Here is a 54,289-nt window from a genome sequence, read left to right as displayed (position 1 = left end):
GCGACGCGTCGTCCGCGCGTGCGCCTGTCGGAGGATGGCAGGCAAAAGATCGGCGCCCTTCTGGTGGACAAGCCGCCCCGCGAACAGCAGGCGTACCGGGCCCTCTTCCCGCCCGATCGGAGAAGCCACCGGTGGCGACACGCCGTTGTAGATGACGTCGGCGAGCGGTCGGCGGCCGCGCGTGACGATCGCCGCGTCGGCGTTGGCGGCGTTGCGCGAAACCGCCACCGCGTCAGCCTTGGCGAGACGCTGCGTCACCCATCGGCCGATGCCGCCCCAGGCGATCCACAACTCGCTGTTATGGACGGTGCGCAGCAACGGCGTGCGACGGACGCGCCGCGAGATCAGACCCGCCACCGCCAGCGTCAGTTCAGGAATCTCGGTATGGACATGGATCAGGTCGGGCCGCTGCTCGGCCACCGCGTGCGCGAGCGACCGCGCCGCGAAGACCACGCCGCCCGACTTGAACCCGCGCTCCGTGCCGAACCGGAACGGCACGTGCCAGCGTGCCAGCCGCTCGGCCATGTCCTGCCCGACTTTGCTCAGCGGCAACTGGCGCAGCACTGCGAACAAGGAGAAGTCGACCCGGTCGCGCAAGGCATCGATCAACCCCAGCGCGACATTCTCGGCGCCGCCCATGTCGAGATGCGTGATGACGTGCATCACCCGAAGGCGCGGCGCATCCGCCGCTTGCGAAGGCTCGTCGTTCGTACCCGTCACCAGATGATCCGCCCCCCGCCGCCGTCTGCGCGTAGCAACGCCCGGCAGGCGCGTCCATGCCGGCCCTAGCAGCATGCCGCCACCCGCTATAGACCGACGGCGCAAGTGGGGGCGTCGGTACAAGTGAGCGAGAGCATAGCGACAGGATCGGCCGCGACCGCAGGCACGCGAACGTCGGCGCCGCAGGACGGACGCGCGCTTCGCTACCGGCCGGATATCGACGGGTTGCGGGCGCTCGCGATCCTGCCGATCCTGCTGCTGCACTGCGGCGTGACGAAGTTGCGGGGCGGGTTCGTCGGGGTCGACATCTTCTTCGTGATATCCGGCTTCCTGATCACCGCGATCATGGTGCGCGACATCGCCGAGGCGCGCTTCTCGATCGCGCGCTTCTATCGCCACCGGATCGTCCGCATCCTGCCGGCGCTGCTCGTGATGATGACCGTCACGCTCGCACTCGGCTGCGTGCTCCTGCTGCCCAACCAGTTGCGCGATCTCGGACGGAGCGCGGCGGCGACCAGCGTGTTCGGGTCGAACGTCTATTTCTACCTGACGTCGGACTATTTCGCGGCGGCGTCCGACGCCAAGCCGCTCGTCCATACCTGGTCGCTGGCGGTGGAGGAGCAATTCTATCTGCTCTACCCTGTGTTGCTCTGGTCTCTCCGTGGGCTGTCGCGCCAACGTCTCGCGGAGGTGATCGCCGGCCTCGCACTTGTCTCGTTCGCGATCGGCGGGTGGCTGGCGACGACCTACCCTTCCGCCGCGTTCTTCCTGCTGCCCGCGCGAATCTGGGAATTGTCGCTTGGCGCGCTGGTCGCGCTCGGTGCCGTACCGACGATCGCGAACCGATCGATCCGAGCGACCCTGTGCATCCTCGCCATCGCAGTGATCGCCGCGAGCTGCATCGCGATCAGCAGCGGCTGGCCGTTTCCCGTTCCCTTCGCGCTGCCCCCCGCGGTCGCGGCCGCGGTGCTGCTGGCGTATGGCGGCGAGGGTCCGACGGCACGGCTGCTCGGGGCATGGCCGCTGCGGACGGTCGGATTGATCTCCTATTCGGCCTATCTCTGGCATCGCCCGATCATCGCCTTCTACCAGATCCGCCACGGCTCGACGCTCGCGCCGGTCGAGACTTTCGGGCTGCTGTGCGCGTCGCTCGGCGCGGCATGGCTGAGCTTTGCGCTGGTTGAGCGCCCGGCGAGCCGGCGCTGGCGCAGCGGATCGGGTCTTGCCCCGCACGCCGTCGCAGTCGTGCTGCTCGCGGCGATGGCGATCGCCGGGCTGACGATCGCCGCCAGGGCCGACGACATCCGCCCACTCTCGCCGCGCCAGGCGCTGGCCGCCAGTTATCTCGGCTGGGACTCGACGGAGGGGGGCAAACGGCAATTCAGCACGGATCGGTGCTTCGTCTTGCCGACGGGCCACGGCTTCTCGCCCGACTGCCTGCAATTGTCGGCGATCAAGCCCAACATCGCACTGTTCGGCGACAGCCACGGCGCGCACTTCTCGCAAGCGCTGCACACGCTGCTGCCGGGCGCGAACATCGTGCAGGTGACTGCGGCAGGGTGTCGGCCGTTGCTGCATGGGAAGGGCCTGCCAACCTGCCGAACGACCATGGACGCCGCGTTCGACACGCTAAATTTCAAGCGGATCGACACGGTCGTGCTCTCCGCGCGGTGGCTAGACTTCGAACAGCCGGCGCTGCTCGACACGATCCGCTGGCTGCGGGCGCGAGGAACGCGGGTCCTGGTGATCGGGCCCTCGGTCGAATATGACGCGGACCTGCCTACCTTGATCGTGCGATCGGACGCGGACGGCGACCCGACGCTCGCGGACGGGTTTCGCCTATCCGACCGTATCGCGCTCGATCGCGCGATGGCGGGGCCGGTCCGCGCAGCGGGCGCCGATTACGCCTCTGCGATCGACACGGAGTGCAGCGGCACGACCTGCCGCCTGACCACCGCCGATGGCACGCCGCTACACTTCGATCATTCGCACTTCACGCCCGCCGGCGCTCAGGCTGCGCTGGCGGCGATCCTCGCACGTCACCCGGTCATTCGCCGGCGGTAAGCACCGGGCGATGCTTGCGCTTGCGGCGGCGCAGTTCGCGCATCACGTCGTCGCCCGCCTGCTTGACCGGTGCGGTCCGCTTGTCGTCCATCGTGCAATAATGCGCGAGCGCGACCGCGAAGAAGAAGATCGTGCTGACGATGCCGTCGCGCTCGAACAGGCCGCTCTCGGTGATGTTATGGCCGATGCAGAACATCAGCATCGCCGAGATCAGCGCGCCCCGCCCCTTCGCGACGTCGGCGCTCGCGAGCAGCCTCCCCAACGGCCAGACCGCCATCGCGAAGACCATCAGCAGCACACCGGGAATACCGACCGTCACGAGCTGGTCGATATACCCCGAATGGCCGACGGTGATCTTGGTGACATAGCCATGGCCGTATTCGAACACCGGGCTGCTGCCCTGGATGTTCCAGAACGACCCGAAGCCTGCGCCGAGCAGGGGATGGTCGCCGGCATAGTTCAGCAGCGCCCCCCAGATCTGGCCACGGCCGGTAAATGCCTTTGGCTGGAGGAAGTTGGACTGGACCATGTCGGCATAGGCGCTGGTCAGGAACCAGAAGACCGATCCGACGATCATCAGGATGGGGATGATGTAGCGACGCAGCCGGATGCTGACCGTCTCGAAGACGATGCCGCCGACCGAGGCGAGCACCACCATGCCGCCCGACGTCTTCGACTGCGACCGGAACAGGAAATATCCCGCCACCAGGATCGCGAAGATGCGGATCGTCGGTCGGATACGCTTCGCATCGAACAGGAACATGATGATGCACAACGCACACACCGCGCCGGCGAAGTTCTTGTGACCGAGAAAGCCGCGCCAATTACCGATCAGCGCCATCGCCTGTTCTTCACCCTCAAGATGAATGCCTACCATCGGATCCAGCACGACCACGAGATACGAGATCAGGATCGCGGCGAGCAGCGAATAGCGAAGCAGGTCGATGTTCAGTTGATAGCCGCCGTGCCGGACGAGACTGAACACCATCCACGCGACCAGCGTCGTCAGGAATACACGGCGGAATGCGGTACCCGGATCGAGCGCCCAGGATATGCTGATCCAGCACCATGCGAGCGCCAGCAGCATCGGCCAAGTGAATGCGACCAGCGACTTCGGGCTTGCCGAGGGGCGGATCGCGAAGATCGTGCCGGCCAGGATGGCGAGATAGCCGATCTGTCGTACGGCGCTTCCCTCGCCGCCATTGCCGCCCTCGACATTGGTCATGATCGGACCGAGCATCACGAGGGAAATCAGCGCTAGGATCGCGATCCGCAGCGGCATCAGGCGATCGCCGACGCTTCTCAGCATCGGCGCGTCGTCGTCCGCATTGCCCTTGCCGAGCTTGGCGAGCCAGTCGCTGCCCGAATAGGCGCCCGCCTTCGACAGCGTCTTCGCGGTCCCGCCCATGCCGGCGGGTCGGTTCGCACGTTCGGATCGGTTCGCGCCGTCGGGACCTGAAAGCATGCGGAAACTCTCTCGATAGGATGCATCGCAGCTACGACGCGTGCCGAACAGGTTGCACGATAGCTATCGATGCGGCCGACGATACGCACGCGACCGTCACGTGAGTTCTATCCGCCGCGACGACAGGCGTCCAGCCATCCGCGACCCGCGATATCTTCGCCGTGCCTGCTTTGTTCATGCTCGGAAACTTTAATTTAGAGCAATCGAAATGGACCGATCTTCATCCGTTCCCACTTCCAATGTCGATTTTTACAATTTAATGGGCTGAAAACGTCTTTGGATGGTTGAACCCGATGTCGCACGTCGTTACGGCGTCCGCAGACAATGGAGTATACTATGGCCGAAGATACCACCGACCTGAATGCCGTCGAGCTGGCAACAGAATTGACGATCGCATGGCTCGGCAACCCGAATACCCGGAGTTCGGCTGATGACGTTCCCGCGTTTCTCGGCAAGATGCATGAGACCGTCGCGACGTTGCTCGGCACCACCACCGAAGCTGCTCCGGTCGAAGCTGCGACCGAATACACGCCTGCCGTAACGGCACGCAAATCGCTCGCGTCGAAGGATCACATCATCTCGATGATCGACGGCAAGTCGTACAAGACCTTGCGCCGTCACCTCGCGACGCACGGCATGACGCCGGCCGAGTACCGCGAACGTTATGGCCTGAAGCCCGATTACCCGATGGTCGCCGAGAACTACTCGGAAAGCCGTCGTGCGATGGCGAAGAAGATCGGCCTCGGACGCAAACCCGGCCCGCGCAAGACCGAATCGGCGCCTGCCCAGCAGACGACGACGCGCAAGCGCAAGACGGACACTGCCGCCGCCGCCGAATAAGCGACGCGGCCAGTGACGACAAAAAGGACCGGCGCCTCGCGGCACCGGTCCTTTTTTGTTGCGCGCGCCTTGGAAACGCGGCTGCGTTACTTGGCGAACAGCCCGCGGCGGTAGAGTAGAGTGATCGCAACGCGGCGATTGCGCGGGTCGGCGGGGTCTTTCACGATCAGCGGTTCGCGGTCGGCGACGCCTTCGATCCGCTCGAACCGTTGCTCGGGCGTACCACCCGACAACAGCCGCCGCCGCGTCGCCTCGGCACGGCCTGAGGACAGCATCCAGTTGTTCATCGCACGTGGGTCGCCATACGGCACGCTATCGGTATGACCGCGGATCATGATCGGGTTCTGCATGCCCTGCACCGATCCCGCGATCATGCCGATCAACGCCGACGCCTCCGGATCAAGCGCGGTCGTGCCGAGCGCGAACATCGAATAGTCCGCGTCGTCGACCAGATCGATCCGCATCCCGTCCTGCGTGGGCACGAAGCGGACATGGTTTTGCAGGCGCGACAGTTTCGCATTGCCCGACATCTCGCCGAGCACGCGCCGACGCAGCGCCTGGAAGTTCTTCTGATCTTCCTTGGTCAGCGCATCGCGGCTTTTCAGCGAACCCTTGGGCCCCGTCCCTGCCGATGGCCCCCCGAGCCCTGCATCGGGAATCGCAAGCTGCGCCATGCTGGTCTGTCCTGGCTTCGGCCCGATGCGATTCTTGTCGAGGATCGATTCGCCACCGAACAGCCCGCCGCCGCCGATCCCGAGCGAGCGCGTGTTGAGGATGGTCGGCGCGAAGTAATCGGCGATGCCCTTGCGCTGTTTCTCGGTGGTCGCGCCGACGATCCACAGCAACAGGAAGAACGCCATCATCGCGGTCACGAAATCGGCGTACGCGACTTTCCACGCGCCGCCGTGATGGCCGCCATGCCCCTCGATATAGATCTTCTTGACGATGACCTTGGGCGGCTGGTTCGTTCCATGAGGCGCGCGCGCGGCCACTGAATTACTTCCCGCGCAAGCCGTCGAAGACTTCGGCGAAGCCCGGCTGATTCTTGTGTGCGATGCCCGAGCGCGCGGCCTCGATCACCAGCGGCTGCGGATGGCCGTGGAGCGAGGCGATGATGATCTGCTTCACGACGTCGTAGATCGACGCATCGGCATCGAGCACCTGCTTCAACCGGTTCGCGAGCGGCGCGACGATGCCGTAGGCGAGCAGCACGCCCATGAACGTGCCGACCAGCGCCGAACCGATCATCGCACCGAGGATCGACGGCGGCTTGTCGATCGAGCCCATCGTCTTCACCACGCCGAGCACCGCGGCGACGATCCCGAGCGCCGGCAGCGCGTCGGCGAGGCTCGCGAGCGTCCCGTGCGCCGCCTCCTCCTCGTGGTGGTGCGTCTTGATCGAGTGATCCATCACCTCCTCGACCGCATGCACGTCGAGCGTCCCCGACGACACCACGACGAGGCGCAGCGTATCGGCGATCAGGTTGACGAGCGCCTTGTCCTTCAGGAGCTTCGGATATTCGGCGAATACGGCCGAAGACTGCGGATCCTCGACATGCGGCTCGAGCGCGATCGGCCCGTCCATCCGCAGCATCTTCATCAGCTTGCTGACGAGGAAGATGACGTCGAGATAATCCTGCTTCTTGTACTTGGGCCCCTTGAAGACTTTCCCGAGCCCCGCGCCGAGCCCCTTCAGCTCCTTGCCCGAATTGCCGATGATCAGCGCACCGGCGGCGGCACCACCGATGATCAGCATCTCGTGCGGGATCGCCTCCATGACGGGGCCAAGCGCGCCGCCGGTGAACGCGAATCCGCCAAACACCATGACGAGCAGGACGACGATGCCGATGACCGGAAACATGGTGTTCGAAATTCCCCCAGGGCCGATGGCGGCTCTTGCGTCGCCACAGAATTAACCGCCTTTGGTAGCCAACCGGTTACCAAGACGACGTCGCGCGCGATTAAATTCGGATCAGCGCAGATAATCGAACAGCGACAGCGCCGAGAGCTTCGAGAAGCTCGCCTGCGTCGCCGACAGGATCGTCATCGTCTTCTGCAACTCGACCACCGTCGTGGTGATGTCGGTATCCTCCAATCCCGACCGGGTCGCCTCGCGGTCGGCGGCGACATCGGTCAGCCGCGATGCCTCCAGATCGACACGCGCGGCGCGAGCCCCGAGCGAGGCCTGCACCGTCGACACCTGATCCGACGCGGCGGTGATGTCGGCGAGCGACGAATCGAGCGAACTCGCCTTGAAATCGTCCGATTGCAGCGCCGTCGCGATCGCCGAGAGCATCGCCAGCGTATTAGTACCGCCCTCGATGCTGCCATCGGGCCTGGCCTTGCCGCCGACGGTGAAAATGCGCGCCGCGGTCTCGTTCGCCTGGACGGTCTGGCCGTCGCCGATCGGGATGCCCGACACCGGCTTCGACGCGAGCGCGTAGGTCCCGCCCGCAGCGACCGCAGGCGCACCGTCGGCGCCGCCAAAAAGCGCCTGCCCGCGCGCGTCTTTGGCGTTGGCGAGATTGGTTAGCGTCGCGACCAAGCCCGCGATCTGCTCGCCGATCGCCTTGCGGTTCGCCGCGTTCAGCGTGCCGGTCTTCGCCTGCGTCACCAGCTCGGTCGCGCTCTGCAACTGGTCGCTGATCGCGGAGAGGCTGGTGTCGCCCTGCTTCAACACCGATTCGGCGGTGCCGAGATTGGCGGCATAAGCCTTGTCGTCGACCGCATCGCGCTTGATCCCGGCAAGCCGCTGATACGCGGCGCTGTCCGACGACGGCGTCGACAGCTTGGTCCCGGTCGAGATCTGGTTCTGCAACGACTCCGCCTTGGCGCCGAGCGAAGTCATCGACGCCGAAGCGCGATCGTAGAAGAGGCGAGTCGCGATCTGCATGGGCGTTACCGTAGATCGAGGATGGTCTGGAACGTGTCGCGCGCGGCCTGGATCACGCGGCTCGACGCCTGATAGGCCTGCTGGAAGCGGAGCAGGTCGACCGCCTCGCTATCGAGATCGACACCCGACGACGACGCGAGCGAACTGACCGCACCGTCGCGGATCGCGCCCTGCGCATCGGCGACCACCTTGCGCTGTTCGAGCGCGGCGGCGTTGCCGGCGATCAGCGTCGTGGTGCGCGTTTCGAAGCCACCGCTGCTGCGCACTCCTTGCAACGCGGAGAGATTGGATGCGTCGCGCTTGCCGCCGGTCGCGCTCGCCGCAGCGATCCCGCGTCCATCGGCGAGTGCGACCGAGATGTCGGTCGGCGTGCCACCGGTGGCGAACATCGCAGCCCCCGCATTGCCGTCGAGGTCGCGGCCCTGCGCCTGCACCGCGTTGATCTTGCTCTTGAAGTCGGTGGCGATCGCGTTCAGCGACCCGCGCGCCGCGGCGATACGCTGCGCCCCTTCCGCGAACCCGGCGAGCGCGCCACCGGTTGGCGACAGCGCAGACGTGACGTTGCCGCGCGTCACCGCGAACTGGACTGCGCCCTCGTCGTTGCGCGCATAGGACGCCTGCGCGCTCTCGCCGCCCGCGACGAATACCGAGCCCGCCGCGCCACCGAGCCGGACGGTCGTCCGCCCCAGATCGTCGAACGAGGTATTGATGTCGGTGATCGTGCTCATCTGCTCGAGCACCTGATCGCGTTGGTCGGCGAGTTGTGCAGCGGTCGACGATCCCGGCGCGGTGCGCGCGATGCCGTCGTTGATCTTGGCAAGCGCGGTGCCGAGCGCATTGAGCGACTGCACCGCCTGCGACGCGGTCGAATCGAGATCGGCGGCCGCGGTATCGAGCGCCGCGCCGGTCGCGGTGAACGCCGCCGCCGCCGTGCCGGCCGATTCGAGCATCACCGCCCGCGCCGGCTCCGAGGTCGGATCGGCGGCGAGTTTCTGGGCGGACATGAAGAAGCTGGTGAGCCGGTCGCCGAGCTGGTTGTTGCCCAGCGCCGTCTCTATCCGGTTCATCCAGGTGACGCCGGCTTCTGTCTTGGCGAGATCGGTGCCGGCCGAGCGGACCGCCTGCGAGCGGTATGCGTCGGCGCTGCGGCCGATCCCCGTGACCGTGACGCCGTTGCTGCTGACCGACTTTTGCGCGTTCAGCCCGCCATTGACCGACGACACTTCGGAGAGCGTAGTCGTCCGCCTTGTATAGCCCGCATTGCCGGTGTTCGCGATGTTCTCCGACACCGTGGACAGCGCGGTCTGGTACGCGCGCACGCCCGAGGCGCCGATCGAAAGGAGATCGCTCATGGCGGCGAGTCTGCCGCACCCTGGTTAAGATCGGATTGAGATTTGGCGAGAAAATCGGTCATCGCCTTGCCGATGCCGAGCGGCGTGTGCTCCGCCATCGACTTCGCGATCAGCCCGTCCTGCATGTCGGTGAAGGTGTCGATCGCCTTCGAATCGAACAGCGGATCGGCGAGTTTCGCCTGGCGCATGCTCTTCAGCATCATGCCGGTGAAGACCGCCTCGAACTTCTCGCCTGCCTTGTCGAGATTGTCCTTCGACTTGAGGCGGCTCGTATCCGTCGAGATGCCGGTCGTCGGGGCGGGTGTGGAAAGCGGGCTCACAGGACGATCAACTCGGCTTTGAGCGCGCCGGCTTCCTTCAGCGCCTCTAGGATCGCGACCAGATCGGCCGGCGACGCGCCGATCGCGTTCACCGCCTTGACGATGTCGGCAAGCTTGGGGCCGGGGTTGAGCAGGAACATCGGGCGACGCTCCTCCTCGACCGCGACGCGGCTGTTCGGGACGATCGCGGTCTGGCCCTGGCTGAACGGCGCGGGCTGGCTGACCTGCGGCTTCTCGTCGATCCGCACCGTCATCTTGCCGTGCGTGATCGCCGCCGGACCGACCCGGACCGCCGAGTTGATGACCACGGTGCCGGTGCGCGCGTTGACGATCACCTTGGCGGAGGGCTCGGCGGAGACGACGTCGAGATTCTCGATCGTCGACATCAGCGTCGCGCGGATGTCGGCACCGATCGGCGCACGAACCGCGACCGAGACCGCGTCGATCGCCTGCGCGCTGCCGAAGCCCAATTTCGAGTTGATCGCACCGGCAACGTTCTGCGCGGTGGTGAAATCGGCGCGTGCAAGGTTGAAGGTGAGCGTCGGCGCGCTGTCGAACCCGGTCGCGACCGCGCGTTCGACGGTCGCACCCTCGGGGATGCGTCCGGTCGAGGGCACGTTGACGACGATCTTCGACCCGTCCGCGCCTTCCGCGCCGAGCCCGCCGACCGCCAGGTTGCCCTGTGCCATCGCGTAGATCTGGTTATCGGCACCGAGCAGCGGCGTCATGATGAGGCTGCCGCCGCGAAGCGACTTGGCCTTGCCCATCGATGCGACGGTGATGTCGAGCCGCTGGCCGGGCTTGGCGAACGGCGGCAGTTCGGCGGTGATCATCACGACCGCCGCGTTTTTCATGCCGGGGTTCGCCGATGGCGGCAGCTGCAGCCCGAAGCGTGACGCGACGGCCTTTAGCGACTGCACGGTGTATTCGAGATTATCGTCGCCCGTGCCTGGCAGGCCGACGACGATGCCGTAGCCGGTCAGCTGGTTCGAACGGATACCCTGGAACCCGCCAAGGTCCTTGATCCGGTCGGCGGAGGCCGGCGCAGCGATCAGGAGGGATGCCAGGAGGGTGGTGAGGAGACCTGCGAAAGTACGAAACACGGTCTTTAGTCCTTTACCGTTCGTGCTGAGTAGCGAGCGAGTAGGCGCGCAGCGGCGTATCGAGGGTGCGTATCGAAGCATGGGTTCCGCATCCCAACCTGTCCTTCGATACGAGCCCTCGGTACGCGCCTTCGGCACTACTCGGTCTCTACTCAGGACGAACGGCTGGGGGAGACGCATCAAAACGGGCTGACGACGGAGAAGAAGCGGCTGAGCCACCCTTGGCGGCCGGCGCGGGCGACGTCGCCCTTGCCGGTGTACGAGATCTGCGCGTCGGCGACCCGCGTCGACAGCACGCGGTTATCGCGGTCGACGTCGGCAGTGCGGACCAGCCCCTTGATCTTCAGGAACTCGTCGCCGCGGTTGAGCGTGACGCGCTTCTGCCCCTGCACCAGCATCGTCCCGTTGGGATAGACTTGCGCGACCGTCACGCTGACTTCGCCCGACAGCGAGTTCGTCTGGTCGGCCGCGCCGGTGCCGTTGAAACTACGCCCGCCGCTGAGCGTCGCGTCGCTCTTGTTGAACAGGTTGAGGAAGCCCGTGGTCGGCGGCGTGATGCTGCCCGAGCCGTTGCTGTCGAGCTTCGAGCCCGACGACTTCGACGCCGCAGTGCGCTCGACCAGCACGATCGTCAGCGGATCGCCGACCTTGCGCGCGCGCCAGCCTTCGTACAGCGCGGCATAGCCGTCCTGCGCCTGGAAGATTGAGCCGGTGGCGACGACCGGCACCGGCTGGACCGGCAACGGCCGCGCGACCGAGAAATCCTCGGGCGGCGCCTTCTTGCCGAACAGGCTGGCGTCTGCCGAAGACGCAGCGAGGATCGGGGCGAGGATCGCGGCGAGGGCGGCGAGCGAAGTTGAGACGGTGCGCATCACAGGTTCTGGTTGACGTATTTGAGCATGTCATCGGTCGCCGAGATCATCTTCGAATTGACCTCGTACGCGCGCTGGGTCTCGATCATGTCGACCAGTTCCTCGACGACGTTGACGTTCGACGCCTCGAGCATGCCCTGCTTGATGCCGCCGCGACCGTCCTGGCCGGCAACGCCGACGTTCGCCGCGCCGCTGGCTGCGGTCTCGACGAGATAATTGTCGCCGGTCGCCTGGAGCCCTGCCCCGTTCGGGAAGCTGGCGACCTGGATCTGGCCGATCTGCGACGCCTCGGTCTGGCCGGGGACCATCGCCGACACGGTGCCGTCGCGGCCGATCGTGATCCCGGTCGTCCCCTCGGGCACGGTGATGCCGGGCTGCACCTGATAGCCTTCGCTGGTGACCAGCAGGCCCTCGGCGGAGCGCGAGAAATTGCCGGCGCGGGTGTAGCCGAGCGTGCCGCCGGGCATCTGCACCTGGAAATAGCCGTCGCCGTCGAGTGCGAGATCGAGGCTGTTGCCGGTCGTCTGCATCGCGCCCTGCGTGTCGATGCGCGCGGTGCCCTGGATACGGACGCCGGTGCCGAGGTTGAGCCCGGTCGCGTATTTGGTCTCGGCGGTGCTCTGCGTGCCGGGCGTCGTGACGGTCTGGTAGGCGAGCGTCTCGAACGCCGCACGGTCCTTCTTGAAGCCCGTGGTGTTCACGTTGGCGAGGTTGTTCGAGATGACGCGCATGCGCATGTCCTGGGCGTCGAGCCCGGTGCGCGCGATATGCATGGCTGCGGATGACATTCGTCTGTTCCTTCTAGCTCGGCAGGCGCATCAGCGATGCACCGCTCTCGTCGATTTCCTTGGCGGATTTCATCATGTTGGCCTGGACTTCGTAGCTGCGCTGGTTCTCGATCATGTCGACCAGCGCCTGCGTCATGTTGACGTTCGATCCTTCGATCGCGCCGCCCTGAACCTTCGCGTCCATATCCTCGGGCAACGCCCCGCCGCCGCGCACGCGCAGCAGATTGTCGAGGCCCTTCACGGTATCCGACCCCTTGGTGTCGGCGAGCTTGAGCTTGTCGATCACCTGCGCATCCTTCGCGTCGCCGCCCTGCGGCACGATCGAGATCGTCCCGTCGGCCGAGATCGTCAGCGACTGATAGGGTGGCAAGGTGATCGGCCCCCCCGAGCCGATCACCGGATGCCCATCGCCGGTCTGCAGCACGCCCGATGGCGCGACCTCCAGATCACCGCGCCGCGTGTACGCCTCGGAGCCGTCCGACGCCTGCACCGCCAGCCACACGGTAGTGCCGGTGATCGCAACGTCGAGCGGACGCCCGGTCAACTGGATCGCGCCGGGCGAGCGATCGGCGTCGGTCACCTCTTCCGACGTCGGCGCGCGCGCCTCGATCGTCGAGCCGTCGCCCTTCAGGTTCAGCCGGTCGAACACCACGCGATCGGCGCGGAAGCCGGTGGTCGACGCGTTCGCCATGTTGTTGGCGATCGCCGCCTGCGCCGCCATGTGCGCGCGCAGGCCCGTCGCCGCGGTGTAGACCAGCTTGTCCATTCAGGGTCCCCTGCTCGCTCTTGCTTAGCTGCGGATGTTGAAGATGGTTTCGGAGATCTGGTTGGCCGTATCCAAGGCCTTCGAGTTCGCCTGGAAATTGCGCTGTGCCGCGATCAGGTTGACCAGCTCCTCGGTGATGTCGACGTTCGATCCCTCGATCGTCCCCGACATCAGCTTGCCGAAGCCGTTGGTGTCCGCCGAGCCGAGCTTCGCCGAGCCGGAGATGCCGGTCGACTGCCAATAGCTGCTGCCGAGCTGGCGCAGGCCTTCGGGATTGGAGAAATTGGCGAGCATCACCTGCCCGAGCACCTGCGTGTCGCCGTTCGAGAAGCTCGCATTGACGAGGCCCTTCTCGTCGACCGTCACGCCCTGGATCTGGCCGACCGCCTTGCCGTCCTGCGTCCGCGAGGCGACGTTGAACGCGCTCGACAGCTGCGTCGTGCCGCTGCCGAAGGTGAAGGCGATCGCCTGCGGATCGGTCGAGTTCGCGGTGGTGAACTGGTCGAACTTGATCGCGGCGGTCGGCGCGGTCATCTTGCCGGTCGGGTCGAACGTCATCGCCGTCCCGGCGGTGCCGTTCGTCGTCAGCTCCTTGTCGCCGACGAAGCTGTGGACTTCCCAGGTGCTGTTCGCGTTGGTGGTCGTCGGTGCCGAGGTGCGCTTGAAATAGTTGGTCAGCGTCATCGCGTTGCCGCTGGCATCGTACACCGTGGTCTGCGCGGACTGGTTGTAGCTCGACGGATCGAACCGGTCGAACGTCGCCGTCGTCGGCAGCGCCGAATTGGCGTTGAGGTTGAGGGTCATCGTAACCGCCGAAGTCGGCACCGGCGTCCCGCTCGTCTCCGGCAGGCGCAGGCTGACCGCGGAATCGGAGCCCGTCGCAACCACCGCGCCCGAGCCGTCCACCGGGAACACCTGCAGATGTGAGCCCTGCGAATCGACGACGTAGCGGTTCGAGTCGACCAGGAAGCCGCCGTTGCGCGTATAATTGATCGAGGCGGATTCGATGCTCGGCTTGACCGCGAAGAAGCCGTCGCCCGACACCGCGAGATCGAGGCTGTTCGAGGTCTGGATCAGGCTGCCCTGTGCGAACTGCTGGCGATTGGCCTGGACGATCGCGCCCGAGCCGATCTGCTGCGACGGCGCGACCGACACGCTCGAGGCGATCACGTCGGCGAATTCGGTGCGGCTCTTCTTGAAGCCGTTGGTGGCGACGTTCGCGAGGTTGTGCGAGATCGTCGACATCTCAGCCTGCGACGCCTGGAGACCGGAGAGCGAAGTGTAGAAGGACATGGCGGTTTAACTCCTGGAAACTCTGGGTTCAGCCGATCTGGCGGACGGCGCTGGCGGGGATTTCGCCGAGGCCGGGAAGCGTGAGGATGGCGGCGCCGGTGGTGGTCGACACCGACTGGACGGGGGCCCAGACCAGGCTGGTCGCGCCGACCGTGGTGCCGGCGTTCTGCGCGTTGACCTGCACCGTGAACGGGCCGTTGCCGGTTTCCGCACCGGCAGCGTCCTTGCCGTCCCAGTCGTAGCCGATCGTGCCCTTGGCCTGCTTGCCGAGCGACATGGTCTTCAGGACCGCGCCGTTCGCGTCGCTGATCGTGACGTTGACGTCGGTCGCGGCGCCGGCCAGCTCGATCGAACCGGCGATACCGCCGGCCGCGCGACCGTAAGCGGTGCTGCCCGGGGTCAGAACGGTCTTGCCGACATAGCCGAGCGCTTCGCCGGTGCTGGTGACGCCCAGCTTGTCGGCGATCGCCTTCATCGTCGTGTTCATCTCGGAGATACCCGAGGTGGTCGAGATCTGCGCCATCTGCGCGACCATCTGGGTGTTGTCGACCGGGTTGAACGGGTCCTGGTTCTGCATCTGCGCGGTCATCAGCTTCAGGAAATCGGACTGGCCGAGCGACGTCGACGACTTGGTCGTGGTGGTCGCCGCGGCGGTCGACGTGCGCGTGATGCCGAGGTTGGACAGCGTGGAGTCGAAGGAGGTTGCCATGATCAGCGGCCTAGCTTGAGGGTATCGATGATGAGCGACTTGGCCGTGTTCATCACTTCGATGTTGTTCTGGTAGCTGCGGGCGGTCTCCATCATGTCGACCATCTCGCGGGTTTCATCGACCGCCGCCTCGAAGATGTTGCCATCCTTGTCGGCCATCGGATTGTCGGGGTCGTAGCGCTTGGTCGGCGCTTCACCGGCCGTGACGACGCGCTCGACGTCGACCGTCGACATCCCGCTGGCCGCATCGAAGCTGGTGCGGAACACCGGCTTCATGGTCTTGTACGCGGTCTCTGCGGAGCCCGTAGTACCGCCAGCATTGGCGAGGTTCGACGCCGTGGTGTTCATCCGGACGAGCTGCGCGGACATCGCGCGGCCGGCGACCTGGAAGATCGTCATGGGCTGGTTGGACACGTCTTATTCCCCCTTCAGCGCACGAGTGATCTGGCCGATCCGCCCGTTCAGGAACGACAGCGTCGTCTGATACTGGACGGCGTTCTCGGCGAACGCGGTCTGCTCCTGGCTCAGCTCGACGGTGTTGCCGTCCATCGAGGTCTGCGTCGGGATGCGGTATTTGGTCGCCGCATTTGTGCTGCCGTCGTTCTCCACCGACGCGAGCGCCGACTGGAAATCGATGTCGCGCGCCTTGAAGCCGGGCGTCGAGGCGTTGGCGATGTTCGACGCCAGCACACCCATGCGCTGCGAGCGCACCTCGAGTGCCGCCCCGTGAACTCCGAAAAGCGTGTCGCCTGACACAAGCCCGTCTCCTGGCGCACCCATTGCGCAACCGGACATAAGCAATGGGCGTGCCAGTTTTGGCGGCGAGGGTGGGGGATGGTGGTTTGCCGGGTAGTGGCGGGCGGGCGGCAAGGGGAGCGGCAAGACGTTGCCGGTGTTGCAGGGGCGGGCGGCAAAGCGGTTGCCGGTTGGCGTGTTTGGGGCGGCAAACCGAACCACTGCCCCCTGCCTCACTATGTTTCCCCGCGGAGGCGGGGACCCAGTCTGGGCTTCCGCCTTCGCGGGAGAACAAGGAAGCAGGTGCTGCCGTACGATGATCGCAACACCCGCCACCACTCCGTCGAATTGGTGCAGACGTACCCCACCCCAACAGGTCCACCACCCCGGCGGAGGCCGGGGCCCAGTTGGATAGGTCGCAGTAACGAAGCGCGCGCTCAGTGAACAACGTCCCCCAACTGGGCCCCGGCCTCCGCCGGGGTGGTGTCAAATGCCCGCAGGCATCACTCCCTCCCCCCTTCTTCCCCCCTCCCTCGTGAAGGGAGGGGTCGGGGGTGGGTGGGCTGCTTGGCGAACTCCGCGACCCGCAACGAACCCACCCACCCCTAGCCCCTCCCTTCACGAGGGAGGGGAACAGAAGAGTATGCCAGAGGCATGACGAGGGACAACCCTCCACCCAATTGGCCTACCCCTTGCATCACCCCACGCACATGATTACGCTCGCCCAACTCCTCGACCCCGCAGCGCTCGCCATCGTCGGTGGCGGAACGGCGCTCGCCGTCGTCCTCCGCACCCCCCTCTGCGACCTCGGCCGAGCACTTGCCGCCGTCACCACGCTCGGCCGCGGCCGGTTCGATGCCGACCCGCTGCTGCTCCAGATCACTGCCCTCGCCCGCATCGCCAAGCGCCACGGCGTGATGGCGCTCGATCGCTCGGTCATCACCGACGCGGACGTCGCCGCGGGGATCGCCGCGATCGTCGACGGCGCCTCCGCAACCGACGTCGCGACGCTCGTCCAGCACCGCCGCCGCGCCCGCATCGAACGCCACGTCGCCGCCGCCGACGTCTGGGCCGGTGCCGCCGAGGTCGCGCCGGCGATGGGCATGGTCGGCACGCTGATCGGCCTCGCGCAGATGTTCGCGACGATGAGCGATCCCGGCGCGATCGGTGGTGCGATGGCGGTGGCGCTACTCGCGACGCTGTACGGCGCGCTGTTCGCCAACCTGCTCTTCATGCCGATCGCCAACCGCCTGCGCGCGCAAGGGCGTAACGAGGCGTTCGAACGCGCGCGCATCGAAGCGCCGTTGGTGGCACTTGCCGAACGAGAGACGCCGCGTGGCTATGTCGCCCCGATCGCGCCGCCGACGCTGGCAACCGTCGTATGAACGCCAACGAATATCCCGACGCGCCGACCGGTAAGCCGCTCTGGTTGATCACGCTCGCCGACCTCGCCTTGTTGCTGGTCGGTTTCCTCGTGCTGCTCCAGGCGACGCAGCATATCGGCGGCAAGGACTTGGCGAAGGGCATTCGCGAGGGCTTCGGCACGAACGACACCGAGCCGACGCCAATGCCCGTCGCGGCCGCCGGCATCCTCGATTTCGCGCCCGGATCGGCAATCCTGCCGACCACGCCGGGCGCGCTCGTCGCCTGGGCGCGGGAGGCGGCGCGGGATCCCCGCGTGATGCTCACCGTCACCGGCTCCACCGACGGCACGCCGGCCGATATCGACCGCGTCACCGGCAGCGCCGCGATCCTCGCCGCCGACCGCGCGCGCACCGTCGCCGCCGCGCTCGCCGCGGTCGCACCGTCTCGCGTCGCCATCGTCACCGCGACCAAGCCCGGCCGCCGTGCCGCCATCGTCTCCGTCGCCTTTGTCGGCGAAGCCCCGAGGACCCAACCATGATTCTTCCGTTCCTGCTCATGGCCGCAAGCTTCCAGGATACCGCCGCGCTCGACGCCTCGGTCGCCGCGTTTACCGGTCGCCCGACCGGTGCCGAGGGCGGCGCGCGTACGCCGGTCGATGCGCGGTTGCGGCTTGCGACCTGTCCGACGGTGTCGCTGTCGTGGCGCTCCGAACAGCATGACGCGGTCGTCGTCTCATGCGCCGGCCCCGCATGGCGGATCTTCGTGCCCGTCATCCGCCCCGCCAACGCGCCCGCCGCTGTAGCAGCCTCGTTCACGCCCGCCGTGAAGGCCGCGCCGGTCATCAAACGTGGCGATCCGATCGTGATCGAAGCCGGTACAGAGGGCTTCTCGATCAGCCGCGAAGGCGTCGCGATGGGTGATGCCGCGCCCGGCGGCCGCTTCATGGTCAAGGTCGACGACACCCGCACGCCGGTTCAGGCGATCGCCGTCGATGCCGGTCGCGCGACGCTTCCCGGTTGGTCGAACTAATTTCAGCCGAACAGATTAATTTTGCTAAAGGTTTTCTGCGTGCAGCCGTTTCTCCTGATGTCAGCGCAAACCAGAGGATGCGGACATGGTGGACTCGATCGGCGCGAAGCCGTCAGTAGCAGGAGATCGCTCCGTCGCGCGCATCGCCGCGGCGGCGCCGGCGACGGTCGTACAAACGCCGGTCCTGCCCAAGCAGATTTCGGTGGTCCCAGAATCGATCGCGCTCGCCAAGTCGATGGCCGCCTCGCCGCCGATCGATGCCAGCCGCGTTGCCGCGATCAAGAAGGCGATCGCGACGGGCACCTTCCCGATCCTCCCCGCGACCATCGCCGATCGCCTGATGGCGCTTCGCCTGGACTGGAATTCCAATGAAACGGCGTGATGCCCTGATCCGCGTGATCGACGCGCTGCACGCCGAGATCGCCGCGCTGAAGTCGAACGACGTCGCCAGTCTGGAGCGCGCGACCGCGGACAAGCTCGCCGGGATCGAACAGGTCGCGCTGCTCGGCACCGGGCCCGCGGGCACCGAGATCCGCGAGCTGGCCGACGAGGCGAACCGGCTCAACGAGACGTGCCGGATCTATACCAACTTGATGGCGGCAAATGTTCGCCGCCGCCTGCAAACCCTGACCGGCGACGGTGCCATTGCCGGCTACCGCCCAGGCCTGCGCGCCGCGTACGCCTGACTTCTGCGCCCGTCCCTTTTAACCTCCGTCATCCTGACGAAAGTCAGGATCCAGAGTAACAGAGGGTTGCGCTACATGGCTCTGGATCCTGACTTTCGTCAGGATGACGGCGCTACGGGAACCGAATACCAAAACTGGCACGCCCCTTGCTGAGTATCCCCTGAACCAGGGGCACCGCACACGGGCATGACCGTCAATCCTATCACTACCGGCCGGATCCAGTCCGCGATCGCGCTTGCAAGCAGCAAGACGGGCGTGGATTTCGACTATCTGCTGGGCCAGGCGAAGCTCGAGAGCGGGCTCAACGCCAACGCCAAGGCCGGCACGTCGAGCGCATCCGGTCTCTATCAGTTCATCGAACAGAGCTGGCTGTCCGTCGTCAAGAAGCACGGCGCCGAGCACGGCATGGCGTGGGCCGCGAACAGCATCGGCCAGTCGTCGAGCGGCCGCCTCTCGGTCGGCGATGCCGGCACCAAGGCGGCTATCCTCGCGCTCCGCAACGATCCCAACGCCGCCTCGCTGATGGCCGCCGAATACGCGTCGGACAACAAGGCCTCGCTCGAAGGCACGCTGAACCGTCCCGCGTCCGGCACCGACCTCTACATGGCGCATTTCATGGGCCTCGGCGGCGCGACCAAGTTCCTCAAGACGATGCAGGCCAACCCGCAGGCTAGTGGCGCCGCGCTGTTCCCCGCCGCCGCACGCGCGAACCACAACGTCTTCTACGACTCCAACAACCAGCCGCGCACGCTGTCGGCGATCTACGACCGCTTCTCCGACAAGCTCGGCGGTGCCGCCGCCGGGGCAAGCGCGACCGCGACGCCCGCCAACTACGCCGCGCAGGCGCTCGACATGAACGGCAGCACGGTCATCACCGGCAACAACGAAAGCGCCGACGACGCGCTGGCCTGGGCCCAATCGGCAATGGGCACTGCAATGGGCAGGTTCACCGGCAAGACGACGCAGGCCGCCGCCAGTATCCTGCGCCCGACGCCCGATACCGCGCGGCTCGCGTACATGATGCTCGCACGGTTGGGCGGCTAAGCCATGAACCGCATTCTCTCTAACGCGCGCGCGTCGGTCCTGCCGCTCGCGATCCTGCTGCTCGTGCTCGTCATGGTCGTGCCGATCCCGGCGTTCATGCTCGACATCTTCTTCGTGGCGAACATCGCGATCAGCCTGGCCGTGCTGATGGTCGCGCTCAACGCGCAGAAGCCGCTCGATTTTTCCGCCTTCCCGACCGTCCTCCTGTTCGCGACCCTCTTCCGCCTCGGCCTCAACGTCGCCTCCACCCGCATCGTGCTGGTCCACGGCCACGAGGGCGAGAGCGCGGCGGGCCACGTGATCGAGGCGTTCGGCACATTCCTGATCGGCGGCGATTACGTCGTCGGCATCTTCGTCTTCGCGATCCTGATGATCATCAACATGATCGTCGTCACCAAGGGCGCCGGCCGCGTGTCGGAAGTCAGCGCGCGTTTCACGCTCGACGCGTTGCCCGGCAAGCAGATGGCCATCGACGCCGACTTGAACGCCGGCCTGATCACCCCCGACGAAGCCAAGGCGCGCCGCGTCGAAGTCTCCACCGAAGCCGATTTCTACGGCTCGATGGACGGCTCGTCGAAGTTCGTGAAGGGCGATGCGGTCGCGGCGATGCTGATCCTCGCCGCCAACATCATCGGCGGCCTGATCCTCGGCCCCGTCAGCCACGGCATGACGATCGCCGATGCCGCGCACAACTACATCCTGCTCGCGATCGGCGACGCGCTCGTCGCGCAGCTGCCGTCGCTGATGCTGTCGATCGCCGCCGCCTCGATCGTTACGCGCGTCACCTCCGACAAGGACCTTGCCGGCCAGATCGGCGGCCAGTTCGGAAGCCCACGCACCTGGACGCCGGTCGCGGTCATCCTCGCGCTGCTCGGCATCCTGCCCGGCATGCCGCACATGGTGATCCTGCCGGCCGCGGCGATCGCCGGGTTCGCCGCGTGGAAGCTCCGCCAGATCGAGCGCCGCCCTGCCCCCGTCGTGGTCGTCCCCGTCGAGACGATCGACCAGTCGAAGATCGGCTGGGAGGAAGTCACCGACGGCATGCAGGTCAATCTCGACATCGGTTACGGCCTGGTGCCGCTCGCCGACGAGCGTCGCGGCTCGCCGCTGATGGGCCGCATCACCGGCGTGCGTCGCCAGCTGTCGAAGGAACTCGGCTTCGTCGTGCCGCAGGTCCGCGTCCGCGACGACATCAACCTCGCGCCCTACGTCTACCGCATCCTCGTCAACGGCGTCGTGGTCGGCGAGGACACGGTGTCGCCCGACGAGATGCTCGCGCTCGATACGGGCCAGGCGTTCGGCGACCTGTTCGGCAAGAAGGTCAAGGACCCCACCTTCGGGCTCGACGCGACCTGGGTCGATGCGGGCGACGCCGATGCCGCGACCGGCGCGGGCTATCTCGTGGTCGATCCCGGCACGGTGATGGCGACGCACCTCAACCACCTGCTCGGCCAGAACGCGTCCGAGCTGCTCGGCCAGGACGAAGTCCAGGCGCTGCTCGACGGCCTCAAGGAGCGCGCCGCGCAGCTGGTCGCCGCGCTCGCGCCGCTGCCGATCACGACGCTGACGCAAGTCCTCAAGGGCCTGCTCGCGGAGAACGTCCCGCTCAAGGAATTCCGTCGCATCGCCGGCGCGATCGCAGTCGCGGCGCAGCGCACGCAGGATGCCGAGGAGATCATCGAGACGATCCGTCCCGAACTCGGCGCGCTCATCATCCAGAAACTGTGCGGCGTGCGCGAACCGCTGCGCGTCATGACGTTGGAGGGTCAATTGGAAGGTCTGCTCGGCCAGGCGATGCGCGCCGATCAATCGCGCCGCCACGTCATCGAACCCGATCTCGGCCGGCGCATCGTCGAGGCGCTGCAACGCGCCGCCGAACCGCTGATCGCCGAGGCCAAACCGTTCGCGCTGGTCGTCCAGCCGACCATCCGCATCGCGATCCGCAAGCTGGTGCGAACGTGCCTTCCCGATACGCCCGTCATGTCGTTCTTCGAAGTGCCCGAGGAGAAGGCCGTCGAAGTCGTCGCGGTCATCGGTGCCTCGCAGCAGGCGCTGGCAGCATGAGCGCGCTCCCGATGCGCGGTGCGTTCGCAGACGCCCAGCCTTTGACGTACCGCCCGCATCAACGCCCCGGCGGCGACGCGGACCAGCTCGTCAAACAGCATCTCCCGCTGGTCCGCCGGATCGCGTGGCACGTCCACGGCAGCATGAGCAGCAGCGTCGAGGTTGAGGATCTGATCCAGGTCGGCCTCGTGGCGCTGGTCGAGGCCGCCGCGAATTTCGACGAGCGCGGCATGCCGTTCAAGACCTACCTGATCACCCGCCTCCGCGGCAGCATGATCGACGAACTCCGCCGCCAGGCCACGTCGACGCGAGGCGCGATGCGTCGCCGTCGCCAGTACGCAGACGCCATCTCGACGCTGACCGCCCGCACGGGCAAGGCTCCCGGAGAAGACATGATCGCAGAGCATATCGGCGTCACGATCGAGAAACTCCGCACCGACTACGTCACCGCCGACGCGATCCGCTTCGACTCGATCGACGACATGTATGCGGACGACCTGCCGTGGTTCGCCGACGACACGCCCGACGCGTTCGAGCAGCTTGCCGACAGCGACATGCGCGAGGCCCTCATCGCCGCGATCACCGCGCTCCCCGAACGCGAGGCGCAGGTGATCCAGCTCTATTATGTCGAGGAACTCAACCTCGAGGAGATCGGCGAAGTCTTCGGCGTCGGCTCGGCGCGCGTCTGCCAGATCAAGGCGTCCGCACATGCGAAGTTGAAGAAGGCACTCGCCCGAGCGCTATAGAGCGACTGACGGGCAAAGCTTCAGAGCACGCCCGGTCACGCGCTCCAGCCGCCGTCGATGTTATATACCGCGCCGGTAATGAACCCCGCTTCGTCCGATGCGAGATAGGCGACCAGCCCGGCCACCTCGTCAGGCGTGCCGTGTCGACGGATGGCAAGCGGCGCCCTGTTCGCCTCCGCATTGGGGCCGTCGGCAGGATTGCGTTCGGTGTCGACCGGCCCGGCTGCACCAGATTTGCGGTGATGCCGCGTGCGCCCAGATCGCGCGCCAGACCCCGGGTCATGCCAGCAAGCGCCGACTTGCTGGCGGCATAGAGCGTAACGCCCTCACCGGGCGCGCGGTCGGCGACGATGCTGCCGATCGTAATGATGCGTCCGCCGGTGGGCATTGCGGCCGCAACCCGTTGCGCGGCAATGAACGGCGCACGGACGTTGACCGCAAACACCCGTTCGAACGCATCGTCGGCATAGCTCGCAAGCGTGCCGTTTTCCGACATGCCGGCCACGTTCACCAGGATATCGATCGTGGCGTAGCGCGCGATCACCGTGTCGATCGCAGCGCGCAACGCGGCGGCGGCGCTCACATCGGTCTGAACCGCAAAGACCGCGCGTCCACCGTCCTCGATCCCGCGAACGAACAGTCGCGCATCGTCCGCACGCGATCGATAGATCACCGCCAGCGACGCGCCATCGGCAGCGAGGCGGCGCGTTATCGCGGCTCCTATGCCGCGCGTCCCGCCGATCACCAGGGCGATCTTTCCGTGCAATGCCGTCATCGCTCTTCCCAACCAGCCTATGCTGCGATGCCGATGGTGGCACACACAGAGGAGAGCAGTGTACGCCTAACCTCCACGTGCAGACCAGTTGCACGCTATGGGGCCACGATAACGCCTTTCCTCGATCGCCCGCAAACATGCAAAAACCCCGGCAGCTTGCGCCACCGGGGTCTTTCCCGCTCGCGCTTCAGGGAAGCGAGGCGGGTCCGACCGGCACCGTCACCCTGCGGGGGGCTGGTGCCGGTGCCGGTCCGGATTAACCCAGAAGCTTCAGCACGCTCTGCTGGCTCTGGTTCGCCTGGCTCAGCATCGCGGTCGATGCCTGGCTCAGGATCTGCGCCTTGGCGAGCGCGGTGGTCTCAGCCGAGAAGTCGGTGTCTTCGATGCGGCTCTTGGCGTCCGACAGGTTGGTCGCGTTCGAGGTCAGGTTGTTGACCGCCGACTGAAGCTGGTTCTGCGATGCGCCAAGCGATGCGCGACGGTTCGAGACGAGTGAAATCGCGTCGTCATAGTTCTGCAGCGTACCAGCTGCCGCAACCGTAGTGGTCGTGTTCGGTGAGGTACCCGTCGTTGTCGAAACGACCACCGTGCCGACGCCGCCAGCAAGTGCGTTCGAACCGGAACCAGTTGCGACCGCGCTAAGGCTGGTGCCCAGATTGAGTTCGATCGCATCACTTGCGTTCGCGCCTGCCTGGATCGAGACCTTGCCGGTATTGGTGCCGGCACTGCCATCGAACAGCTTGACGCCATTGAAGGTGGTGTTGGTCAGGACGTTGGCGATCTGCTTGGCGAGTGCATCCTGTTCCGACGTGATATTCGCCTTGTCGCTGGTCGAATAAGTGCCGTTGCTCTTCTGCACTTCCAACTCGCGCATGCGCTGCAGGTTGTTGCTGACCTCGTCGAGCGCGCCTTCGGCCGTCTGTGCCATCGAGATGCCGTCGTTCGCGTTGCGGACGCCCTGATTCATGCCCTTGATCTGCGACGTCATCGACGACGAAATGGCGAGGCCGGCTGCATCGTCCTTGGCCGAATTGATGCGCTTGCCGGTCGACAGGCGCTCCATCGAAGTCGCGAGCAGGTTCGAAGCTTTGGTCGAGGCATTGGTCGCGCGCAGCGCGGAAACGTTCGTGCCGATGACAGTCATTGTGAAACTCCAGTGATCTTCGGCGATCCCCGCCGCCCCCGTGGCGAAGGGCCGTGCCGCCATAAGAAGTAACGGCGGGATCGCATCGAACTTAAACGTGACCGGCCAAATTCTGCCGTTTTTTTCTTATGGTTTACAGTATCTTGCAGGGCAACGCGCCGTGCCGAACGGACGAAACCCCCGACAGCGGATGCTGCCGGGGGCTCTCACGCGCATGATGCATGCGGCGACGTCTATCGGCGCCGTCACCCAAGGGGGGGCGGTGCCGGCGCCGAAAGCTGGATTAGCCGAGCAGCTTGAGCACGCTCTGCTGGCTCTGGTTCGCCTGGCTCAGCATCGCGGTCGATGCCTGGCTCAGGATCTGTGCCTTGGCGAGTGCGGTCGTCTCTGCCGAGAAATCGGTGTCTTCGATGCGGCTCTTCGCGTCCGACAGGTTGGTCGCGTTCGACGTCAGGTTGTTGACCGCCGACTGCAGCTGGTTCTGCGCAGCGCCTAGCGAAGCACGACGATTGGAGACCGTAGCGATCGCGTTGTCATAATCCTTCAGCGGATCAGTGCTGCCTGTCGCCGCGCCATTCGCCGTGACGACGGTGCCGACGCCGCCGCCAGCTGGCGAGGCTAAGACCGCCGGGTTTGCGTTCGGATCGGCCGCGACGGCTGCCGTATAGGCTGCGGTCAGGTTCGTGCCGAGGTTGAGATCGATCGAATCGGTTCCGTTCGCGCCGGCCTGGATCTTAACCACTGCGCCACCGGCCGGTGCACTCGCTGCACCTGCCTTGCCGTCGAACATCTTCACGCCGTTGAAGGTGGTGTTCGTCAGAACGTTGGTGATCTGCTTGGCCAGCGCGTCCTGCTCGGTCTTGATGTTGGCGATATCGCTCGAGGAATAGGTGCCGTTGGTCTTCTGCACTTCGAGTTCACGCATGCGCTGCAGATTGTTCGTGACCTCGTCGAGCGCGCCCTCAGCGGTCTGCGCCATCGAAATGCCGTCGTTGGCGTTGCGGATGCCCTGGTTCATGCCCTTGATCTGCGACGTCATCGACGACGAGATGGCGAGGCCGGCGGCGTCGTCCTTGGCCGAATTGATGCGCTTGCCGGTCGACAGGCGCTCCATCGAGGTCGCGAGCAGGCCCGAGGCCTTGGTCGAAGCGTTGGTCGCGCGCAGCGCCGAGATGTTGGTACCGATGACAGTCATTGCGAAATCTCCGTGATCTTCGACGATCCGCGCCGCCCCCATGGCGAAGTGCCGATCCGTCAAAGTGGGTAACGGCCGGTTCGGGACGGACTTAAGCGAAAAAATGCAGCCGGGGCCGGGCCTCGCGCACGCCCGTACGGGAGCCCGCGCGCGTCTTCGTGTGCGCAAACGCGCGCCGGTGTGCTCGCGGAGACGCGCCCGGAAATAATCTGCCGGGGGCGGCAGGGTTTAACCGCGCGTTTACCACCAGTGCCGCATTCCCCGAATCGTTCAGGGGGCACTCAATGCGTTCAATTTTTCCATCGGCCGCAGTCACTTCGCGGAAATACGCGCTCGTTTCGTCATTGCGCGCGCAGGGCTTCGGCGTAGGCTCGTTCGAGACTGCACAGCCCGGTGCGAACGACCTGTTCCTGGTTGCGGACGGCGAGGGTGTCACCGCCCCCGCGCGCACTGTGGTGATCGGTTGCGAAGGTCGTGAAGTGACCCCCTCGCGCGACGGTTCGCCGGCGCGGATCAGCTTTGCCGCAGAGGACACAGCCGTCGGCAACGGCTTCGCCCGCGCCCTGATCGGCGGTGCGGACATGCCGACCGCCGCGGACCCCGAATCCCTGGCGCTGCTCGCGCTTGCCGAGCGGGTTGCCGCCGCCGACATCACCGTGCTGATCAACGGTCCGACCGGCACCGGCAAGGAAGTGCTCGCCCGCGCCATCCACAATGGCTCCGCGCGCAAGGACAAGCCGTTCATCGCGATCAACTGCGCCGCGCTGCCCGAATCGATGCTCGAGGCGCTGCTGTTCGGGCACCAGAAGGGTGCGTTCACTGGCGCGTCGTCGGGCGGCGACGGGTTCTTCCGTGCAGCCAATGGCGGTACGATCCTGCTGGACGAGATTGCGGAGATGCCGCTCCAGCTGCAGGCGAAACTGCTCCGCGTGCTGCAGGAGCGCGAGGTCGTGCCGCTCGGTGCCTCGGTACCGCAACCGATCGACGTCCGCGTGATCGCCTGTGCCAACCGCGACCTCCATGCCGAAGTCGCCGCCGGCCGGTTCCGCGCCGATCTCTATTACCGCCTCGCGGTGTTCCCGCTCGCGACCAAGTCGCTGGCCGAGCGCCCGCAGGACATTCCCGCGCTCGCCGCGACGCTCATCCTGCGTCATGCCGGCAACCGCAACGTCATTCCCTGGCCGAGCCACGCCGCGATCGAGCAGCTGATGCTGCACGACTGGCCGGGCAATGTCCGCGAGCTGGAGAACGTGATCCAGCGCGCGATGCTGTTCTGCGGCGGCGACACGATCGAGGCGAACCACATCGTGTTCGACCGCCCGGTATCGATGACCTTCCAGCGTAGCGCGGTAGTGACGCCGATCACGCCGATGGCAGCGCCGGCCGAACCAGAAACTTTGGGCAACATCGTCCAGATGAGTGAATTCGCCGCGATCCGCGAGACGCTCAAGGCCTGCAACGGCAGCCGGATCGAGACCGCGAAACGCCTCGGCATCTCCGAGCGCACGCTCCGCTACCGCCTTGCCAAGGCGCGCGAGCAGGGCGACGATATCGGCAGCGTCCGTAACTGGGCGGCTTCGGCATGAGCGGCGTCTCGGGAATAGGTGGCGGCGCGATGAGCGTCGACCGCGTCATGGCGCTGCGCTCGCAGATCCTCGAACGCAACCAGGCGCTGTCTCGCGCTGGCGCCGCCGGGACCGTCGCACCGACCGAAACGGTCAAGCCGACCAGCTTTGCCGACACGATGGAAACCGCGCTGAAGAGCGTCAACGACGGCCAGACCCAGGCCGCCAGGCTCAGCGAAAGCTATGAGCGCGGCGAGACGGTCGACATCGCGAAGGTGATGCTCGCCCGTCAGCAGGCGTCGGTCGGGTTCGAGGCGACGTTGCAGGTCCGCAACAAGCTGCTGTCCGCCTACAAGGATATCATGAGCATGCCGGTCTGATATGAGCACCGCACTCATCCCTTCGCCCGGCGGCACCGAACGGTTCGCCAATCCCCTCCGACAGATCAAGGGCGTCATGGCGCAGCCCGCGGTCCGCCGTTCGCTGCCGATGGCGCTGATGGTCGGCCTCATTGCGGCCGCCGCGCTTGCGTGGATGAGCCTGTCGACGCCGACGCAGAAGACGCTGTTCAGCGGCCTGCCCGATTCCGACAAGGCTGCGGTGACGTCCGCGCTGACGACCGCGAACATCAAAAGCCGTATCGACGAGGGCACCGGCGCGCTGACCGTCGGCGAGGACGACTACAGCCGCGCGAAAATGCTGCTCGCGGGTCAGGGTCTGCCGAAAGCGGCGCCGGGTGGTTACGCGATCCTCGACCAGTTGCCGATGGGCGTTTCGCGCGCGGTCGAGGGCGAACGCCTCCGCCAGGCGCGTGAGTCCGAGATGGCGAAGTCGATCGAGGAGATCGACGCCGTCGCCGAGGCGCGCGTGCATCTCGCCATGCCCGAAGCGTCGGTGTTCGTTCGCGACAACGCTGCGCCATCGGCGTCGGTCATCCTGAAGCTTCAGGGCGGCCGGTCGCTGAGCGATGCGCAGGTCAGCTCGATCATCAACCTCGTCGCCTCGTCGGTGCCGGGGATGAAGCCCGAGGCGGTGACGATCGTCGACCAGATGGGCGCGCTGCTCACCAAGGCCGGCGGCAACGACGGCGCGGGTGCGGCCAGCGATGCGCGGATCGACATTCAGCGCCGCGTCGAGGACAAGTATCGCACCCAGCTGATCGCGCTGCTTACGCCGTTGGTCGGCGCGGGCAATTTTACCGCCGAAGTACAGGCCGACGTCAATCTCGACGAGAGCCAGGCGACCCGCGAAAGCTACGAAAAGCAGGGCGTGCTGCGTGCCGAGACGGGCAACTGGACCGGCAACCAGAAGGACGGTCCCGCTGCGCCCGGCGGTATTCCGGGTGCGCTGAGCAATACGCCGCCCGCCGCGAGCACCTTGTCGACGCCGCAAGCCGCTAACGGCGCGTCGGGCAGCGCTCAGCCGGTCGCTGGCGGCGCGGCACCCGATGCGATGAAGCAGTCCGACCAGTATCAGCGCGCCTATGACCTTGGCCGCGAAGTGTCGGTCACGCGTGCCACGCCGGGCGGGGTCAAGCGGCTGTCGGTCGCCGTCCTCCTCCGCGATCCCGAAAAGGGTCGCCGCACCGCGATGGAGATCAACCAGATCAGCGATCTCGTGAAGAGCGCGGTCGGCTTCGACCAGGCGCGCAACGACAACGTGACGGTCATTAGCCGCAAGTTCGCCGGCGCCGACGCCACCGCGACGAGCGGTCCGGCGTGGTACGACAATGCCTGGCTGCCGGTGCTCGCGCGCAACGGCACGGCGATCCTGATCGCGCTGCTGGTGCTGCTGCTCGGGGTTCGCCCGATCGCCAAGGCGCTGATGAAGAAGCGCGACGATGCCGGCACGCGCCCTGCACTAGGCCAGCCGGGCGGCGCGGCGAGCGGCGACGGCATGGCGGTCGCAGCACCGGTGAGCCTCGACCAGCTCGAGAACACGCGCGGCTATGACGACCGGATCGGCGCGGTGCGCGGCTTCACGCGCGACAATCCGACGCGCGCAGCCCTCGCGGTACGCGACATGATCAAGGCCGACGCCAAGTGAGCGAGGCTGCAATCCGCACCTACACGGGCGTCGAGCGCGCCGCGGTGCTGATGATGCTCGTCGGCGAGGAGGAGGCCGCGGCCATCCTCCAGAAGCTGGAGCCCGAGGAAGTGCGCCAGCTTGGCGCGGCGATGTTCAAGGTCGCCGACGTGTCGGAGCAGGAAGTCGAGGACGTGCTCGACGATTTCGTCGGCCGCGCCCGCGAGCGCACCGCGATCGGCTTCGACCCGCGCCCGCAGATCGAGGCGGTAATGAACCGCGCGCTCGGCCCCGAGAAAGCGGAAAGCGTGCTCGCGCGCATCACCCCGCCCGAGGCCGCCTGCGAACTCGAACTGCTCGACTGGCTCGACGCACCCGAGATCGCCGCGATGATCGAGAAGGAGCATCCGCAGATCGCGGCCGTGCTGATCGCCAATCTTGATGCGTCGATCGGCGGCCAGGTGCTCGAACTGCTGCCCGACGCGATCCAGCCCGACATTCTCCACCGCATCGCACGGCTGGGACCGATCACGCCCGAGGCGGTCGAGACGCTGAAGATCGTCCTCGCCAACCGTACCACGGCCGCGCCCGGATCGGTGGGCGTCACGCTGGGTGGGACGCGTGAGGCCGCCAAGATCCTGTCGGGTGCGCGCAAGGCGACCGAACAGCGCGTCATGCCGAAACTGTTCAAGATCGACCGCGAAGTCGCCAAGGCGATCGAGGAGGCGATGTTCGTCTTCGACAATCTGCTCGCGCTCGACGACAAGAATCTCGGCACGCTGATCCGCAACGTCGACAGCGAGATCCTGACCAAGTCGTTGAAGGGCGTCGACGAAACGATCCGCAACCGTTTCCTCGGCTGCATGTCGGCGCGCGCCGCCGACGGCATCCGCGACGAGATGGAGGCACGCGGGCCGATGAAGCTCGCCGAAGTTCTCGAGGCGCAGAAGGCGATGATCGCGATCGCACGCGGGCTCGCGAAGGACGGCACGATCCAGATGGGCGGGGGGGAAGACGATTATGTCTAACGGCTTCACCGCGGGCTTCGCATCGCGCCACACGACGACCGCCAACATCCTGGCGAGCGCGTTCGCACCGCCCGCCGGGTTCGCCGCAGCGGATATCCGCGAGCGTGCGACGGTGCGGCCCGCGAACTTCGCGTCGCCGAACTTCTCCTCGGAGCCGAGCGCGCCCAAGCACTTCAGCCCGGCGGACAAGGACGTGAACCCGACCGCCGGTTGGGATCCGCTCGATCCGGTGAGCGAGTCGTCGTTCATCGATCCGCTCGCCGACGCCCACGCCGCCGGCTATGCGGAGGGTCTCGCCGCTGCGGCTGCTGCCGCACAGGAGACGGCCGCCCGCGACGGCGCACTGCTCGGCGACCTCGCCACCGCGCTCGGCAACGACCGGATCGACCGCGACCGCGTCGCCGCCCAACTCCGCCAGACGGTGTTATTCCTGGTCTCGAAACTTGTCGGTGAAGTCGGTATCGCCCCCGACGTCCTCGCGGGCCGGATTGAGTCGGCCGCCGAACTCCTGTCCGACTCCGCCGAATCCGCATTGCTCCGCGTCCATCCGGACGACGTCGCTCTGCTCGAAGGCCGGTTGCCGAAGTCTATCTTCGCCGCGGGCGATCCGGCCGTCGCGCGCGGCAGCTTCGTGCTCGAAAGCGCCTCGACGATCGTCGAAGACGGCCCCGAATTGTGGCTCGACCAACTCGCGCAGGCGATCGATCGCGTGCCGGTGCCCAAATGCTGAACCGCTTTACCGCCGACTATCTCGAGACCCTCTCCAACGCCGATTTCGTCGCCAAGCCAAAGGTCTCCGGCCGCCTCGCCTCGTTCGACGGGCTGCTCATGGAAGCGGTCGGCCTCACGCTGCCTGTCGGCACGGTCTGCCAGGTCGGCGAAGGCGCGGCGAGCGTCGAGGCGGAAGTCATCGGCTTCCGCAACGGCCGTACGCTGATGATGAACCTAGGCGGCGCCGCGGCCCTTCTCCCGCGCGCACCGGTCAAGCCGATCGGTGCGCCGGGAGAGGCCGAAGTCGGGGCAGCCATGCTCGGCCGCGTCGTCGACGGCGCCGGCAAGCCGATCGACGGTCTGGGCCCGATCCGTGGCGCCGGGCGCTGGCCGCTCGCGGGGAAACTCCAGTCTCCGCTCGACCGTGGCCGCGTACTCGAACCGCTCGACGTCGGCGTGCGCGCGATCAACGGCCTGCTGACGATCGGCCAGGGCCAGCGCGTCGGCATCATGGCCGGCTCGGGCGTCGGCAAGTCGGTGCTGCTCGGCATGATCGTCCGCGCCGCGCAGGCCGACGTGATCGTCATCGGCCTGATCGGCGAGCGTTCGCGCGAAGTCGCCGACTTCCTCGAAACCAAGGTCGCCGGCGCAGCGCGCAAGCGTTCGGTGGTCGTCGCCGTCCCCGCCAACCACTCCCCCGTCCTCCGCATCCGCGGCGCACTGCGGGCGCACGCGATCGCCGAATCCTTCCGCGACGAAGGCAAGAAGGTTCTGCTGATCATGGATTCGCTGACTCGAGTAGCGCATGCCGGTCGGGAGATCGGCCTCGCGCTCGGCGAACCCGCGTCGGCAAGAGGCTACCCCCCCAGCGCCATCGCTATGCTGCCGAACCTTATCGAGCGTGCGGGCGTCGACGTCCACACGGGCGGCTCGATCACCGCGATCTACACGGTGCTGGCGGACGGCGACGACGGCAACGACCCAGTGGTCGACTCCGCCCGCTCGATCCTCGACGGCCACATCGTCCTTAATCGCCACCTCGCCGAGCGCGGCGTCTACCCAGCGATCGACATCGGCCCGTCGGTCAGCCGCGTGATGACAGACATCGTCCCCGCGCACCACGCCAAGGCCGCGCGGACGCTTCGCCGTCACCTCGCCACCTACGAAGAAAACCGCGACCTCGTGTTGATGGGCGCGTACCGCCATGGCGCCGATCCCGCGATCGACGCGGCGATCGCGTGCCACCCCGCGGTCATGGAATATATTCGCCAGGACGCCGACGAGAACGTCTCGCTGAACGACGCGGTCGCCGAGCTGACCGGCGTGTTCGGCGGCTGAGATGGCGGATGCCCGCGGCAAGACGCTGGCGCGCATCCACCGCGTCCGCACACTCCAGCTCGGCCTGACCCGCGCCGACGAAGCACGCGCGCACGACAAGTTCGCCAGCGAACAGGCGTTGTCCGGCCGCATCGCGCTGCTCGCCGAAGCCGTCGCGCCGGTCCATGAAACGCAGGTCGCCGTGTCGCTCGGCGCCGCCGCGCATTACCGCGACCGCCTGCAACAATCCGCCAACGCCGCGATCGAGCGCGTGCAGGCCGCCGAATATCATGTCGAGCGCGCTGCTGAAGCAACCCGCGCCGCAAAGCGCGACCAGAGCGCCGTCGAGAAGCTGCTCGCGCGCGCCGACGCCGATGCGGTGCTGAAAGCGATCCGCGCGATGGAGGAGGCACCCGCCTTCCGGAGAGTTCGGCACGATCCTTGCTGAGCGGGGGGTATGAGCCCGAACGCGAGTGCCCGCATGATCCAGACCGCGACCCTTCCCCGTACCGTCCCGCTCCATCCGCGTGCGTCTTCCGCCAAGGCGAGCGGCGAGCCGGGTGATTTTGCGGGGTCGTTGGCGCGGGTCAGCGACGACGCGGATTCCGGAATGCCTGCCGCAGCGGCGGAAGACGACACCCGGCAGGACGACGCCGCGACCGGCAACGCCTTGCCGCCGCCCGTCATAGCGCCCGACCCCGCATTCGTGTGGCAGCCGATCGTTGCGACACCCGCGCCTGCCCCGCCCGTTTCCCCGCCCGCAGCCTCGACCGGTGCGCGCATCGTCGATGCATCCGGCAATCAGCCAACCGGCATGCAGCGCCCGACCTTTGCGCAATCGCAGCCTCAGTCCGTCACGCCGGCTGCGATAGAGCCACAACCACCCCTGCCCCCTGCGCCGATGCAAGCCGGCGGCACACCCGCAACGCAGCTTGCCGCCGCAATCATGGCTGCGATGCCGCCGATGAAAACGCCGGCGACGCCGGATACGCCGACCACCGACGCGCCGCGCTGGGCCACGCCCGACACGGCACCCGTTACCCTCGCCGTCGCGCAACCGGATGTCGTGCAGCCGCAACCGGGCACGGTCGCGTCGGCGGCAACGGTGTTCGGCGCAGCGATCCAGGCGGCAACCAAGAAGCGCGGCGAGTCCGACACGCCGGCAGCGCCTTCCGATACGCCGCTGAGCCCGGTCGGCGCCACCGCGACCCACGAGATCAAGGTCGCCGATGCGCAGCAGGCGCCGCTCGACATGCGCCAGGAGCGCTGGCCCCACGCGATGATCGAGCGGATTGAGATGCTCCGCGACGCCGCCGACGCGGTCGATACGCGCATCCGCCTCGTCCCCGACGCGCTCGGCGCGATCGACGTGTCGGTCAAGAAGGACGGCGATACCGTGCATGTCCACTTCAATGCCGAGCAGGCGGCGACGCGGACCTTGTTGGCGGACGCGCAACCGCGGCTCGCCGAACTGGCCGAAGCACGCGGGTTGAAGCTCGGACAGGGCTCGCTCGGCGACGGCGGCGCGCAACAGCAGCGCGCGCCTGCCGCCCCGCAAACCCCGAATCGCCCCGCGCCGACCTCTGCCGTGATCGCGGACACCGTCACCGACGACATTCGAATCGCTTGAACCGAAGGACCCCGAAACCATGAGCGACAATAAAGATACGCCCGACGCCGCCCCCAAGAAGAAGGGCAAGATGAAGACGATCCTGATCGGCGGCGTCGCGCTGCTGGTGCTGGTCGGCGGCGGCGTCGGTGCGGGCGTCTATGCCTCGAACGCCGGCCTGATCGGTGGCGGTGGCCACGCCGAAGCCGAGGACGGCAAGCCCAAGCTCGTGCCTAAGAGCGAACAGAAGCACGCGACCGAGGGCGGCGAAGGCGGCGGTCACGGCGGCGAGGACGCAGCCCCCGAAAACCACGGGATGAAGCCCCCCGCAGGGCAGGGCGGCGACAAATACGCCTCCACCTACTACCCACTGGAGAAGGATTTCACCTCGAATCTCCAGGATTCGGTGCACTTCGTCCAGGTCGGCGTCGCGGTCTCCACGCCGTATGACGACACCGTCATCACCAACCTCAAGACCAACGACATCGCGGTGCGTTCGGCGATCCTGATGGCGCTCGGCGACACCACCGAGGAGCAGGTGATGAGCAGCGACGGCAAGCGCCAGCTGCAGGTCCGCCTCGCCAAAGCGATCAACGATACGCTCAAGCAGAAGGAAGGATTCGGCGGCATCGGTAACGTTTACTTTACCAGTTTCGTCGTTCAGTGAGTCATGGTTAACGAGGCCTCAGCAAAGACGCGCGAGCGACGCGACCGGGATCGCTCCGGCGCGCCCAAGGACGGCGTGTTGCACCAAGGCGTACTCGGCGGGGCCAAGCTCAATCCGTTCGGCGACCTGCATTCGTTGCAGCATCTCTCGGCGCGGTTCGCACGCGGTCTGCGCGGCGTCTTCGAGCCGTTGCTGCGCCAGGAGGTCCGCTGCTGGGCCGAGCCGTTGGTGGTCCAGCGCTTCACCGATTACCGCGCGGAACGCAGCGATGCACTGACCGCGTGGCTTCCACTGATCATGACGCCGGGGATGGCGCAGGCGCTGTGCATCATGGACGGCAAGTTCGTGCTCGAGATGCTCGACATGTTCTTCGGCGGTACCGGCGCCGCGCCGCACGTGCTGCCGACCGAGTTCTCGCCCGCCGCCGAGGCGATGGTCGCGCGGATTGGCCAGATGATCGCCGCGCCGCTCAAGACCGCGTGGGAGCCGATGGCGCGGTTCGATTTCCTGCCGACCCGCGTCGAGGTGAACCCGGCGATGATCGCCGATCTCGACGGCGAGGACGCGATGATCGTCACGCGCTTCGGCATCGCCGCGGGCGCCGCGAAGCCGGTGTTCCTCGACCTGGTCTACCCCGTCTCCGCGCTGAAGCCGCACGCGCCGTCGCTGACCGCGAAGGTCGTCGGCAAGTCGGCCGAGCCGGATCCGGCCTGGCGCACCGAACTGACGCGCGCAGCCATGAACGTGCGCTTCCCGATCCGCTCGGTCCTCGCCGAACCGATCGTCAAGCTGACAATGCTGATGGACCTGAAGCCCGGCGACGTGATCCCGATCACCATCTCGGGCAACGTGCCGGTGATGGTCGGCAACAACCGGCTCGGCTGCGGCACGGTCGGCACGTCCAATGGTTTCGCCGCCATCCAGCTCACCTCGATTACCCGTTTCGACGAAGGATTTGCAGCATGAACGACATGACCGGAGGCTTCCCCGTAGATGCTGCCGTCGCCGCCAATTTCCGGCTGCTCCAGGATGTCGACGTCAAGCTGACCGTCGAGATCGGCTCGACCAGCCTGACCTTGCGCGAGCTGCTCGCGCTCGGCGAATCCAGCGTTATCGAGCTCGATCGTCAGGCCAACGAACTTCTCGACGTGTTCGTCAACGGCACGCTGATCGGCCGCGGCGAAGTCGTCACGGTCGGCGAGCGCTTCGGCGTGCGGATGACCGAGCTCGTGTCGCCAGACAAGCGCGGCTGAACCCGATGCTCTGGACCTATATCCTCAAGCTCGTCATCCTGCTCCCGCTGGTGTGCGGGCTGATGTTCGGGTGCCTGTATCTGTGGCGCAAGTTCGAGAGCCGGATCCCGGGCAAGCCCTCGACGCGGCTGATCGGCGTCAAGGAAACGATGATGATCTCGCCGGGCCTGCGCCTCGCGGTGATCGATTTCGAGGGCCGTCGGCTGCTCGTCTCGGTCGGCCGTGGCGGCGTGCACCTGATCGACAAGGTCGACGCATGAGCGCGGTCGCTCGTCCGACGGTGACGCGGAAAGGCTCAGGCCCTGCCCTGTTCGCCGCATCCTCCGCGAAGCCGTTTTCCCGCGTACGCGGGAATCCAGGAGCCACCAACGGTGCGCTGCTAGGTCCTGGATCCCCGCGTTCGCGAGGAAACAGCTTGGTATGGATCGGCCTAGCCCTCCTGCTCGCCCTGTTCCTGGCAATGCCGGCGTTCGCGCAAGTCGTCCCCGCTCCGACCAACCCGGCGGTCGGCGACGCCGTCGATCGCGCGCTTGGCCAGCTCGGCGGGCAGGCCGCGGGCAATACCGGCCAGAGCGGCTCGCTCTCGCTCAGCCTGCAAGTCCTCATCATCATGGGGCTGCTCACGGTCCTGCCGGGCATTCTGCTGATGATGACCAGCTTCACGCGGATCATCATCGTGCTCGCGATCCTGCGCCAGGCGCTCGGGCTTCAGCAGACCCCGCCGAACCAGGTGCTGCTCGGGCTGTCGCTGTTCCTCAGCTTCTTCATCATGGCGCCGACGATCAGCCAGATCAACACGACCGCGATCCAACCCTATGCCGCCGGGCAGCTCGCCGGCACGCAGATGATCACCACCGCAGGCGTCCCGCTGCACGCGTTCATGGTCAAGCAGACGCGGATCAAGGACGTCACGATGTTCGCGCAGATCGCCAAGTCCGGGCCGTACGCGACGCCGACCGACATCCCCTTCTCGGTGCTGCTCCCCGCGTTCGTCACGTCCGAGCTGAAGACCGCGTTCCAGATCGGCTTCCTGATCTTCCTGCCGTTCATCGTCATCGATCTGGTCGTCGCGACCGTGCTGATGTCGCTCGGCATGGCGATGCTGAGCCCGACGATCATCTCGATGCCGTTCAAGCTGCTGCTGTTCGTGTTGGTCGACGGCTGGGCGCTGACGATGGGCAGCCTCGCCAACTCGTTCGCGACTTAAGCGCATGGACGCGCAATATTTCCTGACCGTCGCGAACCAGACGATGTGGGTGCTGGCGCTCGCGAGTGCGCCGATCCTGATCCCGGCGCTGCTGGCGGGGCTGATCCTGGGGATGATCCAGGCGGCGACGTCGATCAATGAGCAGACATTGTCGTTCGTGCCCAAGCTGGTGGTGGTGGCCGTGTCGATCCTGATCTTCGGCAGCCTGATCCTCGGGCTGCTGAGCGATTTCACGATCGGGATCTTCGAGCGTATTCCGGATCTCGTAAAATGAGCGCACTTGCTGCTCCCCTCCCGCTTGCGGGAGGGGTCGGGGGAGGGGCGTGCCCCACCAACCTGACGCCAGTACGTACGTCGCGCTCTCCCCTGACCCCTCCCGCAAGCGGGAGGGGGATTTTACAGTGCTAGGCTTCGGCCTTTCTATCGAGCCACAGCTTTGGGCGCTCGTGTTCGTGATGATCCGCATCGGTGCGACGTTCATCGCTGCGCCTGTGTTCGGTAGCGTCTCGGTGCCGCTGACCGTGCGCGTCACGCTGTCGGGCGCGATCGGCTTCCTCGTCCTCGCTGCGCATCCGATCGTGCCGCCGCAGAACATCTTCGCCGTCTCCACCATCCTCTCCGCCGCCGCCGAAGCCCTTGTCGGCCTCGCGCTCGGCTTCGTGCTCCAGATCGCGTTCGCCGCGCCGATGATCGCGGCCGAAGTGATCGGCGGCGCGATGGGGCTCGGTTTCGCGTCCTCGATCGATCCGCAGAACGGCAAGTCCTCCCCAGCGCTCGGCCAGTTCTTCTCGATCATGCTGACGCTGCTGTTCCTGTCGGTCGACGGCCACCTGATCCTGATCGACCTGCTGGTGAAGAGCTACGACGTGCTCCCGCCCGGCGCCGCGTGGATCGGCGTCGAGCGGCTGAAGGCGATCGCGTTCTTCGGTGGCTATGCGTTTCTCGCCGGCCTGCTGCTCGCGCTCCCGGTCGGGTTCCTGCTGCTGTGCCTCAACATCGTCGTCGGGATGCTGAGCCGCGCTGCGCCCTCGCTCAACCTGTTCGCGGTCGGCCTGCCCGCCAGCCTCGCGGTCGGCGTCGTCACGCTGGCGATCGCGTTCCCGACGATGGGCGACTACATGCTCGTGATCGTCCGCGAAGGCCTCGCCGCGACCGAAAACCTGGTGCTCGGCTGATGTCTGAGGATTCGGGCGAAAAGACAGAAGCACCAACCGCCAAGCGCAAGAAGGATGCGGTCGAGAAGGGCGACATCCTCAAGTCTCGCGACTTCGCTACCGCTTTGAGCATGCTCGCCGGCGTTGCGTGGCTGATCTACGCGGGGCCGACGCTGATCTCGGCGTGCAAGGCGATCATGAGCTCGAGCTTCCAGTTTACGCATGCCGATGTCGAGGATTTCTCCCCGTGGCGCCCGCTGATGGAAGCCGGCGGCAAGCTCGCGCCATCGCTCATCACCCTGTTCATTGTCAGCATCGGCGCCGCTATCCTGAGCCAGGCGGGGCTCGGGTCGCTCGGCTTCAACGGCGGCTTGCTCGCGCCCAAATACAGCCGCGTCGATCCGGCGGCGGGGCTCAAGCGGATCTTCGGCGCAAACGGCTGGATCGAACTCGGCAAGTCGCTGCTGAAGGTCATCCTGCTCGGCACGATCGGCGGCTGGATGCTGTGGAACGCCGCGCATTCCACGATGGGCCTCGCCTCGTCCGCGGATCTCAACCAGGCGCTGTCGACGCTTGGCGGGATCTTCAAGGGCATCCTCATCGCGATGGCGTTCGGGCTGTGTGCGATCGCCGGCATCGACCTGCCGATCCAGATCATCCGCCGGCTGGGCAAGATGCGGATGTCGAAGCAGGAGGTGAAGGACGAGCACAAGTCGACCGAGGGCAATGGCGAGGCGAAGGGCCAGATGCGCGCGAAGATGCGCGCGATGGCGAGCGGTGGCCTGCGGAAATCGGTTGCGGAGGCGCATGTCGTGCTGACCAACCCGACGCACTTTGCTGTCGCCCTGCGCTACGATCGCGGCAAGGACCAGGTGCCGGTGGTGGTCGCCAAGGGGCGCGGTGCGACCGCGTTGGCGATCCGCGAACTGGCCGGCGAAGGCCGCGTGCCGATCCTCGAATATCCGGTGCTGGCGCGCGCGGTCTATTATACCAGCAAGGAAGGCCAGGAGGTCCGCGACGACCTGTATACGGCGATCGCGACCGTGCTTGCTTTCGTGTTCGGGCTGAACGCGGAAGCGGGCGGTACCGCCGGCGGGGTTCAACCCTTCGTGACAGTGCCGAAGGATGCGCGGTTCGACGAAAACGGCATGAAACAGGCCTAAACATTCGCGCCGCATGGCCGTTCTAACAGACGAGCGCGCACGTGCAGGGATTTCACGATGGTAACTTCGACCACCAGCACGACTGCCACGCCGACGCCGACACCCACGCCTACCGCGCAAAGTGCCGTCAACGACGCGACGCAGGCACTGCTGAAGGGGCTGAGCGCGGGCTCTGGCGTCGATACCGGCACGTTGGTCACCTCGCTCGTCTCCGCGCAGTTCGCTGCGCGGACGGCCGCGTTGAAGACCAAATCCGACACGATCACCGCGCAGATCTCGGGCGTCGGTACGCTCAAGAGCACGATGACCGGCTTTTCGACCGCGCTCGCCAATCTGGTGAAGGGCGGCAGCCTGCAGACTCAGCCGACCAGCTCGAATGCTGCAATCCTGTCAGCCACCGCGCAGTCGGGTGCCAAATTGTCGGGGCTGTCGTCAAGCATCACGGTGACGCGCCTCGCTACCGGGCAGGTCGCGCGCACGATCAGCCCGGTGGCCGCCGCCAACCGGTCGACGACACTCGGCACGGGTAAGCTGACACTGACCATCGGCACTGGCGCTGCCATTCCGATCGACGTCGGCGACGGGAGCATCGACGCGGTCGCTGCCGCGATCAACGCGCAGAAGACCGGCGTCACCGCCTCGGTCGTTACCGACGCCAAGGGTGGCGCGTACCTCTCGGTCAAAGGCGCGACCGGAACCGACAGCGCTTTCACGCTGAAGGGAGAGAAGGGCGACGCGCTCGACATCGGCGGCTCTGCGACGAAGACCAGCCTCGTCTCCACCGCGCAGAACGCGCAGCTGACCGTTGACGGGATCGCCGTCGAGCGCCCGGGCAACACCGTCAGCGACCTGGTGACCGGCGTGACGCTCCAGCTCAACGGCATATCCACAGTCCCCGTTTCTCTCACCAGCACGCCCCCGACCGACGCGCTGACGCAAGCGGTCAACGATGTCGTCACGACCTACAACGAGGTCCTGAAGACGATCACCGAACAGACCGATCCCATCACCGGCAACCTCCGTGCGGATCCCGCCGCGAAATCGCTGCTGCGGTCGTTGCAAGCCCTGGTGTCGAAGCCGTTGGTCGGTGGCGCGATTGCCGGTCTTCCGCGGTCGCTGTCGGAGATCGGCGTCGCCACCAACACCGACGGTACGCTGAGGGTCGATTCCGCGCTGCTCGCCAAGCAACTCGCGGCAAACCCCGACACCGTCGAGGCGATGTTCGCGCCGTCGGGCACCAATGCGCTCGGCCTGTCCGCGACGCTGACGGCGTTGACCACCAGCGCGACCAGCACGGTCACCGGTCTCGGCGCATCGACCGTGCGCTACACCGCGGCGGAGGCCGATGTCGCCAAGCAGCAGGACAAGGTCACCGACCAGTCCGCGCAGCTGACCACGCGCCTGACGCAGCAATATGCCAGCATGAATTCGCGCGTGTCGGCGTATAAATCGACGCAGACCTTCCTCACCAACCAGATTGCCGCGTGGAACAAGGATTCGTGACCTACGCCAGCACGTTGATGCGCGACCCGTTCGCGACCTATCGTCAGATCGACGCGGTCGGCCAGACCGCTACCGCCGACGGCCCTGCGCTCGTCCAGTTGCTCTACAAAGAACTGGTCGCCGCCCTGCGCGCTGCCGCATGGGCCTGCGAAAAGCGCAAGTTCGCGATCAAGAGCGAGCGGATCACCCGCGCCACCGCGATCCTGTTCGCGCTCGAAGCCGGGCTCGACTTCGAGAAAGGCGGCCAGGTCTCGGAAACGCTCGCGCGACTATATGGCGGCGCGCGGAAAACCGTGATCAACGCCTCGCTCGGCCACGACCCACAGCCGTTCCGCGACTCCGCCGACATGCTCGACGAGATCGCGCAGGCGTGGCGGACCGCCAGCGCCGCGTAAACGCTACCGCTTGAACCAGTGTCGCATCGAGAAATACGCCACGACACCGACCGCGATCAGCACGCAGGCTCCGGCGATCGCATCGAACGCCCAGGGCTCCTCGGCATAGGGCAGGCCCTTCACGTTCATGCCGTACAGACCGGTCAGGAACGTCAGCGGCAGGAACACCATCGCCGCGATCGAAATGATCAACGAGCGGTTGTCGATCTGTTCGGCGCGCAGGTCGGTCAGCGTCTCGTGGATCAGCGCCGAGCGCTCGCGGATCGATTCCAGCTCCTCCGCCATCCGGGCGGCGCGGTCCGCCGCCGCGGCGAGATGCAGCCGGTCGTCGTCCGCCAGCCAGTCGCCGGGTAGCGCCGCCAGCTTCTCCAGCGCCGCGCGTTGCGGGCTGAGGAAGCGTTTGTAGCCGATCGCCGCGACGCGCACCTTACTGACCGCGCGGCGCAGTTCGAACACGCGGTTGGCGTCGAGCTGTTCCTCGCAATCGTCGAGTTCGTCGCCGAGCGTCGCCACGTCGGGATCGAGATCGGTGGTGATCGCGGTGGCGAACGCGGCGATCAGGTCGCCTGGATCGCGCACCTCGTGGTGCTCGACCATCTTCTCGACCTCCGCGACCGCGATCAGCGGCTTCCGCGTGACCGAATAGACGCGGCCCTTCACGGCCCAGATTCGCACCGATGCGAGCAGGTCGGACGTGTCGAGCTCCTCCTTCGATCGCCCGCGCAAATTGAGGAACGCGCCATCACCAACCGCTTCGCAGCGCGGCCGTGTCTCGGTCGCGGTGAGCGCATCAACGACATAGTCGAGCAGCTTGGCCTCGTCGCGCAGCCAGGTCTGCGCATGCTCGGCGGTGGTCGACAAATGCACCCAGACGAGGTCGGCAGTGCAGGTGAGCGCTTCCTTGACGTCGACGCGGGTCGCTTTCCCATCGACGATCCGGAATGCGAAACCGCTCATCGTGCCATCTCGACTTCGACCGACAGGCCGGTGCCGGGATTGGCGGGCATCGCCGCGCACAGCCGCGCGGCATCGGCACGGGCGCGGTCGAGGATCGCCGCGGGGACATCAGGGCCGTGATAGACCCGGTCGGCGCTGGCTAGCGCGCGAGCCTGGCGGAGCGTCAGGTCCTCGGGATCGTCGGACAGGAGAACAAGCGTTATCGCCACGTCGCGCTTTGCAGCGGGCGCAGCTGTCGGGGCCAGCCATGCCTCCACGTCATGCGTCGGCGATAGTGGATCGAGCATGCCGCCCGCCCCCATCGCCGTCGCCAGCGCACGGCGGCGCTCCCCCATGTCGGGCCAGCGCTTTCGCAAGGCCCCCCGCGCAGCCTGCAACGCCAGCGCCAGCTTGCCGAGATCGGCGGGGATCAGTGCTTCCAGTCGCTGGCGCAACGCCGCCGCCAAGCCGGCCGACACGCCGCTGGTGCCGATCGCGATCAGCACCGGGGCGCGGTCGACGATCGCGGGCAGCGTAAAGTCACACAGCGCCGAGCGATCGACCGCGTTGACGAGGATGCCGCGCGCCTTCAGCCGCGCGACCGCTGCCAGTGCTTCGTCCTCGTCGTCGATCGCGACGATCGCGAGCGCAGCCGGAGCATCCTCGCCGACGACGTCCGCCCCCGCGCGGTCGAGCAACCGCCGCTTCGCATCCGCCGCCTCGCCCTCGCCGAGCAGAATGACCGGGCGCCCTGCCAGCCTCACGAACAGCGGCAGGCTCTGGAGTATCACCGCTTCAACCATTCCGGCACGCGCTCGGCGGCCAGGATCGTCTCGGGGTGGATGCGGTCGGCGACCACCGCGAACCGGTCGCCGTCGACCAGCACCTCGGGCACCAGCGCCCGGCTATTGTAGGTCGACGCCATCGTCGCGCCGTACGCTCCGGCGGTACGGAAGATGCCGAGATCGCCCGACTTCACCGCGTCGATATCGCGGCCCATCGCGAAGGTATCGCCGGTCTCGCACACCGGCCCGGCGATGTTGGCGGTCATCCGATCGCCGGTTGGCTCGACCGCGACGAAGTCGTGATACGCGTCGTACATCGCGACGCGCGCGAGGTCGTTCATCGCGGCGTCGACGATGACGTACGGGTTCACGACGCCGGGCTTCACCCAGATCACCTCGGTGAGCAGCACCCCGGCATTGCCCGCGATCACCCGGCCGGGCTCGAACATGAGTTCGACGTCCCAGTCGGCGGTCGCGCGGGCGACCATCGCGCCGTAGTCGGCGGGGCTCGGCAGTACGTCGTCGGGCTTGTAGGGCACACCGAGACCGCCGCCGAGATCGACGCGGCTGATCGTGTGCCCCGCGGCGCGCAGTTCGGCGACCAACTCGCCGATCCGCGCATAGGCAGCCTCGAGCGGCGCGAGATCGGCGAGCTGGCTGCCGATGTGGATCGCAACGCCGCGCAGGTCGAGCCCGTCATGCTTCGACAGCCGATCGAACATCGCCACCGCCTGATCGATAGCGACGCCGAACTTGTTCTCCTTGCGCCCGGTCGAGATTTTCGCATGCGTGCCCGCGTCCACGTCGGGGTTCACGCGCAGCACCGCCGGCGCGCGTTCGCCGCGGGCATGGGCGAGCGCGGCGAGGACTTCGCCCTCCTCCTCCAGCTCGAGGTTGAATTGGCCGATCCCCGCGTCGAGTGCCTGCGCCAGTTCGCGGCGCGTCTTGCCGACGCCGGAGAAGACGATGTCCGATGCCGGGATCCCCGCCGCCAGTGCACGCTGCATTTCGCCCGCGGAGACGACGTCGGCGCCGTATCCCTCGTCGGCGAGCACGCGGAGCACCGCGACGTTGGGGTTCGCCTTGATCGCATAGGCGAGATGGACGCGCCCGGCGCCCTTCAGCGCGTCGCGAAACACCTGTGCGTGACGGCGGAAGGTGGCGGTGGAATAGACATAGACGGGCGTGCCGACGGCTTCGGCGATCGCCGGCAGGGCGACGTCCTCGGCGTGCATGACACCGTTACGATAGGCGAAATGATCCATGATTCAGGTCTTCAATTCGGCGGCGGCAGGTCGAACTCGTCGCTGCGGCGCGGCTGGGACGTGGTGAGCAGCTCGTCGCTGCGCTGCGGGCGTTGCTGCGTCGTGGGGGTCAGCAACTGCTCGGGAGTCGGCGGCGTTTTCGCACCGTACGGCGCGATCGGGAGCGTCTTGCCCTCCGCCGGGACGAGCCCGTCCGCTGCGCCGCAACCCGACAGGGCCAGTGCCAATCCCACGATGCCGAAAAGCCGTTTCATGCCGTTTCTCCCCGAGCTGCACGGATAGCAGCGCGCACATTGTCCGGCGCAGTGCCGCCGAAGCTGGTCCGGCTGGCGACCGACGCATCGACCGAAAGCACGCCGTACACGCGTTCGTCGATCCGCGCATCGATTGCCTTCAGGTCCTCGATCGGCAGCGCATCGAGCGCGACTTTCCGCTCCTCGGCCAGCTTGACCGCACGCCCTGTCACATGGTGTGCCTCGCGGAACGGGAGCCCCGCCTCGCGTACCAGCCAGTCCGCCAGATCGGTCGCGGTTGCAAAGCCGCTCTCGGCCAGCCCGCGCATCCGATCGGTGCGGAACGTCGCGCTCTCGACCATCCCGGTCATCGCCGCGATCGACAGCGCGAGCAGGTCGTGCGCCTCGAACACCGGCGGCTTGTCGTCCTGCATGTCCTTCGAATAGGCGAGCGGCAGGCCCTTCATCGTCACCATCAGCGCGGTCATGCAGCCGAGGATCCGCCCGGCATGCCCGCGGACCAGCTCGGCAGCATCGGGATTGCGCTTCTGCGGCATGATCGAGCTGCCGGTCGACCATTGATCGCTGAGCGCGACGAACCCGAACGGCTGCGACGCCCAGAGCACGAACTCCTCGGCGAGCCGCGAGAGGTGCAGCGAGGTCTGCGTCGCGGCGGTGAGATACTCGATCGCGAAATCGCGGTCGCTGACGCCGTCGAGCGAATTGGTCATCGGGCCATCGAAGCCGAGCGCCTCGGCGGTCATTGCGCGGTCGATCGGGAAACCCGTGCCAGCCAGTGCAGCCGAGCCGAGCGGCGAGCGATTCATCCGTGCGCGGGCATCCGCGAACCGCCCGACGTCGCGTGAAATCATCGCATGATACGCCATCAGGTGATGCCCGAGCGTCACCGGCTGCGCCGACTGCAAATGCGTGAAGCCCGGCATCACGCTCGCCGCATGCTCTTCCGCCCGCGCAAGCAACGCCGCCTGGAACCCGGCGAGCGCCGCCAGCGCCTGGTCGATCGCGTCGCGCACCCACAGCCGGAAGTCGGTTGCGACCTGATCGTTGCGCGAGCGTGCGGTATGCAACCGTCCCGCAACCGGCCCGATCGCATCGGCCAGCCGCGCCTCGGTCTGCATATGAATGTCCTCGAGGACCAGATCCTCCTCGACGCCGTGCTCGGCATAATGCGCCGCCACCGTGTCGAGGCCGGCCGAGATCGTCGCGGCATCCTGGGCCGAAACGATGCCCTGCTTGCCGAGCATCGCGACATGCGCCTTCGATCCGGCAATATCCTGCTGCCAGAGGCGCTTGTCGAAGGGAATGGAGGCGTTTATCTCGCGCATGACCGCTGCCGGCCCCTCGGCGAACCGCCCGCCCCACATCGAATTGGAACCGTCCATGTTCTCGCGTCCTGTGTTCAATTCGCGCCCAATCATCTGTTTCGTCGGGATGGGCCTGCTGGTCGCCGGCTGCGATAGGAAATCGCCCGCCCCGGAGCAAGCAAACGTCGTCGCCGCAAACGCCGTGTCCGCCGACGAGGTTACGTCCGGACCAACTCCCGATGAAGCCACCGGCCCTGCCGCCAGCACCGAAAAGCTCGACCGCAGCCACAAGGGCGAGACCGGCCCGACGGTCGCCTTCACCGCGCCCGACGGGAAGTTGGTCACGCTCGCCTCGTTCAAGGGCAAGCCGTTGCTGCTCAACATGTGGGCGACCTGGTGCGCGCCGTGCGTAGCGGAAATGCCTACGCTCGATGCCGCTGCCAAGTCGATGGAGGGCAAGGTCCAGGTGATCGCGGTCAGTCAGGACATGCAGGGCGCGGAGAAGGTGACGCCGTTCTTCGCCGAGAAGACGTTCACGACGCTCAAGCCGTATCTCGATCCGAAACTCGGTCTCAGCCTCGCCTACCAGGCGAACCTGCCGACCACGATCCTGTACGATTCGGCGGGCAAGGAAGTCTGGCGGATGACCGGCGGCTATGAATGGAACACGCCCGCCGCCACAAAGCTGATCGCCGAGGCATTGTAACGCGTTGATCTGGCTCGGGGATCTTGAACAGGGTGTGCCGACCCGCCTTGGTGACGAGCCAAAGGTTGATGGCGAGCCGGCACACCCCTCTAACGCGTCCGGCTATGCCAAAGGTGTAAACAACATCGAAATGCGATGAACCGAGTACGCCATACTGGCGCGCGAGAGCATAAGGGTCGTCGCGCGGCGGCCTACCAGTAGCGGCTACCCGGCACGCCCTTGAACGGTCCGGCGAGATCGGCGGTGATCCAGCCGCCGTAAAACTCGCCGGGCTGTGGAATGACGCGTTCGCCATTGACGAAGCACCCGTCGAACGGGCCTGCATAGAACGCTATGTGGTCGCGCAAAGCTACAAACGCGGACGTCGGCGACGGATAACTCCAGGCGATATCGCGCAGGACATCGCCCGCGATCTCGACGTCGTAATAAACCGCGTTGCCCTTCCATTCACAGAAGGATTGCCGCGTTGAACGCCGGAGCGCCGACATCAGGATGTCGGAGGGCGGGATGTAATAGCTGGGCGGATGGCTCGTCTCGATCGTGCGGACGCCGTGCCGCGTGTCGGCGAGCGTCACCCCGCGGTGCTCGATCAGGACATGACGATCGCTGCGCTGCGCGATCGCCGGACGCCGATAATCCCAGACGCTTTCCTGGCCCGGTCGCGCGGTATCGGGAACGACCGGCCTCATGCGGTGCGATCCACCTTCCGGGCGAACGACTGCAAGCGAGGCCGGACGTGGAGAAACGCCCGATACACCCGTTCGAGACCAGCCAGGACGACCGGGTTGCGCGCTGCCAACCCCAGCGGTCGCAGCAGCGGGATGGCGCGCCACATCGCTGCGAAGGCCGCGGCGCCGGACAGCATCCGGTCCCCTTCGCGCGCATGGAACCGTGCCAGCATCGCATCTCGGTCTATCGGACAGCTCGTGTCGTCGTTGCTGGCATCTACGAAATCGATAGCACCGCGGCGATCGAGACGACGCATCAGCGCGATCTCGCGTCGGCACAGCGGACATCCGCCATCGTGCCAGACCGTCAGGCGAGTCATGCCTTGTCCGGGCCGTCGGACCGGTTCCGCTCCCAGATGCGCTCGGCAAGCACGGTCGCGAATCCGAGCCACGCTACGAACGGGACCGCAGTGGCCGCCGCGGTACGATCGACCTTCGCCGCAGCCGCGACATAGCCGGCACCGCTGGCGATCATCGCACCCGACGCGACCGCGCTGGGGCCAAGCGCCTTGCGTCGGAAGAACAACTCGGTCCAGCCGCCGACCATCCCCGTGTTGAGCAGCCAAAGTCCGACCGCGAGGTTGCGCGGCGCATCGGCGGGGCGGCGCAACAACCGATAGCCGCCAACCGCGAGACCAGTCTCCAGAACCGGCCATACCGCGCCGAACGCGGCGTCGGGCGGCGTGTAAGCTGGTTTGTCGAGCCGTTTGTACCAGCTTCGAATACCGGGATGCGACGGGTCGGGCGCGTTACGTCGCCCGAGCACCGCGCTGGCGCCGAGCACCCCCATGACGATCGCGAGCGCAGCCGGGCGGGACAGGCCACCGCCACGCTCGCCCGTGATCGTATCGCTTGGCTTCTGGGTCATGCTCGCCGTCCTTATCCTGGGCACGCCGCCCGCTGACATCACAGCGAAGCAGCGGCCGCGACGTTCCGTGGCCAGCGCGCCGATCGCTACCGTCGCAGCGTCACGGTGCCGCAACTTGCCCTCTTCCCGTTCGGACTCAATGCGATCTACGCTGCGAACTCTTCCGGCAGGAAGCGGTCGGCGACGATCTCGAAATGGTCGCCGTCGACCAGGACCTGTGGGCTGAGCGGGCGGCAATTGTAGCTCGACGCCATCGCGGCACCGTACGCCCCGGTCGCATGGAAGACCGCGAGATCGCCGCGGCGAACCTGGTCGATATCGCGGGCGAGCGCGAACACGTCGCCGCTTTCGCAGATCGGTCCGGCGATGTTCGCGACCATGCGTTCGCCGTCCGGCGCGACGGCTTCGAAGTGGTGGAAGGCATCGTACAGCGCTGGTCGAGCCAGATCGTTCATCGCGGCATCGACGATGACGAAGGGGTGGTCCGCTCCGGGCTTTACCCAGATCACCCGCGTCATCAGGACGCCGGCTAGTCCTGCGACGACCCGCCCCGGCTCGAAAATAAGGTCGACGTCCCAGTCGCGCGTCACCCTAGCCACCATGGCGGCATAGGCGTCGAGGGTCGGAACCACGTCGTCGACACGGTAGGGGATGCCGAGGCCGCCGCCCAGATCGACGCGGGTTATACCGTGGCCCCGCGCGCGCAGGTCGATCACCAGCGAACCGATGCGCTCGTACGCGGCCTCCAGCGGAGCAAGATCGTGGAGCTGGCTGCCGATGTGGAGCGCGATTCCGACCAGATCGAGGCCATCGAGTCGTGACAGGCGATCGTACATCGCGGGCGCATCGGCGATCGCCATGCCGAACTTGTTCTCGCGCCGGCCGGTAGAGATCTTGGCATGCGTGCCGCCGTCGACGTCGGGATTGATGCGCAATACCGCGATCGCCCGCTTGCCACGCGCCTGGGCAAGCGCGGCGAGCACCCGCCCCTCCTCCTCGAGCTCGAGGTTGAACTGCCCTATGCCGGCGTCGAGTGCGTCGGCGAGCTCCCGGTCGGTCTTGCCGACGCCAGAGAAGACGATGTCCGATGCGGCGATACCGGCTCCGAGCGCGCGGCGCATCTCTCCGCCCGAGACGATGTCGGCACCGAAGCCGCAGCCGGCCAACAGATGCAGCACCGCGCTGTTCGGGTTTGCCTTGACCGCGAACGCCGTACGCGTCCGCGGCAGGATCGACAGCGCCGCTGTGAAACGCCGGGCCGCGTCGCGCAGTGCAGCCGCCGAATAGACGTGGACGGGCGTACCGACGGCTTCGGCTATGGCTGGCAACGGCACGCCTTCGGCACACAGGACACCGTCCCGCCGATCGAAATACGTCATGATGATCCTGGAGGCTCGAGGTCAGGGATGCTGTTGGTCGAGCCGGCGGCGATAGCGACGGACGCGGACGGCATGGATCACTTCGGCGGTTCGTGCATGACCGTGGCATTCGGCGCGAAGTGCGATGATGACCCGCTTGCCGTTGATCGCCAGTGTCAGGCCCAGCAATGCGAAGGGGAATACGAGCATCGCGCGTGCCGAGCCCTCCATTGCAACCGCAACGCTGCACGCGCTCATGCACAATGCCAGGCCGATCCCCCGCCATAGGATGTCACGCTTCGTCATGCTTCGGCACCGTGGGCAAGCCACGTCGCGTCGTCGCCGATGACGATCCGCGCTGCATTCCCCAACGCCGACGCCACCTCCGGCCGCCGGTCTTTCGCCATGCCGTGACAGATCACGAGATCGGCTGGCAGGTCATGCTCCTCCAGCAAGGCGGTGACCATGTCCGCCACCTCGAACGTCGTACCGATCGCGAGGTTGGTGCAACGGTTCGCCGCCGCGCTGGCGCGACGGATCAGCGCGGGCGATCCGTCGATCCCGCGCCCTTCGATCGCCGTGAAACCGAGCGTCCGGGCATGATGCACCGCTTGCAGGAGGAGCGAGCCCGCGCCGCAATCCGCATCGACGATGCGGACCGCGTGGCGACCATTTTCGCGCAACGTTGCAAGGGCGGCAGCGATGACCGGCCAACGCGGATCGTGGGTCGCGGTTTTCAACCCTGGAATCGCAGTCTTGCTCGCGATCTTGGGACTAAGGGCGGCCCTAACGCGGTGCAGGCGAGTTTGCGTGTTCATTGCCATCGCGTCCGTCATGCCGCCCGCGGCAGTGCACGCTCGTCGCGCCCGACGGGCGCGAACGCGATGACCGGGACCAGCGGCGCCTTCGCGATTTCGACGGTTGCCTGATAGATGTCGCGCTCGGCCTGGGCGTAGCTCATCGCCGCGCCGTAGGAGATGAAACGCCCTTCGAGGTTGCGCCTGCTGTCCTGCACGAGCCAATGCCCCGCGCGGTCCTGACCGACATAGATGACGAGCCCGGCAGGATCGGGTTCCGATATGGTTTCAGACGACATGTCGCCTCATTGCCTTTCGTATCACGAGCATCGTGCCCGCGCTCATGATCTACGAGCCGCGACATAGCGCTGCGAGATCGATCCCCGCGGATCGCATAGTGCGCGCATAGTGTTGCCTCGCTTCACCGCGTTTGGGCGGGCGGAGGCGCATGAACACAGCGGGGCGTTGGCCTGCCGGTACAGACTACGGGTTACCGGAAATCGACGCACATGGCTCGGCGGTCGACCCGATAGCGCTGTGCCGAGGGATTGTCGGTCAGTACACGCGCTGCAACCCCTGCAGGCGAAACCAAGCGCTACTGACGTGGCGACTATCGGCGCAATATAGCCAACGCAGCGTAAGGATCATCGGCATCACGACCAAGAGCGGGCTGTTCCAAACCAACGGCACAGTGTCGCTGTATGGCTGCGACCACAATACGACCAAACCGAGCTTTACCTGTGGCGGCTCGAACGGTGCCACACACTATTTGGTATCGGACGACTATTGCCACGAAGCGCTTGGGAGCGGCGTCGGCGTGGGTGCAGCATTATGGCCACGTCGCAACGTGTTTTGGGTGTTGGCAAGGCGTTCGGTTAGGTCGCCAAGTTGCAAAGGGCATCATCCTGCTGCCCCTGGCCGGCACTACCCCTTCGGTCGTTCCTCCTGCGCAAGGCGAAGCGCGATCAGGCCCGCCAACCGCGTCGCGAGAACAACCGTCCGATCAGCACTTCGAGATTGGACAAGCTGCGCTTCAGCGACATCAGCGGCGCAATGTCGCCGACCCTGTTGCCTTGATCGTCGTCAGGCTGGAACAGGTGAACGCGGCATACAACACAGTTGCGACGTGCAGATCGAAGCCGGACTCGCCGAACGCGCCGAGCGCGTGCCAGAGGCGATAGTGAATCCCCATTTCTTCGGCGTTCGCGTGGCCGTTTGTAGCTCAACTTGTCCCTGCAACTCGTTCGACAACCACGCGGATCGCCTCGCGACTAAGGGGGGCCGCATCGATCGAGTTGTGGATGCCGACACCCTCGATCAGTGCATCCAACGCACGCGCGGTCAGCGGGTCGAAAAAGCGACCCAGCGCGACGCGGCTGCTGTCCATCCACTGTTGCATCACTGCCGAGACCGGGGGCTGCCGCGCAGCAAAGGTATAGAGCTCATAGCTGAGCAGCAACGTGCGTGGTTCGGCCCAGACCGAGTCGGCGATGATATCGATGACAGCTTCCACCGCCTCTCTCCGATCGGCCGCCCGCTCCAGACGCGCCTTGAATGCCTCCGAAGCCTGTGTCGCCAGTTGTAGAAAGGCGGTGGTCATCAAGGCTTGGAGCGAGGACGAGTAATAGGTCACCGACCCGAGCGGCACGTTCGCCTTCGCCGCGATCCGGCGATGGGTTGTATTGGCGACGCCGTGCTCTGCGATCACGTCCAGTGTCGCATCGACGATCCGCTGTCGTCGTTCCGGATCATTCTTGCTGGCCCGCTTGGCTGCCATGCTTCCCTCGCCGGGTAGTTTGTGTACATGTGTACAGCAACAGGTTCATGTTCGAAGGTCAATGATTTTGGCAAATCCCATAGTGTCGCGACGCGCTCTCATCGGCGGCGCTGCCGCACTCGCAGTGCCGGGTGTGGTCGGCGCGGTCCCCCTTCCGGTCCAGCCGGGCAAGGCTGTGCTGGGCGGTCGTGACGGCGGTTGGGTTAACGAGCCGAGACGCTGGAGTGTCGATGCCGCGGGCGATCTATCCGTCTTTACCGACAAGGGCAGCGATTTCTGGCGTGAGACGCATTACGGCTTTACGCGCGACAGTGGCCATTTTCTGGGTTTCGAGACTCCGTCGGCGTTCACCGCGCAGCTGCGCGTTCGTGGCAATTATGAGAAACTCTACGATCAGGCGGGCATCATGGTGCGGGTGGATGAACGGCGTTGGGTCAAGGCCGGGATTGAGTTGTCCGATGGCCGCGCGATGCTGAGCAGCGTCCTGACCGACGGTAAGTCGGATTGGGCAACTGGTCCGTACGAACATGACGCGAAGGATTTCTGGATGCGTGCGACTGTCGCCAAGGGCGTCTTGCGCTTGCAGGTGTCGGCGGACGGCAAGACCTGGCCGCTCGTGCGCCTTGCACCGTTTCCGGTTGCAGCATCCTATCGGGTAGGACCAATGGCCTGCACGCCTGAACGCGACGGGCTGCACATTCATTTCTCGGACCTCAGCATTACCCCACCATTGGGTAAGGATCTGCACGACCTGAGCTGAGTCAGGATCGATGACCGAAAAGGAAAAGATGCTCCGCGGCGACCTGTACACCGCCGCTGATGCCGAGCTGGCCGCAGATGGCGCGCGTGCCGCAACGTGGGTGACCCGCTACAACGCTGCGTCCGCCGCACCGGCTTCTGATCGGCACGTGATGCTAGTCGCGGGTATGGGCCACGCGGGGAGCGGCGCTGTTGTGCGGTCGCCGTTCCATTGCGACTACGGCTACAACATCCATTTAGAAGACGGCGTTTTCCTAAACTTTGGCTGCATCGTCCTCGACGTCGTCGCAGTGCGGATCGGTGCAGGAACACAAATCGGACCGGGCGTGCAGATCTTGACCGCTGATCATCCGCGCAATGCATCGTTGCGAGCAAAGCTGCTGGAATTCGGCCGTCCGGTAACGATCGGCCGCAACGTCTGGATCGGGGCAGGCGCATTGGTCTTGCCTGGCGTGACAATCGGCGACAACGCAATCATCGGTGCCGGCAGCGTCGTGACCCGCGATGTGCTCGCGGGCACGACAGTCGTCGGCAATCCGGCGCGCACGCTGGCGAATACCTGACGGCTTCAGAACAACGATACTCATGGTGCCACAGAGGACAATATGTGCATCCGCTGTGGTTTGCGATCGTTGCATGACGTACGCCCTTGCCGTGCAACGCTTGGTCACAGGACCGGGACTTGTGCCTCACGAGGTTCAGAAGCTTTTCGGGTTCCCGTTGCGCCGGGATATTCCAAACAATGCTATGCCTAATGTAGGCCAGTGCCGTTTCCGAACTGTTCGAAGGCCGACTGACTTTCGTCGAACGGGAATCGCGCCCTTTTGCGTGTTTGTACTGCGCGTTGCAGGACAAGTGCGGAAATTAGCCATGCCGCTCCGACGACATCTTGTTAAGAAGGTATTCCAGCCCGGCATCCGCGGTGATCTACGTCATGGGGATGTCGTTAAAGAACGACAGCAAGGGGATGAGCAGGTGGTATACCCCCGGTCCGGCGCAGGCTGTAGCGTCCTTACACCAGCTGTCGCTATGCGCTGAGCCAGAAACGCGAAAACCCTCCGCGGGTGAGCCCTTGGAGGTGTTGCAAGTGAGTTTGGTTGCGGGGACAGGATTTGAACCTGTGACCTTCAGGTTATGAGCCTGACGAGCTACCGGGCTGCTCCACCCCGCGACGGTTCCTGTTGAGGAA

The 54,289-nt window shown here is 66.3% G+C and carries 63 protein-coding genes and 1 tRNA gene (1 of these 64 cut by a window edge); 31 read left to right on the top strand and 33 right to left on the bottom strand.

The genetic code is table 11. The annotated features are described in order from the left end of the window. Positions 1-720, bottom strand: partial view of a glycosyltransferase family 4 protein gene (locus C8J25_RS00315; RefSeq protein ID WP_167397626.1) — the 5' portion only. It extends 453 nt beyond the left edge of the window; the window shows 720 of its 1,173 coding nt (coding positions 1-720); the start codon lies at positions 718-720; its stop codon lies off the left edge, out of view. Between the two features lie 123 nt (positions 721-843). On the opposite strand from C8J25_RS00315, the gene C8J25_RS00310 reads away from it, so the two are divergent. Next, positions 844-2,784 carry an acyltransferase family protein gene (locus C8J25_RS00310; RefSeq protein WP_167397625.1) on the top strand — a complete coding sequence of 647 codons (1,941 nt, stop codon included), beginning with the start codon at positions 844-846 and terminating at the stop codon, positions 2,782-2,784. On the opposite strand, the gene C8J25_RS00305 is transcribed toward C8J25_RS00310, so the two are convergent. After that, positions 2,768-4,249: an O-antigen ligase family protein gene (locus C8J25_RS00305; protein ID WP_107951794.1), complete on the bottom strand. Its 1,482-nt coding sequence runs from the start codon at positions 4,247-4,249 to the stop codon at positions 2,768-2,770. The genes C8J25_RS00310 and C8J25_RS00305 overlap by 17 nt on opposite strands. 336 nt (positions 4,250-4,585) lie before the next feature. On the opposite strand from C8J25_RS00305, the gene C8J25_RS00300 reads away from it, so the two are divergent. Continuing rightward, entirely contained in the window at positions 4,586-5,089 is a 504-nt protein-coding gene (locus C8J25_RS00300) for a Ros/MucR family transcriptional regulator (protein ID WP_107951793.1), read from the top strand. A gap of 86 nt (positions 5,090-5,175) precedes the next feature. On the opposite strand, the gene C8J25_RS00295 is transcribed toward C8J25_RS00300, so the two are convergent. The 13 genes from C8J25_RS00295 to C8J25_RS00235 all read right to left on the bottom strand — a co-directional run bounded on the left by C8J25_RS00295 (position 5,176) and on the right by C8J25_RS00235 (position 15,939). Continuing rightward, positions 5,176-6,081, bottom strand: coding sequence for a flagellar motor protein MotB (locus tag C8J25_RS00295; RefSeq protein ID WP_107951792.1), 906 nt, complete (start codon positions 6,079-6,081; stop codon positions 5,176-5,178). A gap of 4 nt (positions 6,082-6,085) precedes the next feature. Further along, entirely contained in the window at positions 6,086-6,949 is an 864-nt protein-coding gene (gene motA, locus C8J25_RS00290) for a flagellar motor stator protein MotA (protein ID WP_056061555.1), read from the bottom strand. Between the two features lie 111 nt (positions 6,950-7,060). Then, positions 7,061-7,981: a flagellin N-terminal helical domain-containing protein gene (locus C8J25_RS00285; protein ID WP_107951791.1), complete on the bottom strand. Its 921-nt coding sequence runs from the start codon at positions 7,979-7,981 to the stop codon at positions 7,061-7,063. 5 nt (positions 7,982-7,986) lie between these two features. After that, positions 7,987-9,333: a flagellar hook-associated protein FlgK gene (flgK, locus tag C8J25_RS00280; RefSeq protein WP_107951790.1), complete on the bottom strand. Its 1,347-nt coding sequence runs from the start codon at positions 9,331-9,333 to the stop codon at positions 7,987-7,989. Continuing rightward, entirely contained in the window at positions 9,330-9,653 is a 324-nt protein-coding gene (locus C8J25_RS00275) for a rod-binding protein (protein ID WP_107951789.1), read from the bottom strand. The genes flgK and C8J25_RS00275 overlap by 4 nt, the downstream gene beginning before the upstream one ends. Further along, positions 9,650-10,756 carry a flagellar basal body P-ring protein FlgI gene (locus C8J25_RS00270; RefSeq protein ID WP_425275431.1) on the bottom strand — a complete coding sequence of 369 codons (1,107 nt, stop codon included), beginning with the start codon at positions 10,754-10,756 and terminating at the stop codon, positions 9,650-9,652. Before C8J25_RS00270 ends, C8J25_RS00275 begins: the two co-directional genes overlap by 4 nt. Before the next feature lie 179 nt (positions 10,757-10,935). Continuing rightward, positions 10,936-11,628 (bottom strand): flagellar basal body L-ring protein FlgH, encoded by a 693-nt coding sequence (locus C8J25_RS00265; RefSeq protein WP_107951787.1) that lies wholly within the window; start codon positions 11,626-11,628, stop codon positions 10,936-10,938. Then, positions 11,628-12,416 (bottom strand): flagellar basal-body rod protein FlgG, encoded by a 789-nt coding sequence (gene flgG, locus C8J25_RS00260; protein ID WP_056061573.1) that lies wholly within the window; start codon positions 12,414-12,416, stop codon positions 11,628-11,630. The genes C8J25_RS00265 and flgG overlap by 1 nt, the downstream gene beginning before the upstream one ends. Positions 12,417-12,429: 13 nt before the next feature. Continuing rightward, positions 12,430-13,182, bottom strand: a complete 753-nt coding sequence (gene flgF / locus C8J25_RS00255) for a flagellar basal-body rod protein FlgF (protein WP_107951786.1) — start codon at positions 13,180-13,182, stop codon at positions 12,430-12,432. Positions 13,183-13,206: 24 nt separating this feature from the next. Further along, the gene (locus C8J25_RS00250; RefSeq protein WP_056061578.1) at positions 13,207-14,475 is read right to left on the bottom strand and encodes a flagellar hook protein FlgE; all 1,269 of its coding nucleotides are present in this window, start codon (positions 14,473-14,475) and stop codon (positions 13,207-13,209) included. Positions 14,476-14,503: 28 nt separating this feature from the next. Further along, positions 14,504-15,184, bottom strand: coding sequence for a flagellar hook assembly protein FlgD (locus C8J25_RS00245; RefSeq protein WP_107951785.1), 681 nt, complete (start codon positions 15,182-15,184; stop codon positions 14,504-14,506). A gap of 2 nt (positions 15,185-15,186) precedes the next feature. Further along, positions 15,187-15,582 carry a flagellar basal body rod protein FlgC gene (flgC, locus tag C8J25_RS00240; RefSeq protein ID WP_107952494.1) on the bottom strand — a complete coding sequence of 132 codons (396 nt, stop codon included), beginning with the start codon at positions 15,580-15,582 and terminating at the stop codon, positions 15,187-15,189. Positions 15,583-15,600: 18 nt separating this feature from the next. Next, positions 15,601-15,939: a flagellar basal body rod protein FlgB gene (locus C8J25_RS00235; protein WP_279628692.1), complete on the bottom strand. Its 339-nt coding sequence runs from the start codon at positions 15,937-15,939 to the stop codon at positions 15,601-15,603. 689 nt (positions 15,940-16,628) lie between these two features. Between C8J25_RS00235 and C8J25_RS00230 the strand changes: the two genes are divergently transcribed. From C8J25_RS00230 to C8J25_RS00195, 8 genes are all read left to right on the top strand, one after another. Then, positions 16,629-17,303 carry a motility protein A gene (locus C8J25_RS00230; RefSeq protein ID WP_107951783.1) on the top strand — a complete coding sequence of 225 codons (675 nt, stop codon included), beginning with the start codon at positions 16,629-16,631 and terminating at the stop codon, positions 17,301-17,303. Next, positions 17,300-17,821, top strand: a complete 522-nt coding sequence (locus C8J25_RS00225) for a hypothetical protein (RefSeq protein ID WP_107951782.1) — start codon at positions 17,300-17,302, stop codon at positions 17,819-17,821. Before C8J25_RS00230 ends, C8J25_RS00225 begins: the two co-directional genes overlap by 4 nt. After that, positions 17,818-18,312: a flagella basal body P-ring formation protein FlgA gene (locus C8J25_RS00220; RefSeq protein ID WP_107951781.1), complete on the top strand. Its 495-nt coding sequence runs from the start codon at positions 17,818-17,820 to the stop codon at positions 18,310-18,312. The genes C8J25_RS00225 and C8J25_RS00220 overlap by 4 nt, the downstream gene beginning before the upstream one ends. A gap of 85 nt (positions 18,313-18,397) precedes the next feature. Continuing rightward, positions 18,398-18,694, top strand: a complete 297-nt coding sequence (gene flgM, locus C8J25_RS00215; protein ID WP_107951780.1) for a flagellar biosynthesis anti-sigma factor FlgM — start codon at positions 18,398-18,400, stop codon at positions 18,692-18,694. Then, positions 18,681-18,998 (top strand): flagellar protein FlgN, encoded by a 318-nt coding sequence (locus tag C8J25_RS00210; RefSeq protein ID WP_107951779.1) that lies wholly within the window; start codon positions 18,681-18,683, stop codon positions 18,996-18,998. The genes flgM and C8J25_RS00210 overlap by 14 nt, the downstream gene beginning before the upstream one ends. A 186-nt stretch (positions 18,999-19,184) precedes the next feature. After that, positions 19,185-20,042 carry a flagellar biosynthesis protein FlgJ gene (locus tag C8J25_RS00205; protein ID WP_107951778.1) on the top strand — a complete coding sequence of 286 codons (858 nt, stop codon included), beginning with the start codon at positions 19,185-19,187 and terminating at the stop codon, positions 20,040-20,042. Positions 20,043-20,045: 3 nt separating this feature from the next. After that, positions 20,046-22,106, top strand: coding sequence for a flagellar biosynthesis protein FlhA (flhA, locus tag C8J25_RS00200; RefSeq protein ID WP_056054189.1), 2,061 nt, complete (start codon positions 20,046-20,048; stop codon positions 22,104-22,106). Beyond that, positions 22,103-22,852, top strand: coding sequence for a FliA/WhiG family RNA polymerase sigma factor (locus C8J25_RS00195; RefSeq protein WP_107951777.1), 750 nt, complete (start codon positions 22,103-22,105; stop codon positions 22,850-22,852). Before flhA ends, C8J25_RS00195 begins: the two co-directional genes overlap by 4 nt. On the opposite strand, the gene C8J25_RS00190 is transcribed toward C8J25_RS00195, so the two are convergent. The 3 genes from C8J25_RS00190 to C8J25_RS00180 form a co-directional block, all read right to left on the bottom strand. Further along, on the bottom strand, positions 22,800-23,627 hold the full coding sequence (locus C8J25_RS00190) for an SDR family NAD(P)-dependent oxidoreductase (protein WP_425275430.1): 828 nt from the start codon (positions 23,625-23,627) through the stop codon (positions 22,800-22,802). The two genes, C8J25_RS00195 and C8J25_RS00190, sit on opposite strands and share 53 nt — an antisense overlap. A 256-nt stretch (positions 23,628-23,883) precedes the next feature. Next, a complete protein-coding gene (locus C8J25_RS00185; protein WP_107952492.1) occupies positions 23,884-24,771 on the bottom strand; it encodes a flagellin N-terminal helical domain-containing protein in 888 nt (295 codons plus the stop codon). Between the two features lie 283 nt (positions 24,772-25,054). Further along, positions 25,055-25,966, bottom strand: coding sequence for a flagellin N-terminal helical domain-containing protein (locus C8J25_RS00180; RefSeq protein ID WP_107952490.1), 912 nt, complete (start codon positions 25,964-25,966; stop codon positions 25,055-25,057). A gap of 284 nt (positions 25,967-26,250) precedes the next feature. Here C8J25_RS00180 and C8J25_RS00175 point away from each other — a divergent pair, with 284 nt between their 5' ends. The 18 genes from C8J25_RS00175 to C8J25_RS00090 all read left to right on the top strand — a co-directional run bounded on the left by C8J25_RS00175 (position 26,251) and on the right by C8J25_RS00090 (position 41,563). Beyond that, positions 26,251-27,552: a sigma-54 interaction domain-containing protein gene (locus C8J25_RS00175; protein ID WP_107951776.1), complete on the top strand. Its 1,302-nt coding sequence runs from the start codon at positions 26,251-26,253 to the stop codon at positions 27,550-27,552. Beyond that, the gene (gene fliE, locus C8J25_RS00170; protein ID WP_107951775.1) at positions 27,549-27,911 is read left to right on the top strand and encodes a flagellar hook-basal body complex protein FliE; all 363 of its coding nucleotides are present in this window, start codon (positions 27,549-27,551) and stop codon (positions 27,909-27,911) included. The genes C8J25_RS00175 and fliE overlap by 4 nt, the downstream gene beginning before the upstream one ends. Position 27,912: 1 nt before the next feature. Then, positions 27,913-29,577, top strand: a complete 1,665-nt coding sequence (gene fliF / locus C8J25_RS00165; RefSeq protein ID WP_107951774.1) for a flagellar basal-body MS-ring/collar protein FliF — start codon at positions 27,913-27,915, stop codon at positions 29,575-29,577. Further along, positions 29,574-30,584, top strand: coding sequence for a flagellar motor switch protein FliG (fliG, locus tag C8J25_RS00160; RefSeq protein ID WP_107951773.1), 1,011 nt, complete (start codon positions 29,574-29,576; stop codon positions 30,582-30,584). The genes fliF and fliG overlap by 4 nt, the downstream gene beginning before the upstream one ends. Then, on the top strand, positions 30,577-31,314 hold the full coding sequence (locus tag C8J25_RS00155; protein WP_107951772.1) for a FliH/SctL family protein: 738 nt from the start codon (positions 30,577-30,579) through the stop codon (positions 31,312-31,314). The genes fliG and C8J25_RS00155 overlap by 8 nt, the downstream gene beginning before the upstream one ends. Beyond that, the gene (locus C8J25_RS00150) at positions 31,308-32,633 is read left to right on the top strand and encodes a FliI/YscN family ATPase (protein ID WP_107951771.1); all 1,326 of its coding nucleotides are present in this window, start codon (positions 31,308-31,310) and stop codon (positions 32,631-32,633) included. Before C8J25_RS00155 ends, C8J25_RS00150 begins: the two co-directional genes overlap by 7 nt. A 1-nt stretch (position 32,634) precedes the next feature. Continuing rightward, on the top strand, positions 32,635-33,060 hold the full coding sequence (locus C8J25_RS00145) for a hypothetical protein (RefSeq protein ID WP_107951770.1): 426 nt from the start codon (positions 32,635-32,637) through the stop codon (positions 33,058-33,060). 33 nt (positions 33,061-33,093) lie between these two features. Then, a complete protein-coding gene (locus C8J25_RS00140) occupies positions 33,094-34,242 on the top strand; it encodes a flagellar hook-length control protein FliK (RefSeq protein ID WP_146173251.1) in 1,149 nt (382 codons plus the stop codon). Positions 34,243-34,261: 19 nt separating this feature from the next. Then, positions 34,262-34,888 carry a flagellar basal body-associated FliL family protein gene (locus C8J25_RS00135; protein WP_107951768.1) on the top strand — a complete coding sequence of 209 codons (627 nt, stop codon included), beginning with the start codon at positions 34,262-34,264 and terminating at the stop codon, positions 34,886-34,888. A 3-nt stretch (positions 34,889-34,891) separates the two neighbouring features. After that, positions 34,892-35,854, top strand: coding sequence for a flagellar motor switch protein FliM (locus C8J25_RS00130; RefSeq protein WP_107951767.1), 963 nt, complete (start codon positions 34,892-34,894; stop codon positions 35,852-35,854). Then, complete coding sequence (fliN, locus tag C8J25_RS00125; protein WP_056054132.1) at positions 35,851-36,141, top strand: flagellar motor switch protein FliN; 291 nt, start codon at positions 35,851-35,853, stop codon at positions 36,139-36,141. Before C8J25_RS00130 ends, fliN begins: the two co-directional genes overlap by 4 nt. A gap of 5 nt (positions 36,142-36,146) precedes the next feature. Next, entirely contained in the window at positions 36,147-36,401 is a 255-nt protein-coding gene (locus C8J25_RS00120) for a flagellar biosynthetic protein FliO (RefSeq protein ID WP_056054129.1), read from the top strand. A gap of 200 nt (positions 36,402-36,601) precedes the next feature. Then, a complete protein-coding gene (fliP, locus tag C8J25_RS00115) occupies positions 36,602-37,348 on the top strand; it encodes a flagellar type III secretion system pore protein FliP (RefSeq protein ID WP_107952487.1) in 747 nt (248 codons plus the stop codon). 4 nt (positions 37,349-37,352) lie between these two features. Further along, positions 37,353-37,622 (top strand): flagellar biosynthesis protein FliQ, encoded by a 270-nt coding sequence (gene fliQ, locus C8J25_RS00110; RefSeq protein ID WP_055874447.1) that lies wholly within the window; start codon positions 37,353-37,355, stop codon positions 37,620-37,622. Between the two features lie 127 nt (positions 37,623-37,749). Continuing rightward, positions 37,750-38,523: a flagellar biosynthetic protein FliR gene (gene fliR / locus C8J25_RS00105; RefSeq protein WP_082441389.1), complete on the top strand. Its 774-nt coding sequence runs from the start codon at positions 37,750-37,752 to the stop codon at positions 38,521-38,523. After that, entirely contained in the window at positions 38,523-39,665 is a 1,143-nt protein-coding gene (flhB, locus tag C8J25_RS00100) for a flagellar type III secretion system protein FlhB (RefSeq protein WP_107951766.1), read from the top strand. The genes fliR and flhB overlap by 1 nt, the downstream gene beginning before the upstream one ends. 57 nt (positions 39,666-39,722) lie before the next feature. Next, positions 39,723-41,168: a flagellar filament capping protein FliD gene (fliD, locus tag C8J25_RS00095; protein ID WP_107951765.1), complete on the top strand. Its 1,446-nt coding sequence runs from the start codon at positions 39,723-39,725 to the stop codon at positions 41,166-41,168. Further along, positions 41,165-41,563, top strand: a complete 399-nt coding sequence (locus C8J25_RS00090) for a flagellar export chaperone FliS (protein ID WP_082441390.1) — start codon at positions 41,165-41,167, stop codon at positions 41,561-41,563. The genes fliD and C8J25_RS00090 overlap by 4 nt, the downstream gene beginning before the upstream one ends. Before the next feature lie 3 nt (positions 41,564-41,566). Here C8J25_RS00090 and C8J25_RS00085 read toward each other — a convergent pair whose 3' ends face one another. The 5 genes from C8J25_RS00085 to argH are packed head-to-tail and all read right to left on the bottom strand — an operon-like array spanning position 41,567 to position 46,167. Then, a complete protein-coding gene (locus C8J25_RS00085; RefSeq protein ID WP_107951764.1) occupies positions 41,567-42,520 on the bottom strand; it encodes a zinc transporter ZntB in 954 nt (317 codons plus the stop codon). After that, complete coding sequence (locus tag C8J25_RS00080; RefSeq protein ID WP_107951763.1) at positions 42,517-43,302, bottom strand: precorrin-2 dehydrogenase/sirohydrochlorin ferrochelatase family protein; 786 nt, start codon at positions 43,300-43,302, stop codon at positions 42,517-42,519. Before C8J25_RS00080 ends, C8J25_RS00085 begins: the two co-directional genes overlap by 4 nt. After that, a complete protein-coding gene (lysA, locus tag C8J25_RS00075) occupies positions 43,287-44,549 on the bottom strand; it encodes a diaminopimelate decarboxylase (RefSeq protein ID WP_107951762.1) in 1,263 nt (420 codons plus the stop codon). Before lysA (C8J25_RS00075) ends, C8J25_RS00080 begins: the two co-directional genes overlap by 16 nt. Before the next feature lie 11 nt (positions 44,550-44,560). Further along, positions 44,561-44,803 (bottom strand): hypothetical protein, encoded by a 243-nt coding sequence (locus C8J25_RS00070; protein ID WP_056061645.1) that lies wholly within the window; start codon positions 44,801-44,803, stop codon positions 44,561-44,563. Next, a complete protein-coding gene (argH, locus tag C8J25_RS00065; RefSeq protein WP_107952485.1) occupies positions 44,800-46,167 on the bottom strand; it encodes an argininosuccinate lyase in 1,368 nt (455 codons plus the stop codon). The genes C8J25_RS00070 and argH overlap by 4 nt, the downstream gene beginning before the upstream one ends. Before the next feature lie 16 nt (positions 46,168-46,183). On the opposite strand from argH, the gene C8J25_RS00060 reads away from it, so the two are divergent. Further along, on the top strand, positions 46,184-46,813 hold the full coding sequence (locus tag C8J25_RS00060) for a TlpA family protein disulfide reductase (RefSeq protein WP_107951761.1): 630 nt from the start codon (positions 46,184-46,186) through the stop codon (positions 46,811-46,813). A gap of 191 nt (positions 46,814-47,004) precedes the next feature. Here the strand turns inward: C8J25_RS00060 and C8J25_RS00055 are convergent, their stop codons facing one another. The 9 genes from C8J25_RS00055 to C8J25_RS00020 all read right to left on the bottom strand — a co-directional run bounded on the left by C8J25_RS00055 (position 47,005) and on the right by C8J25_RS00020 (position 52,341). Continuing rightward, positions 47,005-47,502, bottom strand: a complete 498-nt coding sequence (locus tag C8J25_RS00055) for a DUF427 domain-containing protein (RefSeq protein ID WP_107951760.1) — start codon at positions 47,500-47,502, stop codon at positions 47,005-47,007. Continuing rightward, a complete protein-coding gene (locus C8J25_RS00050; RefSeq protein ID WP_107951759.1) occupies positions 47,499-47,861 on the bottom strand; it encodes a thiol-disulfide oxidoreductase DCC family protein in 363 nt (120 codons plus the stop codon). The genes C8J25_RS00055 and C8J25_RS00050 overlap by 4 nt, the downstream gene beginning before the upstream one ends. Next, complete coding sequence (locus C8J25_RS00045) at positions 47,858-48,409, bottom strand: TspO/MBR family protein (protein ID WP_107952483.1); 552 nt, start codon at positions 48,407-48,409, stop codon at positions 47,858-47,860. The genes C8J25_RS00050 and C8J25_RS00045 overlap by 4 nt, the downstream gene beginning before the upstream one ends. 146 nt (positions 48,410-48,555) lie before the next feature. Next, positions 48,556-49,788: a diaminopimelate decarboxylase gene (lysA, locus tag C8J25_RS00040; RefSeq protein WP_107951758.1), complete on the bottom strand. Its 1,233-nt coding sequence runs from the start codon at positions 49,786-49,788 to the stop codon at positions 48,556-48,558. Positions 49,789-49,809: 21 nt separating this feature from the next. After that, a complete protein-coding gene (locus C8J25_RS00035; RefSeq protein ID WP_107951757.1) occupies positions 49,810-50,073 on the bottom strand; it encodes a hypothetical protein in 264 nt (87 codons plus the stop codon). After that, positions 50,070-50,507, bottom strand: a complete 438-nt coding sequence (locus C8J25_RS00030) for a methyltransferase domain-containing protein (RefSeq protein WP_244186610.1) — start codon at positions 50,505-50,507, stop codon at positions 50,070-50,072. Before C8J25_RS00030 ends, C8J25_RS00035 begins: the two co-directional genes overlap by 4 nt. A 92-nt stretch (positions 50,508-50,599) precedes the next feature. After that, a complete protein-coding gene (locus C8J25_RS00025) occupies positions 50,600-50,863 on the bottom strand; it encodes a hypothetical protein (RefSeq protein ID WP_107951756.1) in 264 nt (87 codons plus the stop codon). Between the two features lie 743 nt (positions 50,864-51,606). Next, positions 51,607-51,756 (bottom strand): hypothetical protein, encoded by a 150-nt coding sequence (locus C8J25_RS20560; RefSeq protein ID WP_167397624.1) that lies wholly within the window; start codon positions 51,754-51,756, stop codon positions 51,607-51,609. A gap of 30 nt (positions 51,757-51,786) precedes the next feature. Beyond that, positions 51,787-52,341: a TetR/AcrR family transcriptional regulator gene (locus C8J25_RS00020; RefSeq protein ID WP_107951755.1), complete on the bottom strand. Its 555-nt coding sequence runs from the start codon at positions 52,339-52,341 to the stop codon at positions 51,787-51,789. A gap of 61 nt (positions 52,342-52,402) precedes the next feature. Here C8J25_RS00020 and C8J25_RS00015 point away from each other — a divergent pair, with 61 nt between their 5' ends. Together C8J25_RS00015 and C8J25_RS00010 are read left to right on the top strand one after the other, a co-directional pair. Further along, positions 52,403-53,101 carry a DUF1349 domain-containing protein gene (locus tag C8J25_RS00015; RefSeq protein WP_107951754.1) on the top strand — a complete coding sequence of 233 codons (699 nt, stop codon included), beginning with the start codon at positions 52,403-52,405 and terminating at the stop codon, positions 53,099-53,101. Between the two features lie 10 nt (positions 53,102-53,111). Next, positions 53,112-53,663, top strand: coding sequence for a sugar O-acetyltransferase (locus tag C8J25_RS00010; protein ID WP_107951753.1), 552 nt, complete (start codon positions 53,112-53,114; stop codon positions 53,661-53,663). Positions 53,664-54,194: 531 nt separating this feature from the next. Here C8J25_RS00010 and C8J25_RS00005 read toward each other — a convergent pair. Beyond that, a tRNA-Met gene (locus C8J25_RS00005) sits at positions 54,195-54,271 on the bottom strand. Positions 54,272-54,289: the final 18 nt, after the last annotated feature.

Source organism: Sphingomonas faeni (assembly GCF_003053745.1).
Classification (GTDB): domain Bacteria; phylum Pseudomonadota; class Alphaproteobacteria; order Sphingomonadales; family Sphingomonadaceae; genus Sphingomonas; species Sphingomonas faeni.
This window is presented reverse-complemented; position numbering and strand designations above follow the sequence as displayed.

What these genes read in the sequence shown, in the direction of transcription:
- flhB (WP_107951766.1), top strand. Translation starts at nt 38,523, where the DNA reads ATGTCTGAGGATTCGGGCGAAAAGACAGAAGCACCAACCGCCAAGCGC.
- C8J25_RS00060 (WP_107951761.1), top strand. Translation starts at nt 46,184, where the DNA reads ATGTTCTCGCGTCCTGTGTTCAATTCGCGCCCAATCATCTGTTTCGTC.
- flgF (WP_107951786.1), bottom strand. Translation starts at nt 13,182, where the DNA reads ATGGACAAGCTGGTCTACACCGCGGCGACGGGCCTGCGCGCGCACATG.
- lysA (WP_107951758.1), bottom strand. Translation starts at nt 49,788, where the DNA reads ATGACGTATTTCGATCGGCGGGACGGTGTCCTGTGTGCCGAAGGCGTG.
- C8J25_RS00070 (WP_056061645.1), bottom strand. Translation starts at nt 44,803, where the DNA reads ATGAAACGGCTTTTCGGCATCGTGGGATTGGCACTGGCCCTGTCGGGT.
- motA (WP_056061555.1), bottom strand. Translation starts at nt 6,949, where the DNA reads ATGTTTCCGGTCATCGGCATCGTCGTCCTGCTCGTCATGGTGTTTGGC.
- fliE (WP_107951775.1), top strand. Translation starts at nt 27,549, where the DNA reads ATGAGCGGCGTCTCGGGAATAGGTGGCGGCGCGATGAGCGTCGACCGC.
- fliF (WP_107951774.1), top strand. Translation starts at nt 27,913, where the DNA reads ATGAGCACCGCACTCATCCCTTCGCCCGGCGGCACCGAACGGTTCGCC.
- C8J25_RS00130 (WP_107951767.1), top strand. Translation starts at nt 34,892, where the DNA reads ATGGTTAACGAGGCCTCAGCAAAGACGCGCGAGCGACGCGACCGGGAT.
- C8J25_RS00025 (WP_107951756.1), bottom strand. Translation starts at nt 50,863, where the DNA reads ATGTCGTCTGAAACCATATCGGAACCCGATCCTGCCGGGCTCGTCATC.
- flgG (WP_056061573.1), bottom strand. Translation starts at nt 12,416, where the DNA reads ATGTCATCCGCAGCCATGCATATCGCGCGCACCGGGCTCGACGCCCAG.
- C8J25_RS00210 (WP_107951779.1), top strand. Translation starts at nt 18,681, where the DNA reads ATGAAACGGCGTGATGCCCTGATCCGCGTGATCGACGCGCTGCACGCC.
- C8J25_RS00020 (WP_107951755.1), bottom strand. Translation starts at nt 52,341, where the DNA reads ATGGCAGCCAAGCGGGCCAGCAAGAATGATCCGGAACGACGACAGCGG.
- C8J25_RS00185 (WP_107952492.1), bottom strand. Translation starts at nt 24,771, where the DNA reads ATGACTGTCATCGGCACGAACGTTTCCGCGCTGCGCGCGACCAATGCC.
- C8J25_RS00175 (WP_107951776.1), top strand. Translation starts at nt 26,251, where the DNA reads ATGCGTTCAATTTTTCCATCGGCCGCAGTCACTTCGCGGAAATACGCG.
- C8J25_RS00080 (WP_107951763.1), bottom strand. Translation starts at nt 43,302, where the DNA reads ATGGTTGAAGCGGTGATACTCCAGAGCCTGCCGCTGTTCGTGAGGCTG.
- flgK (WP_107951790.1), bottom strand. Translation starts at nt 9,333, where the DNA reads ATGAGCGATCTCCTTTCGATCGGCGCCTCGGGCGTGCGCGCGTACCAG.
- C8J25_RS00045 (WP_107952483.1), bottom strand. Translation starts at nt 48,409, where the DNA reads ATGACCCAGAAGCCAAGCGATACGATCACGGGCGAGCGTGGCGGTGGC.
- C8J25_RS00300 (WP_107951793.1), top strand. Translation starts at nt 4,586, where the DNA reads ATGGCCGAAGATACCACCGACCTGAATGCCGTCGAGCTGGCAACAGAA.
- C8J25_RS00120 (WP_056054129.1), top strand. Translation starts at nt 36,147, where the DNA reads ATGCTCTGGACCTATATCCTCAAGCTCGTCATCCTGCTCCCGCTGGTG.
- C8J25_RS00225 (WP_107951782.1), top strand. Translation starts at nt 17,300, where the DNA reads ATGAACGCCAACGAATATCCCGACGCGCCGACCGGTAAGCCGCTCTGG.
- C8J25_RS00195 (WP_107951777.1), top strand. Translation starts at nt 22,103, where the DNA reads ATGAGCGCGCTCCCGATGCGCGGTGCGTTCGCAGACGCCCAGCCTTTG.
- C8J25_RS00205 (WP_107951778.1), top strand. Translation starts at nt 19,185, where the DNA reads ATGACCGTCAATCCTATCACTACCGGCCGGATCCAGTCCGCGATCGCG.
- flhA (WP_056054189.1), top strand. Translation starts at nt 20,046, where the DNA reads ATGAACCGCATTCTCTCTAACGCGCGCGCGTCGGTCCTGCCGCTCGCG.
- flgM (WP_107951780.1), top strand. Translation starts at nt 18,398, where the DNA reads ATGGTGGACTCGATCGGCGCGAAGCCGTCAGTAGCAGGAGATCGCTCC.
- C8J25_RS00055 (WP_107951760.1), bottom strand. Translation starts at nt 47,502, where the DNA reads ATGAGGCCGGTCGTTCCCGATACCGCGCGACCGGGCCAGGAAAGCGTC.
- C8J25_RS00245 (WP_107951785.1), bottom strand. Translation starts at nt 15,184, where the DNA reads ATGGCAACCTCCTTCGACTCCACGCTGTCCAACCTCGGCATCACGCGC.
- C8J25_RS00145 (WP_107951770.1), top strand. Translation starts at nt 32,635, where the DNA reads ATGGCGGATGCCCGCGGCAAGACGCTGGCGCGCATCCACCGCGTCCGC.
- C8J25_RS00135 (WP_107951768.1), top strand. Translation starts at nt 34,262, where the DNA reads ATGAGCGACAATAAAGATACGCCCGACGCCGCCCCCAAGAAGAAGGGC.
- C8J25_RS00050 (WP_107951759.1), bottom strand. Translation starts at nt 47,861, where the DNA reads ATGACTCGCCTGACGGTCTGGCACGATGGCGGATGTCCGCTGTGCCGA.
- fliQ (WP_055874447.1), top strand. Translation starts at nt 37,353, where the DNA reads ATGGACGCGCAATATTTCCTGACCGTCGCGAACCAGACGATGTGGGTG.
- lysA (WP_107951762.1), bottom strand. Translation starts at nt 44,549, where the DNA reads ATGGATCATTTCGCCTATCGTAACGGTGTCATGCACGCCGAGGACGTC.
- C8J25_RS20560 (WP_167397624.1), bottom strand. Translation starts at nt 51,756, where the DNA reads ATGGGGATTCACTATCGCCTCTGGCACGCGCTCGGCGCGTTCGGCGAG.
- C8J25_RS00085 (WP_107951764.1), bottom strand. Translation starts at nt 42,520, where the DNA reads ATGAGCGGTTTCGCATTCCGGATCGTCGATGGGAAAGCGACCCGCGTC.
- C8J25_RS00035 (WP_107951757.1), bottom strand. Translation starts at nt 50,073, where the DNA reads ATGACGAAGCGTGACATCCTATGGCGGGGGATCGGCCTGGCATTGTGC.
- C8J25_RS00150 (WP_107951771.1), top strand. Translation starts at nt 31,308, where the DNA reads ATGCTGAACCGCTTTACCGCCGACTATCTCGAGACCCTCTCCAACGCC.
- flgC (WP_107952494.1), bottom strand. Translation starts at nt 15,582, where the DNA reads ATGACGATCTTCCAGGTCGCCGGCCGCGCGATGTCCGCGCAGCTCGTC.
- C8J25_RS00285 (WP_107951791.1), bottom strand. Translation starts at nt 7,981, where the DNA reads ATGCAGATCGCGACTCGCCTCTTCTACGATCGCGCTTCGGCGTCGATG.
- C8J25_RS00250 (WP_056061578.1), bottom strand. Translation starts at nt 14,475, where the DNA reads ATGTCCTTCTACACTTCGCTCTCCGGTCTCCAGGCGTCGCAGGCTGAG.
- C8J25_RS00015 (WP_107951754.1), top strand. Translation starts at nt 52,403, where the DNA reads ATGATTTTGGCAAATCCCATAGTGTCGCGACGCGCTCTCATCGGCGGC.
- C8J25_RS00305 (WP_107951794.1), bottom strand. Translation starts at nt 4,249, where the DNA reads ATGCTTTCAGGTCCCGACGGCGCGAACCGATCCGAACGTGCGAACCGA.
- C8J25_RS00010 (WP_107951753.1), top strand. Translation starts at nt 53,112, where the DNA reads ATGACCGAAAAGGAAAAGATGCTCCGCGGCGACCTGTACACCGCCGCT.
- C8J25_RS00220 (WP_107951781.1), top strand. Translation starts at nt 17,818, where the DNA reads ATGATTCTTCCGTTCCTGCTCATGGCCGCAAGCTTCCAGGATACCGCC.
- C8J25_RS00140 (WP_146173251.1), top strand. Translation starts at nt 33,094, where the DNA reads ATGATCCAGACCGCGACCCTTCCCCGTACCGTCCCGCTCCATCCGCGT.
- argH (WP_107952485.1), bottom strand. Translation starts at nt 46,167, where the DNA reads ATGTGGGGCGGGCGGTTCGCCGAGGGGCCGGCAGCGGTCATGCGCGAG.
- C8J25_RS00190 (WP_425275430.1), bottom strand. Translation starts at nt 23,627, where the DNA reads ATGACGGCATTGCACGGAAAGATCGCCCTGGTGATCGGCGGGACGCGC.
- fliP (WP_107952487.1), top strand. Translation starts at nt 36,602, where the DNA reads ATGCCGGCGTTCGCGCAAGTCGTCCCCGCTCCGACCAACCCGGCGGTC.
- fliN (WP_056054132.1), top strand. Translation starts at nt 35,851, where the DNA reads ATGAACGACATGACCGGAGGCTTCCCCGTAGATGCTGCCGTCGCCGCC.
- C8J25_RS00180 (WP_107952490.1), bottom strand. Translation starts at nt 25,966, where the DNA reads ATGACTGTCATCGGTACCAACATCTCGGCGCTGCGCGCGACCAACGCT.
- fliD (WP_107951765.1), top strand. Translation starts at nt 39,723, where the DNA reads ATGGTAACTTCGACCACCAGCACGACTGCCACGCCGACGCCGACACCC.
- C8J25_RS00230 (WP_107951783.1), top strand. Translation starts at nt 16,629, where the DNA reads ATGATTACGCTCGCCCAACTCCTCGACCCCGCAGCGCTCGCCATCGTC.
- C8J25_RS00265 (WP_107951787.1), bottom strand. Translation starts at nt 11,628, where the DNA reads ATGCGCACCGTCTCAACTTCGCTCGCCGCCCTCGCCGCGATCCTCGCC.
- C8J25_RS00155 (WP_107951772.1), top strand. Translation starts at nt 30,577, where the DNA reads ATGTCTAACGGCTTCACCGCGGGCTTCGCATCGCGCCACACGACGACC.